The organism is Lysobacter sp. Soil_N_51, assembly GCF_057655755.1.
Window position 1 is genome coordinate 286,786 of record NZ_JBDGLR010000009.1, and the last position, 55,008, is coordinate 341,793.

General features: G+C 64.0%; 58 protein-coding genes (1 of these 58 only partly in view). 32 read left to right on the forward strand and 26 right to left on the reverse strand.

The features are described 5' to 3' along the window. Nucleotides 1-66: 66 nt before the first annotated feature. From AC3A4T_RS19000 to AC3A4T_RS19020, 5 genes are all read left to right on the forward strand, one after another. Nucleotides 67-510: a nuclear transport factor 2 family protein gene (locus AC3A4T_RS19000; RefSeq protein WP_487676788.1), complete on the forward strand. Its 444-nt coding sequence runs from the start codon at nt 67-69 to the stop codon at nt 508-510. A 329-nt stretch (nt 511-839) separates the two neighbouring features. Next, nucleotides 840-1,958, forward strand: coding sequence for a serine hydrolase domain-containing protein (locus AC3A4T_RS19005; protein WP_487676789.1), 1,119 nt, complete (start codon nt 840-842; stop codon nt 1,956-1,958). A gap of 508 nt (nt 1,959-2,466) precedes the next feature. Then, a complete protein-coding gene (locus tag AC3A4T_RS19010; protein ID WP_487676790.1) occupies nt 2,467-3,321 on the forward strand; it encodes a LysR family transcriptional regulator in 855 nt (284 codons plus the stop codon). A 554-nt stretch (nt 3,322-3,875) separates the two neighbouring features. Beyond that, entirely contained in the window at nt 3,876-4,082 is a 207-nt protein-coding gene (locus AC3A4T_RS19015) for a hypothetical protein (RefSeq protein ID WP_487676791.1), read from the forward strand. Next, the gene (locus tag AC3A4T_RS19020) at nt 4,082-6,358 is read left to right on the forward strand and encodes a penicillin acylase family protein (RefSeq protein ID WP_487676792.1); all 2,277 of its coding nucleotides are present in this window, start codon (nt 4,082-4,084) and stop codon (nt 6,356-6,358) included. The genes AC3A4T_RS19015 and AC3A4T_RS19020 overlap by 1 nt, the downstream gene beginning before the upstream one ends. 140 nt (nt 6,359-6,498) lie before the next feature. Here the strand turns inward: AC3A4T_RS19020 and AC3A4T_RS19025 are convergent, their stop codons facing one another. Next, nucleotides 6,499-7,425 (reverse strand): NAD-dependent epimerase/dehydratase family protein, encoded by a 927-nt coding sequence (locus AC3A4T_RS19025; protein ID WP_487676793.1) that lies wholly within the window; start codon nt 7,423-7,425, stop codon nt 6,499-6,501. Nucleotides 7,426-7,549: 124 nt separating this feature from the next. Here AC3A4T_RS19025 and AC3A4T_RS19030 point away from each other — a divergent pair, with 124 nt between their 5' ends. The 3 genes from AC3A4T_RS19030 to AC3A4T_RS19040 all read left to right on the forward strand — a co-directional run bounded on the left by AC3A4T_RS19030 (nt 7,550) and on the right by AC3A4T_RS19040 (nt 9,044). Further along, nucleotides 7,550-7,993 carry a MerR family transcriptional regulator gene (locus AC3A4T_RS19030; protein WP_487676794.1) on the forward strand — a complete coding sequence of 148 codons (444 nt, stop codon included), beginning with the start codon at nt 7,550-7,552 and terminating at the stop codon, nt 7,991-7,993. 77 nt (nt 7,994-8,070) lie between these two features. Further along, the gene (locus AC3A4T_RS19035; RefSeq protein ID WP_487676795.1) at nt 8,071-8,364 is read left to right on the forward strand and encodes a hypothetical protein; all 294 of its coding nucleotides are present in this window, start codon (nt 8,071-8,073) and stop codon (nt 8,362-8,364) included. Beyond that, complete coding sequence (locus tag AC3A4T_RS19040; RefSeq protein ID WP_487676796.1) at nt 8,361-9,044, forward strand: type 1 glutamine amidotransferase domain-containing protein; 684 nt, start codon at nt 8,361-8,363, stop codon at nt 9,042-9,044. The genes AC3A4T_RS19035 and AC3A4T_RS19040 overlap by 4 nt, the downstream gene beginning before the upstream one ends. Before the next feature lie 597 nt (nt 9,045-9,641). On the opposite strand, the gene AC3A4T_RS19045 is transcribed toward AC3A4T_RS19040, so the two are convergent. After that, nucleotides 9,642-10,187 carry a hypothetical protein gene (locus AC3A4T_RS19045; RefSeq protein WP_487676797.1) on the reverse strand — a complete coding sequence of 182 codons (546 nt, stop codon included), beginning with the start codon at nt 10,185-10,187 and terminating at the stop codon, nt 9,642-9,644. 957 nt (nt 10,188-11,144) lie between these two features. Here AC3A4T_RS19045 and AC3A4T_RS19050 point away from each other — a divergent pair. Continuing rightward, nucleotides 11,145-13,022, forward strand: coding sequence for a YadA-like family protein (locus AC3A4T_RS19050; protein ID WP_487676798.1), 1,878 nt, complete (start codon nt 11,145-11,147; stop codon nt 13,020-13,022). A 400-nt stretch (nt 13,023-13,422) separates the two neighbouring features. On the opposite strand, the gene AC3A4T_RS19055 is transcribed toward AC3A4T_RS19050, so the two are convergent. The 7 genes from AC3A4T_RS19055 to AC3A4T_RS19085 form a co-directional block, all read right to left on the reverse strand. Further along, entirely contained in the window at nt 13,423-14,133 is a 711-nt protein-coding gene (locus AC3A4T_RS19055) for a pentapeptide repeat-containing protein (RefSeq protein WP_487676799.1), read from the reverse strand. Nucleotides 14,134-14,904: 771 nt separating this feature from the next. Further along, nucleotides 14,905-15,426 carry a hypothetical protein gene (locus tag AC3A4T_RS19060; RefSeq protein ID WP_487676800.1) on the reverse strand — a complete coding sequence of 174 codons (522 nt, stop codon included), beginning with the start codon at nt 15,424-15,426 and terminating at the stop codon, nt 14,905-14,907. A gap of 428 nt (nt 15,427-15,854) precedes the next feature. After that, nucleotides 15,855-17,558, reverse strand: coding sequence for a GAF domain-containing protein (locus AC3A4T_RS19065; RefSeq protein WP_487676801.1), 1,704 nt, complete (start codon nt 17,556-17,558; stop codon nt 15,855-15,857). Further along, entirely contained in the window at nt 17,555-18,100 is a 546-nt protein-coding gene (locus tag AC3A4T_RS19070) for a biliverdin-producing heme oxygenase (RefSeq protein ID WP_487676802.1), read from the reverse strand. The genes AC3A4T_RS19065 and AC3A4T_RS19070 overlap by 4 nt, the downstream gene beginning before the upstream one ends. A 484-nt stretch (nt 18,101-18,584) precedes the next feature. Beyond that, on the reverse strand, nt 18,585-18,761 hold the full coding sequence (locus AC3A4T_RS19075) for a hypothetical protein (RefSeq protein WP_487676803.1): 177 nt from the start codon (nt 18,759-18,761) through the stop codon (nt 18,585-18,587). Next, the gene (locus AC3A4T_RS19080; RefSeq protein WP_487676804.1) at nt 18,758-20,620 is read right to left on the reverse strand and encodes a hypothetical protein; all 1,863 of its coding nucleotides are present in this window, start codon (nt 20,618-20,620) and stop codon (nt 18,758-18,760) included. Before AC3A4T_RS19080 ends, AC3A4T_RS19075 begins: the two co-directional genes overlap by 4 nt. A 345-nt stretch (nt 20,621-20,965) precedes the next feature. Continuing rightward, nucleotides 20,966-21,394: a hypothetical protein gene (locus AC3A4T_RS19085; protein WP_487676805.1), complete on the reverse strand. Its 429-nt coding sequence runs from the start codon at nt 21,392-21,394 to the stop codon at nt 20,966-20,968. Nucleotides 21,395-21,820: 426 nt separating this feature from the next. Here AC3A4T_RS19085 and AC3A4T_RS19090 point away from each other — a divergent pair, with 426 nt between their 5' ends. From AC3A4T_RS19090 to AC3A4T_RS19105, 4 genes are all read left to right on the forward strand, one after another. Next, on the forward strand, nt 21,821-22,396 hold the full coding sequence (locus AC3A4T_RS19090; RefSeq protein WP_487676806.1) for a glycosyl-4,4'-diaponeurosporenoate acyltransferase CrtO family protein: 576 nt from the start codon (nt 21,821-21,823) through the stop codon (nt 22,394-22,396). 79 nt (nt 22,397-22,475) lie between these two features. Continuing rightward, complete coding sequence (locus AC3A4T_RS19095) at nt 22,476-23,036, forward strand: DUF7010 family protein (protein WP_487676807.1); 561 nt, start codon at nt 22,476-22,478, stop codon at nt 23,034-23,036. A gap of 79 nt (nt 23,037-23,115) precedes the next feature. Continuing rightward, entirely contained in the window at nt 23,116-23,601 is a 486-nt protein-coding gene (locus AC3A4T_RS19100; protein WP_487676808.1) for a hypothetical protein, read from the forward strand. Between the two features lie 57 nt (nt 23,602-23,658). Beyond that, the gene (locus AC3A4T_RS19105; protein WP_487676809.1) at nt 23,659-24,141 is read left to right on the forward strand and encodes a low molecular weight protein tyrosine phosphatase family protein; all 483 of its coding nucleotides are present in this window, start codon (nt 23,659-23,661) and stop codon (nt 24,139-24,141) included. A 212-nt stretch (nt 24,142-24,353) separates the two neighbouring features. Here the strand turns inward: AC3A4T_RS19105 and AC3A4T_RS19110 are convergent, their stop codons facing one another. Further along, nucleotides 24,354-24,704 (reverse strand): DUF4844 domain-containing protein, encoded by a 351-nt coding sequence (locus AC3A4T_RS19110; RefSeq protein ID WP_487676810.1) that lies wholly within the window; start codon nt 24,702-24,704, stop codon nt 24,354-24,356. Nucleotides 24,705-25,043: 339 nt separating this feature from the next. After that, the gene (locus tag AC3A4T_RS19115; RefSeq protein ID WP_487676811.1) at nt 25,044-25,463 is read right to left on the reverse strand and encodes an H-NS histone family protein; all 420 of its coding nucleotides are present in this window, start codon (nt 25,461-25,463) and stop codon (nt 25,044-25,046) included. 415 nt (nt 25,464-25,878) lie between these two features. Between AC3A4T_RS19115 and AC3A4T_RS19120 the strand changes: the two genes are divergently transcribed. After that, on the forward strand, nt 25,879-26,628 hold the full coding sequence (locus AC3A4T_RS19120; RefSeq protein WP_487676812.1) for a hypothetical protein: 750 nt from the start codon (nt 25,879-25,881) through the stop codon (nt 26,626-26,628). 48 nt (nt 26,629-26,676) lie between these two features. Here the strand turns inward: AC3A4T_RS19120 and AC3A4T_RS19125 are convergent, their stop codons facing one another. Further along, nucleotides 26,677-28,266, reverse strand: a complete 1,590-nt coding sequence (locus AC3A4T_RS19125; protein WP_487676813.1) for a hypothetical protein — start codon at nt 28,264-28,266, stop codon at nt 26,677-26,679. Between the two features lie 363 nt (nt 28,267-28,629). Here AC3A4T_RS19125 and AC3A4T_RS19130 point away from each other — a divergent pair, with 363 nt between their 5' ends. Together AC3A4T_RS19130 and AC3A4T_RS19135 are read left to right on the forward strand one after the other, a co-directional pair. Next, on the forward strand, nt 28,630-29,028 hold the full coding sequence (locus tag AC3A4T_RS19130) for a hypothetical protein (RefSeq protein WP_487676814.1): 399 nt from the start codon (nt 28,630-28,632) through the stop codon (nt 29,026-29,028). Between the two features lie 298 nt (nt 29,029-29,326). After that, nucleotides 29,327-29,794, forward strand: a complete 468-nt coding sequence (locus tag AC3A4T_RS19135; RefSeq protein WP_487676815.1) for a hypothetical protein — start codon at nt 29,327-29,329, stop codon at nt 29,792-29,794. Between the two features lie 151 nt (nt 29,795-29,945). Here AC3A4T_RS19135 and AC3A4T_RS19140 read toward each other — a convergent pair whose 3' ends face one another. The 4 genes from AC3A4T_RS19140 to AC3A4T_RS19155 all read right to left on the reverse strand — a co-directional run bounded on the left by AC3A4T_RS19140 (nt 29,946) and on the right by AC3A4T_RS19155 (nt 34,256). Continuing rightward, a complete protein-coding gene (locus AC3A4T_RS19140) occupies nt 29,946-31,184 on the reverse strand; it encodes a hypothetical protein (protein ID WP_487676816.1) in 1,239 nt (412 codons plus the stop codon). Between the two features lie 138 nt (nt 31,185-31,322). Beyond that, entirely contained in the window at nt 31,323-32,579 is a 1,257-nt protein-coding gene (locus tag AC3A4T_RS19145; RefSeq protein ID WP_487676817.1) for an MFS transporter, read from the reverse strand. A gap of 43 nt (nt 32,580-32,622) precedes the next feature. After that, nucleotides 32,623-33,453, reverse strand: a complete 831-nt coding sequence (locus AC3A4T_RS19150; RefSeq protein ID WP_487676818.1) for a siderophore-interacting protein — start codon at nt 33,451-33,453, stop codon at nt 32,623-32,625. Between the two features lie 83 nt (nt 33,454-33,536). Next, nucleotides 33,537-34,256: a PadR family transcriptional regulator gene (locus AC3A4T_RS19155; protein WP_487676879.1), complete on the reverse strand. Its 720-nt coding sequence runs from the start codon at nt 34,254-34,256 to the stop codon at nt 33,537-33,539. Between the two features lie 311 nt (nt 34,257-34,567). On the opposite strand from AC3A4T_RS19155, the gene AC3A4T_RS19160 reads away from it, so the two are divergent. The 3 genes from AC3A4T_RS19160 to AC3A4T_RS19170 all read left to right on the forward strand — a co-directional run bounded on the left by AC3A4T_RS19160 (nt 34,568) and on the right by AC3A4T_RS19170 (nt 36,456). Continuing rightward, the gene (locus tag AC3A4T_RS19160; protein WP_487676819.1) at nt 34,568-34,831 is read left to right on the forward strand and encodes a DUF6959 family protein; all 264 of its coding nucleotides are present in this window, start codon (nt 34,568-34,570) and stop codon (nt 34,829-34,831) included. 239 nt (nt 34,832-35,070) lie between these two features. Next, a complete protein-coding gene (locus AC3A4T_RS19165; protein WP_487676820.1) occupies nt 35,071-35,466 on the forward strand; it encodes a hypothetical protein in 396 nt (131 codons plus the stop codon). A gap of 369 nt (nt 35,467-35,835) precedes the next feature. After that, entirely contained in the window at nt 35,836-36,456 is a 621-nt protein-coding gene (locus AC3A4T_RS19170) for a hypothetical protein (RefSeq protein ID WP_487676821.1), read from the forward strand. Nucleotides 36,457-36,642: 186 nt separating this feature from the next. On the opposite strand, the gene AC3A4T_RS19175 is transcribed toward AC3A4T_RS19170, so the two are convergent. Both AC3A4T_RS19175 and AC3A4T_RS19180 read right to left on the reverse strand, forming a co-directional pair. Then, nucleotides 36,643-36,858, reverse strand: coding sequence for a hypothetical protein (locus AC3A4T_RS19175; protein ID WP_487676822.1), 216 nt, complete (start codon nt 36,856-36,858; stop codon nt 36,643-36,645). A 732-nt stretch (nt 36,859-37,590) separates the two neighbouring features. After that, a complete protein-coding gene (locus AC3A4T_RS19180) occupies nt 37,591-38,208 on the reverse strand; it encodes a TetR/AcrR family transcriptional regulator (RefSeq protein WP_487676823.1) in 618 nt (205 codons plus the stop codon). 85 nt (nt 38,209-38,293) lie between these two features. Here AC3A4T_RS19180 and AC3A4T_RS19185 point away from each other — a divergent pair, with 85 nt between their 5' ends. The 3 genes from AC3A4T_RS19185 to AC3A4T_RS19195 all read left to right on the forward strand — a co-directional run bounded on the left by AC3A4T_RS19185 (nt 38,294) and on the right by AC3A4T_RS19195 (nt 40,132). Next, the gene (locus AC3A4T_RS19185) at nt 38,294-39,463 is read left to right on the forward strand and encodes an MBL fold metallo-hydrolase (RefSeq protein ID WP_487676824.1); all 1,170 of its coding nucleotides are present in this window, start codon (nt 38,294-38,296) and stop codon (nt 39,461-39,463) included. Continuing rightward, complete coding sequence (locus AC3A4T_RS19190) at nt 39,460-39,708, forward strand: hypothetical protein (RefSeq protein ID WP_487676825.1); 249 nt, start codon at nt 39,460-39,462, stop codon at nt 39,706-39,708. The genes AC3A4T_RS19185 and AC3A4T_RS19190 overlap by 4 nt, the downstream gene beginning before the upstream one ends. A gap of 142 nt (nt 39,709-39,850) precedes the next feature. Beyond that, complete coding sequence (locus tag AC3A4T_RS19195; protein ID WP_148650654.1) at nt 39,851-40,132, forward strand: hypothetical protein; 282 nt, start codon at nt 39,851-39,853, stop codon at nt 40,130-40,132. A 136-nt stretch (nt 40,133-40,268) separates the two neighbouring features. On the opposite strand, the gene AC3A4T_RS19200 is transcribed toward AC3A4T_RS19195, so the two are convergent. After that, nucleotides 40,269-40,745, reverse strand: a complete 477-nt coding sequence (locus tag AC3A4T_RS19200; protein WP_487676826.1) for a YybH family protein — start codon at nt 40,743-40,745, stop codon at nt 40,269-40,271. 246 nt (nt 40,746-40,991) lie between these two features. On the opposite strand from AC3A4T_RS19200, the gene AC3A4T_RS19205 reads away from it, so the two are divergent. Both AC3A4T_RS19205 and AC3A4T_RS19210 read left to right on the forward strand, forming a co-directional pair. Beyond that, on the forward strand, nt 40,992-41,450 hold the full coding sequence (locus tag AC3A4T_RS19205) for a hypothetical protein (RefSeq protein ID WP_487676827.1): 459 nt from the start codon (nt 40,992-40,994) through the stop codon (nt 41,448-41,450). Beyond that, a complete protein-coding gene (locus tag AC3A4T_RS19210; RefSeq protein WP_487676828.1) occupies nt 41,447-41,800 on the forward strand; it encodes a hypothetical protein in 354 nt (117 codons plus the stop codon). Before AC3A4T_RS19205 ends, AC3A4T_RS19210 begins: the two co-directional genes overlap by 4 nt. A 169-nt stretch (nt 41,801-41,969) precedes the next feature. On the opposite strand, the gene AC3A4T_RS19215 is transcribed toward AC3A4T_RS19210, so the two are convergent. Together AC3A4T_RS19215 and AC3A4T_RS19220 are read right to left on the reverse strand one after the other, a co-directional pair. Then, on the reverse strand, nt 41,970-42,974 hold the full coding sequence (locus AC3A4T_RS19215) for a glycoside hydrolase family 16 protein (RefSeq protein ID WP_487676829.1): 1,005 nt from the start codon (nt 42,972-42,974) through the stop codon (nt 41,970-41,972). 325 nt (nt 42,975-43,299) lie between these two features. Then, a complete protein-coding gene (locus tag AC3A4T_RS19220; protein ID WP_487676830.1) occupies nt 43,300-44,376 on the reverse strand; it encodes a M23 family metallopeptidase in 1,077 nt (358 codons plus the stop codon). A gap of 504 nt (nt 44,377-44,880) precedes the next feature. Between AC3A4T_RS19220 and AC3A4T_RS19225 the strand changes: the two genes are divergently transcribed. Then, the gene (locus tag AC3A4T_RS19225) at nt 44,881-45,651 is read left to right on the forward strand and encodes a class I SAM-dependent methyltransferase (protein ID WP_487676831.1); all 771 of its coding nucleotides are present in this window, start codon (nt 44,881-44,883) and stop codon (nt 45,649-45,651) included. Between the two features lie 106 nt (nt 45,652-45,757). Here AC3A4T_RS19225 and AC3A4T_RS19230 read toward each other — a convergent pair whose 3' ends face one another. Further along, entirely contained in the window at nt 45,758-46,135 is a 378-nt protein-coding gene (locus tag AC3A4T_RS19230) for a winged helix-turn-helix transcriptional regulator (protein ID WP_487676832.1), read from the reverse strand. 122 nt (nt 46,136-46,257) lie between these two features. Here AC3A4T_RS19230 and AC3A4T_RS19235 point away from each other — a divergent pair, with 122 nt between their 5' ends. Together AC3A4T_RS19235 and AC3A4T_RS19240 are read left to right on the forward strand one after the other, a co-directional pair. Next, a complete protein-coding gene (locus AC3A4T_RS19235; protein ID WP_487676833.1) occupies nt 46,258-46,860 on the forward strand; it encodes an FMN-dependent NADH-azoreductase in 603 nt (200 codons plus the stop codon). A gap of 626 nt (nt 46,861-47,486) precedes the next feature. After that, nucleotides 47,487-47,816, forward strand: a complete 330-nt coding sequence (locus AC3A4T_RS19240; RefSeq protein WP_487676834.1) for a hypothetical protein — start codon at nt 47,487-47,489, stop codon at nt 47,814-47,816. Between the two features lie 320 nt (nt 47,817-48,136). Here the strand turns inward: AC3A4T_RS19240 and AC3A4T_RS19245 are convergent, their stop codons facing one another. Next, entirely contained in the window at nt 48,137-48,655 is a 519-nt protein-coding gene (locus tag AC3A4T_RS19245; RefSeq protein ID WP_487676835.1) for a helix-turn-helix domain-containing protein, read from the reverse strand. Between the two features lie 267 nt (nt 48,656-48,922). Here AC3A4T_RS19245 and AC3A4T_RS19250 point away from each other — a divergent pair, with 267 nt between their 5' ends. Both AC3A4T_RS19250 and AC3A4T_RS19255 read left to right on the forward strand, forming a co-directional pair. Next, nucleotides 48,923-49,300 (forward strand): hypothetical protein, encoded by a 378-nt coding sequence (locus tag AC3A4T_RS19250; RefSeq protein WP_487676836.1) that lies wholly within the window; start codon nt 48,923-48,925, stop codon nt 49,298-49,300. A 435-nt stretch (nt 49,301-49,735) separates the two neighbouring features. Then, complete coding sequence (locus tag AC3A4T_RS19255; protein ID WP_487676837.1) at nt 49,736-50,053, forward strand: hypothetical protein; 318 nt, start codon at nt 49,736-49,738, stop codon at nt 50,051-50,053. A gap of 88 nt (nt 50,054-50,141) precedes the next feature. Here AC3A4T_RS19255 and AC3A4T_RS19260 read toward each other — a convergent pair whose 3' ends face one another. The 3 genes from AC3A4T_RS19260 to AC3A4T_RS19270 form a co-directional block, all read right to left on the reverse strand. Then, on the reverse strand, nt 50,142-50,438 hold the full coding sequence (locus AC3A4T_RS19260; RefSeq protein ID WP_487676838.1) for a hypothetical protein: 297 nt from the start codon (nt 50,436-50,438) through the stop codon (nt 50,142-50,144). Between the two features lie 142 nt (nt 50,439-50,580). Beyond that, nucleotides 50,581-51,033, reverse strand: coding sequence for a hypothetical protein (locus AC3A4T_RS19265; protein WP_487676839.1), 453 nt, complete (start codon nt 51,031-51,033; stop codon nt 50,581-50,583). Nucleotides 51,034-51,285: 252 nt separating this feature from the next. Then, the gene (locus AC3A4T_RS19270; protein ID WP_487676840.1) at nt 51,286-51,714 is read right to left on the reverse strand and encodes a VOC family protein; all 429 of its coding nucleotides are present in this window, start codon (nt 51,712-51,714) and stop codon (nt 51,286-51,288) included. Nucleotides 51,715-51,862: 148 nt separating this feature from the next. Here AC3A4T_RS19270 and AC3A4T_RS19275 point away from each other — a divergent pair, with 148 nt between their 5' ends. The 3 genes in view from AC3A4T_RS19275 to AC3A4T_RS19285 are tightly spaced (at most 7 nt apart) and all read left to right on the forward strand, a layout consistent with a single transcriptional unit that may run on beyond the window. Then, on the forward strand, nt 51,863-52,267 hold the full coding sequence (locus tag AC3A4T_RS19275; protein WP_487676841.1) for a response regulator: 405 nt from the start codon (nt 51,863-51,865) through the stop codon (nt 52,265-52,267). Nucleotides 52,268-52,269: 2 nt separating this feature from the next. Next, nucleotides 52,270-53,790 (forward strand): ATPase domain-containing protein, encoded by a 1,521-nt coding sequence (locus tag AC3A4T_RS19280; RefSeq protein ID WP_487676842.1) that lies wholly within the window; start codon nt 52,270-52,272, stop codon nt 53,788-53,790. 7 nt (nt 53,791-53,797) lie between these two features. Then, nucleotides 53,798-55,008, forward strand: the 5' portion of a protein-coding gene (locus tag AC3A4T_RS19285; RefSeq protein WP_487676843.1) for an ATP-binding protein. 448 nt of this gene lie beyond the right edge of the window; only the first 1,211 of its 1,659 coding nucleotides appear in the window; it begins with the start codon at nt 53,798-53,800; the stop codon falls past the right edge of the window.

The following is a 55,008-nucleotide window of genomic DNA, read 5'->3' on the forward strand; positions in this document are numbered from 1 at the left end:
ATCTTCCGCAGCATCGTCTAGGCGATGCAGAACCAAAATCCCGCACTCAATAAACCAAGGGCAGCAATGAAAATCTCGATCCGATTCCTTGTTTTCGCCGGAGCTCTGCTCCTGCTACTTCCCACATCCGTCATGGCGCGAAGCAGCGAGCATGACGCGGTGGATCAGGCCATGCAAAAGATGATGCGCGCGTTCGAAACGGGCGACGCCAATCTGGCGTTCGAAGTGCTCAGAAAAGACGGGGTGGTGCTCGGCTACTCGACATCCGCAGGCCGCGTGGTCACGCAAACCGCGGAGGAGTGGGCGAAGGGATTCCCCGGCAAGCCGGCCGACGACGAAGCGCAGCGCGAGCGCAGCTACGAAATCGTGGATGTAAACGAACGCATCGCGGTCGTCAAAGTGATGCTGGACTATCCCGCGTGGAAGGGCCTGGACTACCTGGTGCTGTCGAAGATCGACGGGAAATGGATGATCGTGACCAAATCGTGGAGCGGTCAACGTAAACCGTAAGCACCTTGGCGCGACTGTCAAACCCACCGCTTCGTGTACAGCGCAACGCGAAGCGGTGGAGTATTGCCGGCGCAGCCTTTACGCGACGGTGGGACGGGATGCCGTCCCCGAATGAAAACCGATCAGGTTCACTCCGCCAACGTCCGCCGGACGCCGGAGTGCCGGCAAGTCGCCATGGACGCAAAGCTCCACCAAGATACCTCGCCCAGGCCAGTCATCTTTCCGGCACTGGGCTATATTGAGCGCCCTTTCCATGCCCCTCACGGCGCCAACGCATGCAAGCGACTTCGATCAGGGTTCGAACCAGATGGCGGCTTGGCGGCTTGATAGTGTCCGCGGCCCTCTCGATCGCAGGCTGCACCCGCACGGACACCCCAGCAAAAAACCTGGAAGCCGAGATTGATGAAGTCGCCGCCAGCCTGATCAAGCAGCCGCTGCTTCACTCGACCTCGATCGGGGTCGTGTACCGGGGCAAGGAAATCATCCGCCATCTCGGCGATATGCACGCCGGGGAGCCGAGCCCACCGACCGACACGACCCTTTACGAAATCGGCTCGCTGAGCAAGACCCTTGCCGGAACCCTGATGGCCAATGCCGTCCTGGAACGCAGGCTTAGCCTCGACGACGACGTGCGAATGTATCTGAGCGAGCCATACCCGAATCTGCAGTACAAGGGCGAGCCCATCCGCATCCGCCACCTGCTGTCGCATACCAGCGGCCTGCCGAACATGTTGCCCGAGCGCGCGAATACGGTACTCGCCGACTTCACCAACCAGCGCACGCCCGGCGAACTCAATGCCATCTACGCGCACTACGGCAAAGCGGACTTCTTCAAGGATCTGCACGGCGTCGAGATTCCGCGGATACCCGGAAAGAAATACGCCTACTCCAGTTCCGGCACGGAACTGACGGCGCATATCCTCGAAAAGGTCTACAAGCGCGACTACGAGTCGCTGCTGCGTGGATTCTTCCGCGATTCGGCGGCGATGGCGGACATCCGCATCACACTGAGCGATGCCGAAGCGGACCGGTTGGCGATCGGCTACCACAGCGACAACCCGGTTGCGACCACGCCGATGCCGCAGTTGCCCTGGGGCGCATCCGGCAACGTGAAGGCGACCGTTCCGGGCATGATGAAGTACCTGAAGTTCCAGCTGGCCAATGGCCCTGTGGTGAAGGAATCGCATCGAACCCTGGTCGAATTCGATTCCGAGTTCAGCATCGGCTATTTCTGGAACATCGTCACCGACGACCGCTTGAAAGGCGTCTATTACGCGCACCACGGCGGCGTGCCGCGGTCGCAGTGCTACATCTACATCGTGCCTAAATACAATCTTGGCATATTCATCATCACCAACCAGAGCGGCGACCAGACGGCCAACGCCATGGAAGCGGCGATCGATACGCTCGTCGAGAAAATCGCGGCACGGGAAAACATCGCGAGTTGACCGGCGTCGGCGTGAACCGCGAGCGTGCGATAACGCCGCTCAGCAATTCATCCAAGCGCAATCCGCTTGGCGGGCCGGTTCAATTCAGGCGCTCGGCAATATCGAAGGATGCACAAGCCCATTGCGTCAGTCGGGCTCGCGCATCCTCGACATCCCCGTGGATCACAACCTCTGGGACATACCGCGATGCGAGCTTTGAAGGTTGGACTGCCCAGCAATTAAGACATTGCGCGGCTTCAATGTGAGGCAGGTTCAAAGACCTCGGGACCGACGCCACCCAGGCTGCGGTGTCGCTATTCAACGCTGCCGAGTGCGCGTTCGGACCAGCCTGCTGCAGGCGCTCGAACGCCGCTTTCTTCGTCACTTCGCCGCTCGGATGAAGCACGGCCAGGCTTTGGTGATGCATGCGTGCAAAGGCACCGAAGCAACAGGCGAACCGCCGCGAATCCATGAGACGGTTGGGAGTAATCTAAGCATGCCTCAGCCGATCGCCAGGTAATCCCGCTCCATGAGCACCAGACTCAATATCGACTTGCTTCGCCATTTCGTCGCCATCGCCGAGGCGCGGGTGATGGTGCGCGCCGCGAACCGGGTCGGTCGATCGCAGGCCGCGCTGAGTCAGCAGGTCAAGCGGCTCGAAGCCGAGCTGGAACAGACGTTGATGATCCGCAGCGGGCGCGGCATCGCGCTGACCGCTCAGGGCGAGCGGCTTTACCAGTACGCGCAACAGATTCTGCGCGTGCACGACGAAGCCGTCGCGGTGCTTCGTGGCGAGAGCCTTTCCGGCGAGCTGAAGATCGGGCTGCCGGAGGACTATGCGTATGCGTTCCTGCCATCGTTGCTGCGCGGGTTTTCCAATCGGCACCCGCAAGTGGTGCTTGGCGTGGTGTGCGCGCCGTCTGCGCAATTGATCGAGAAGCTACGCGATCAGACCCTGGACATCGCTATCGTTTCCGAGCCCGACAACCCAAGCCGGCAATTCCTGAGCAAAGCGCAATTCGTCTGGGCGGGGATGCCTGGAAACGACGCGCACAAGCGCGATCCGCTGCCTCTGGCGCTGACCGATTCGGACGACATGAACCATCAGGCGGCGATTTCGGGGCTGGACGCCGCCGGCCGCAAATACCGCATCGCGTATCAGAGCAGCAGCGTCGCCGGTCTGATTTCGGTCGTGCGTTCAGGCCAGGCGATCGCGGTGCTGACCGAATATGCGGTTCCTCCCGACTTGGCGGTGTTGCCGATATCCACCGGGCTTCCGCCGTTGCCGTCGGTGGGAATCAACATCAGGACGGCGAAACGCAGCGCGTCTGCGCTTCTTCGCAGTTTCGAAGCCGAAGTCCGCTCGATTCTGCCGACGCTGTAGGCGCTGCCAGTAAGTGGGCCGGACGCGATGCGATCCGTTCCGATTCACGGCGCGCGCGATGGCTCAAGCCCGTATCGTCCGGGCCATTGTCCTGGCGATGGCCTCGGTGGCAGACGCCCCATCCGCTTGCGTCGACAACCGGTAATCACTCGGCGCCATCGCGACGGCGGCTTGCGCTGCGCGTGCGGAAGCTTGCGTCCTTCGGCCCGCTCGCGGCCCGACTCGCTGCCGGCAGGCCGCGCGAGTGCAGCTATAACATTATGTTAATCCACTCTTAAAACTTATTAGTTTGTCAAAGAGCCAGGTATAGACCGAGTCTTCTCTGCGGCTACCCCTGTTCGCGCTGGGTCCGGCCCTTGAGATTTTTCCGGGAGTGCTTTGCGAATGCGGTCTCGCTTGCCCGTCGCAGGCGTGGTCCTCGCGGTCGCGTCATGCGCGCGGCTGCACCGTCACCGGATCGACCTTTATCGACATCAACGCCGCGCTGCAATACACCCACGTTGGCCGAGCCTGGGACAGGTGTTCAGCACCAAGGCCGGCTGGAGAAGCGATACATGCTTAACTTCGACCTCACCCCTACGCGCATCGATCTTGCCTACAAGCCGAAGGTCAGCCTGGCGCTGAACAACACCGGCGATCAAAGAAACGTCGTGTCCGCGATCCAGAACGCGGAAGACAACATCGCCCTCGACGCGCAGAACCATGCCGTTAGCCACACGCGTCCGCGCAGCGTCATGGCGCGCTTTGGAGTGGAGCTCTGATGAAGTCGCTCATACGCTCGCGCGCCCTGCTGGCCGCCGCCACGATCTCGTTGGCCGCTTGCGCCAGCACGCCGCCGCCCACCTCGTTCAAGTACGAAGCCAGCATCACCCGCACTCGCTTCGGCATCGCCCACATCAAGGCTGCCGACTACGGCGGCCTGGGCTTCGGCGCCGCTTATGCGCGGGCGCAGGACAACTTGTGTTTGATGGCCGATGCCTACGTGAGCTTCGCCGGTCAACGTTCGAAGTTCTTCGGCGCGCAAGGCGCCGCGATGATCGGGTTGGCGCCGGCGAAGAATATCGACAGCGACGTGTTCTACCTGGCCACGTCCGACTTGCCCGCTCTGCGCGCGGCGTTCGCGCGCCGCTCCGTGGAGTATCGCGATCTGGTCGATGGCTGGGTGGGCGGTTACAACCGCTTCCTTCAGGACCATCGGAACCAATTGGCGACCGAGTGCGCCGGTCAAGCCTGGGTGCGCGAGATCACGCGCGACGATGTCCTGCTGTCGATCAACGGTTTCGCGACCCTGTCGTCGTCCAGCGTGTTCGCGACGCAGATCGCCAACGCCTCGCCCCCTGGCGGCAGGGGCGCCGTCAATGCCGCGGCGTTGCCGTCGAACGACGAGGTTTTGGTGCCGGGCAGCAATGGCTGGGCCTTCGGCGGCGATGCCACCGACAACGGCAAGGGCCTGGTGGTGGCCAACCCGCACTTCCCGTGGTCCGGACCCAATCGGTTCTACCAGACCCATCTGACCATTCCCGGCAAGCTGGATGTCGCGGGCGCTTCGATCATGACCATGCCGTATATCGGCATAGGCTTCAATCGCGACGTCGCTTGGACTCATACGGTCGATACGGCCGCGCACATGACCGTGTTCAAGCTCGCGCTCGACCCGGCCGATCCGACGGTGTATCGCGTCGACGGCAAGGCCGAGGCGATGACGAAACGCGACGTCCGCATAGACGACAAGGACGGGCCGGCTATCACGCGCACGCTGTACGCGTCGCGCTTCGGGCCGCTGGTGTCGGTGCCGGGGGCCAAGTACGAGTGGACACGCAGTACGGCTTATGCGGTCGCCGATGCCAATAGCGGCAACATCCGCAGCGGCGATACGTGGCTGGACATCGGGCGGGCACGGCGCGTCGAAGACGTTCGCGACGCGCTGGCCCGGCATCTGGGCGGACCGTTTCTCAACACCTTGGCGGCGGACCGCGGCGGCAACGCGATGTACGCCGACATCACCGCGGTGCCCAACGTATCGGCCGAGCGTCTGGCGCAGTGCGGCGACATCCAGGCGCGTCTGCCCGGACACTTGCAGGAGTTGGTCGTGCTCGACGGGAGCCGCGCGGCCTGCGGTTGGGAAACCTCCGCGAACACCGTCGCGCCGGGTTTGCTGCCGACGACGCAGATGGCGACCTTGTATCGGCGAGACTACGTACAGAACAGCAACGACAGTTATCGCTGGACTCATCCGTCGGCGCGGCAGCAGCTCGGGCCCATCATGGGGCGCGACCCGGGCCTGGGCTATCTGCGCACACGCTCCGGCATCGAAGAGATCCGCCGCGTGCTGAGCACGCGGAAGTTCGATATCGACCTTGCGACGCGGACGATGTTCGGCAACAAAGTGCTGGCGGCCGAGCTCGCGTTGCCGTCGATGCTCAAGCTGTGCGCGCAACCGCGGGCGCCGGCGCAGGCGTGTGCGTCCCTGGCGCGTTGGGACGGAAAAGCCGAGCTCGACAGCCGGGGCGCGATGCTGTTCAGCCTGTTCTGGAGCAAGGTCGGACACCGCGCCGACATCTGGACGATGCCGTTCGACCCGGAGGACCTGGTCGCCACGCCGCGCGGTCTTGTAATAGAGGGAACGGTTGCGAGGGACTTGCTCACCGCGCTCGGATCGGCGGCCGACGAGTTGAAGAAGCTGGGCCTGGCGCCGGATGTCTCGCTCGCCGAATCGCAGTTCGCCATGCGCGGTGCCGAACGGATTCCGATTTCCGGCCTGCCCAATGGCGGCACGCTCAATTACACCAAAGCCGTTCCGGCGAACAATGGCTATGCCGTCGTGTTCGGCGCCAGCTACGTGCAGGCGGTCGGTTTCGACGACGATGGCCCGGTCGCCAAAGCCGTCCTCGCCTACTCGCAATCGGCCGATCCGGCCTCGCCCCACTACGCCGACCAGACGCGCGAATTCTCGAAGAAGGCGCTTCATCGTTTCCCGTACACGGACGCGGAAATTGCCGCCGACGCCATCGGCGCGCCCATCACCGTCCGGCAGTAATCGACCACGAAGACGTTCGCAGCCGATGCCGAGGACACTGTTATCCGACCGTCCGCCTTGGGTCGACAGCAGCCGCTGATGATTTCACTGGCTACGGATTCGCCTCGAGGTCCGATCTCGCCCAGTAACCGACTCCGGGCTCAGCCCGCACTCCCGCGGATCAGGTTGATCCCCTCGCGATACGTCATGACCTCGAACTCAGGGAACCGGTGCTTGAACTTGCTCGAATCAAACAGGTTGGCGTGCTCGTAGCGCGGGAGCAGTTCCCGGATTTCCCTCACCTCCGGCGAGAACATGCCCGCAATGGCGAAGGCCCATTTGCCGATGACCTTGTACGACATGGGCCTGTCGAACGCTTCGCAGGCCATGGCGACGAACTGCTTGTATGTCGGTCGAACGTCGCAGCAAGGCAGGTGCCAAGTCTGGCCGTAAGCATCGGATGCGTTTCCAAGCGCAGCCAGCCCCCGACTCGCGTCCGGGGTCCAGATCAGCGTGCGCTTGGTGTCGTCGCGTATCGGAACGCGTGGCGACTTGCCTGCTTTCAACTTGTCGGTGATGAGGGCATTGGTGAAGCTCTGAGTCTTGCCCGGGCCGTAGAACTCCGGCGCACGGGCAATCAGTACCGGAATGTCGCCGCGGGTCATTTCCTCCAACACCATGGTCGCCATGCGCGCACGCACCCGGCCCTTGCGACCGACCGGCGCGAAAGCCGTCTCCTCGGTCAGCGGCCGGTCGTCCTGCGGATACATGTAGGTGTTGTCGAAGTATGCGAACTTCGCACCCGCTGCCCGGCAGGCATCGAGGGCGTTCTTCAGCATCGTCGGGAACTGCTTCTCCCACAGCTCGGTATCCGGCGGCAGGCCCGCCGTGAAATAGACGATGCTGCTGCCCTCGACCGCCTTGGCTGTCTGCCTGGCATCGAGAAGATCGGCGGACACCACGGCATCGGTATCGTTGATCTTCCGCGGGTTGCGGCTGACCAGGCGCAAGTCGCTGGTGTGATTACGTTGCAACTCGCGCGCCAGTTCCACGGCGATCTGGCCGTTCGCGCCCAATATCGTTTGCATGGTTTTCTCTTGCGTCTTGGCGTACGCCCCGCACCGAACGGGGCTCCATGACCATCGTGTTTGACCGGCCCGACACCGTAAGCCTAAAGTTAACTTTAATGTCAACTCGCTTCCGATGTGCGGTATGAAGATTGGTGAATTGTCGAAACTCACTGGCCTGACAGCGTCTCGCATCCGCTTCTACGAGAGCGCTGGCCTGCTCCGCGCGGTGGCACGTCAGGCCAACGGTTATCGCGATTACCCGTCCGATACGGCCTCGATGCTGGAAACCATCGACAGCGCCCAACGCGCCGGCTTCTCACTGGAGCAGATTCGTCACCTGCTCCCTCTCGACGATGGCAGTTGGGATCACGAGAAATTGCTGCAGGCGCTTAAAGCCAAGGTCGCCGAGGTCGAGGTGTTGCAGAAGCGCCTGAAGCAGAACAAGGCGCAATTGCTGGTCGCCATCGACAGCATCGAGAACCGGCCGGACAGCATCGACTGCGAGGACAACCGGATGCGGGTGTTGAACCGACTGCGCGGCAAGGGCGTGGTGGCATCTCAACGCAAGCCGGCTCGTGATACCTGAGACAGCGTCCACCGACTTGACCTTCAACCGTGGTTGAACCCTAACGTGCGAGTCGGGTAATCGACGAGGCGCCGACGGTGGAACAGCGATTCACGGAAGTCGAGTTCGCAATACATAAGGTACTTGTGCGGTCGGGCGGGTATTACGACCGATTCCGCACGAGTCCGGATCTGGATGAAGTGGCCCAGGATCCGGCCGCGGGCAATATCGAGTTCTTCCGTCGCGTCCCGAAGTCGATGGTGGCGACCCGCATCGGGCCCGCCTGGTCGCCCAATTTCCACTACCGGACCAGCAGCGTTCAATTGCGGTTCCTGGCGCCGCTTGCGCGCCTGCGCGCAGCCCTGCCCATGAAGAGGAACCATCGCACATGACCCGACGCATCCTCCATGTCGTCAGCAACATCGCCCACTACGACGATCCGTCCCACCCAACGGGTTTGTGGCTGTCGGAACTGACCCATGCCTACGACCTTTTCGAGGAGAAAGGGTATGAGCAGCGCATCGTCAGCCCGAAGGGTGGCATATCGCCGCTCGAACCCCGCGCTCTCAAGTGGCCCCTCCTGGATGCCTCCGCCAAGGCATGGCTCAACGACCCGAATCGGATGGCCTTGCTATCGAACACCGCCTCCCCCGATGAGATCGACCCCGTGGATTTCGACGTGATCTATTTCACCGGTGGACACGCGGTGATGTGGGATTTCCCCGACAGCGTCGGACTTCAACGCATCACTCGGGACATCTACGAGCGCGGCGGGATCGTCTCTGCGGTATGCCATGGCTACTGCGGCCTGCTGAACACGACGTTGTCCGATGGCTCGCTATTGGTCGCGGGGCGCAAGGTCACCGGCTTCTCCTGGCGGGAGGAAGTACTCGCCGGGGTCGCGAAGGACATGCCATACAACGCCGAAGCCCAGATGAAACGGCGCGGTGCAAGATACGAGAAGGCGTTTCTACCGTTCGTCCCGAATGCCGTCGTCGATGGCCGCCTGATAACCGGCCAGAATCCGGCATCAGCCAAGGTCACCGCAAAGCGGGTTGCGGATCTTCTGTGACCGCTTCAGGTCGAAAGCGGCAGGCAATGTGAGCGGCAAGGCAGCGTCCAAATCGCCTGACCCGGCGCATGAGGACGCGAATCCACCTCAGAGTCAGGCCGCTGCCGCTACACGGCTCGGCTTTGGCATCGGTCGTGAACCGGCGAAACCAGTGCGCACTCCATCGCCGCTGAGGAAAGCGCGCTGTGCTCTGGTCAATCTTCTCACTTGGGCAGATTGCAACGATCACGCCACACCCGACAGCGGTGTCGCCCAACACAGCGCCGGAATCGGGGCCATCGATTCCAGGCTCGCCTTTAGATCGGAAAACCTGTCTTCGCTGATACCAACGAGAACATAGAAGTCCGAAGCAACCCCGACAAACACGCTGCATGCATCACGGCGGCCGCTCGCCGGCCGACGCGTGGAAATTACTGCAACACATCGCCGCGGCGCGGCTGGCGGGTCGCCTGCCGCTGGCGCTGGAATTGCAGCGGCGCGCGCCGGCGCGATGGCTGCGATAAGCCGAAGTCGCGCCGATCGCCGCCAAGCTAGACTGCGATCGCGGCGGCTGCGAAGCCTGTGAACAGCAATGAAGGGGCGGTTGCCGAGGCGTTACTAGCCTGTGTATTTCTGCTCGCCGCGATACCAGGCTCCATCGGACCTGAGATGCCAATCCGGTGTTTGCACGGACCCCAACGCACCGGGGCCGGTGCGGGTAGCGTCGATGAAGCTGATCCGATCGATGCTCACCGTTCGGTCCTCATCGTAGGTGACGTTGTGCAGCACGAGCGTGCGCTTATCCCAGTTGATGCTCTTCAACACTCCCTGCTCGATCGTCGGGCTGGTTGAGCTGCCATGCCTGCCCCAGATCATCAGGTACTTGCCGATCGCATATTGCTTGAGATCAGCATCGAAACTGGTCGGATTTTTGGGCGCACTACCGAACTTGCTGATGGTGTCGACCTCGCCGAACTTACACTCGATAAGGTCCTCGCGCTCGACTTTTCCGTCGAACCCGATGTAGACAGCGACTCGAACAACGAAGCAGTCTTGCGCCAGATCGATTTTCGACAGATAGCCTTGCAGCGTCTTTCCGTCCGTTTTCAGGATCACCACGGCGTCATTCTGAGAAAAGCCTTTGACCATCTCATTCTTGTCCACGTTGGGTCTCCTTCGCTCATGGATGCAAGCCAGCAATGAGCGCGCGGTGGCCGGGCTCAAGCGGGCATCCTTGTATATTTTTCATGTCGCCGGCCAACGGCCGGAACCATCGAAGCATGAAGCGACATTCTTGTCGGCTTCGCCGAAATACTAGACGACAGTGCCGCTCCCATTTGGGATTTCGCGCCGCGTTCCGAGAACTGAGCGCCGGTGCATTTTCGAATTACGATCTCCCGCCACTTCCAGGCGAGCTTGCCGCGCTGGTTATCAGCGGCGTGGATCGCGTCTTTCGGGATGCGCCACGGAGGCGGCCTGGCCGACTTGCTCGATAGCGGCAGTTCCGTTGCGCTTCATCCCGGCATGGTCTTCGCTGCCGCTTCGTCCGCGTTGGTCAGCAAGGATGTGGACCTCGCCAGACCGCATCGCCATGTTCGCCGTGCTTCACTTACCTGGACGGCCCACCGCTCGGATCATCCGGATCGAGGCGGGGTCGTGAACTTTGAGCAATAGCGCTGCACGAGCGACTCGTCCTCTGTCTTGGAATGGCCTTCGCCAAGGACAGCAACCATCTTGCCGAGCCGTTGATTTGTTGCTGCATCACCGGCTATTCGCATTTCATCCGTGAAGCCTGAATTGAGCCGAATCACGAAGTGGCTTCGACTTGTTGCCCCACGTTTCATGGCACGCGGCCCGAAGCGGCCCTGTGAAGCTCACTGTTGCTGGTGGCTTCTTTCGACGGTGCAACCCATACCGGACGGAGCGCTTGAATAGCGAATCGCCCGGCTTTGCCAGCCTCGCCAACGTGCGCGCGGATCGCTCGATCTTCAGTCATGGCAAACGGTGAAGCGCATCTAGATTACGTGTTTAATCATTTGACAGCGATCGGCAATTGTCTTGCTGTAACGCACATACGACGCGCCGCCCACGGCGAAAGCGCAGGGCACCGGGATGTGCCCGATGCATTCAGCCACAAAGGCATGGAGCGCGGTGGGCGCTGCATACGCCACACGTGGAAATCCGTTTCCGCTCCGCCTTTGCGAGCCCAACGCACTCGACTGTCCATTCGCGATTTCCGTCCCGGCGAGCCGACACAAGCCGGGAAAGCCAAGTTCCGATGCGGATGCATCCGAAGGTGGCCTGAGCCAAATCAGGCGGACTTCATCAGGCAAGGAGACAGGCATGAGCATGAGCAGAGGTTCCGTGCGCAACGGCATCGCGGCGCTGTCGTTGTCGCTTTCGTGGACGATGGCCTGGGCGGGGGACGCGTGCGTCACCGACGACGGCGCGGGCAACGTCGGAACGCAAGGCGCAACAGCTACGGGCAACACCGCCCTGGCCTGCGGTAGCAGTGCCACCGCCTCCGGCGCCGGTGCGGTAGCGCTCGGAAGAACCAGCACCGCCACGAGCGCGGACTCCATCGCGATCGGTCGATCGGCGAACTCGGCCAATCAAGCCGCGATCGCAATAGGCAGAAATGCAAACGCCACGGGCAGTCTGTCGATGGCCCAAGGCTTCGGCAGTTCGGCGACGGGCAACAGCTCCAATGCGCTGGGGGCGAACAGTTCCGCCACGGCCCTGGGTGCCGTGGCAGTGGGAAACCGCGCCGCCGCTGAGAACGTGGATTCCGTCGCGATCGGTCGCGGCAGCAGCTCGGCCGGTGAAGGCGCCATCGCCGTCGGCGGCACCGCGAATGCCGCCGGGATCCGCTCGACCGCAACCGGTCTTCTCAGTTCGGCGGCGGGCGCGAACGCCAACGCGCTCGGCGCGAACAGCTCGGCCGCGGGCGAACGGGCGATCGCGATAGGCGGCGGCAGTTCGGCGCAGAACCTTGCCTCGGTGGCGCTCGGCTATCAGTCGATTTCGGCCGCGGACGGCAGCGTCGCCTTGGGCGGGGAGTCCAGCGCGACCGGCGCCGGCAGCATCGCCATCGGCCAGGGCAGCAGCGCCAGCGCGGTCAACGCCATCGCGATCGGCATGCAGTCGGTGGGCGACCGCGCCAACTCGGTGTCTTTCGGCATCACCGGCGGCGAACGGCAATTGATCAACGTCGCCGCCGCCACTCAGGACACCGACGCGGTCAATCTGTCTCAACTCGGAACTCTGGCCGGTGCGCTGGGCGGCGGCGCCAGCTACGGCGGAGGCGTGTTCACTTCGCCGACCTATGTAATCCAGGGTTCGAGCTTCAACGACGTGGGCTCGGCGTTCGGCGCGGTCGACGGCAGGTTGACCGACTTGTACGGCCGCATCGCCGCCATTCCCGCGGGCCCGCAGGGACCGGCCGGTCCGCAAGGACCTCAAGGGCCCCAAGGGCTGCAGGGACCGGCCGGCAGCGGCGGTTCGGCATCGTCGGTGAATTACACCGATGCATCCAAGGCCCAACTGACCCTGGAAGGCGCAGGCGGCACGCGCGTTTCCAACGTCGCCACCGGCACCGCCGCGACCGACGCGGCGAACGTCGGCCAAGTCCGGGCCGGCGACGCCCAGACCTTGAGCAGCGCCAACGCCTATACCGACTCGCGGGTAACCCAGATGCTCGCAGTGCCGACCGAGGCGATCAATCGCCTGCGTGACGACATGAACTGGCGTTTCGCCAAGCAGGACCAACGTATCGACAGGATGGGCGCGATGACCGCCGCGATGGTGCAGATGTCGACCAGCACCGCGGGGTTACGCACGCAAAACCGCGTCGGCGTCGGCGCCGGCTTCCAGGGTGGCGAGCAAGCCTTGTCGATCGGGTATCAGCGCGCGATCAGCGACCGCGCAACCGTGACGGTCGGTGGTGCCTTCAGCGACTCGGAACGCGCGGTCGGCGTAGGCGCCGGGTTCGGTTGGTAGCGCCGCTGATTTCATCGAGCGACTGTTCGACAGCTCCATCAAGAGGGAGCGTTCCGGCGCTCCCGCCTTGATCGGTGCAGTTCTTCATGAGAGGACATTCGCGCCTTCGTTCGCTCGACAGTCGCGAGCTTGTCCATGGCGCACTTACCGCCGATCGCAATCGAAACGTCGATCAGCTTCAGCCGCGCTGCGGCGCTGGCTTAAGGAACGCGGCATTCAAAGCGAGCAGGACGGCCAATGTCAGCAGCGCAAGCGTCTTCGGGGTGGTAATGCCGTACATGGAATAACGTAGGAACTGAGCGAACACAATTCGTCAAAGTCACTCGACGGTCGATCAAATGTCTTGCCCCAGCCAGATCAAAGTTGAGCGAGCTGGCGCCAATGATCGAGAGCTTCGTTTCTATTCTTTATCCAATCTGTCGACGAATACGGCATGCGGCGCCATCGCCGAAGCCAGTTGCTCATCGCTCGGCCTGCCGCCCACAAATCGCGCATGGGCCCAGGCTGCGTTGCCGATCTTCGCATCGGTGAAAGAACAATTCACGAAATGGGTACGCAGCCAGGATGCGTCTATCAAATTGGCCGCATCGAAGCGGCAATCCGTGAATCGCACTTCGGCGGCTCGCGTATGGGACAAGTTCGCGCCGGTGAAGTCGCAATCGATGAATTCGCCGGCCAGCGAGGAATACGACAGCTTGGCGCGATGGAACCTGCAGCGCACGAATGACTTGCCGCAGTTGGTCTCCATCGCGACGCGGTCGAACAGGCAGTCGACCCAGGTCGCCTGTCCCAATTGACCACGTCGTGCATCGGTGGCGCCGGTCAGGTCCACGCGTTCGAAAGTGCGATAGGCCGGGATTTCGCCCAACGGCAGGCAACGGAAGTCCAATCGCCCTTCATGCTCGCCAAACGGCGATACCAGCGGAAACGGTGGCGGCCTGCCCTGATAAGCCGCCACCGGGTCCATGCGCTTGAACGCCCGGTCTGCCGCCTGCAACGCATCCTGCGCCTCCCAACGCGCGCGCAACGCGGCGAGTTCTTTTCTTGAGTCCACGGCGCGGTACCTGCTCAGGAAGGAAGCGCCAAATTCTACAGCGGCGAGTTCCCGCACGGTTAGAACCGGGATGAGTGGACTTTCAAAAGCCCGCCCCGGAAGCTATAGCGGCTGAACTACCAGGCCGAAGCCGCTTCGCGGCTCGGCTCATTCATCAGCTGGGACGTCAGATGTTTGAGGTCGTGGCTTCCTGCGCTGGCGTCTCCGAGCAAGTTGCCTTAGCTGGCGTTGGCGATATTTTGGCGGAGTTCGCCGCGCGGCCTTGGCATTCGGCTGCGAGCTGTCACTGGAATGGCGGCCGCATCTTGTTGCACGCATGCAACGACATCGACTCGACGGGCCTCGCGCTCCTTGATGAGTTCTCCGATGCCACAGCATCGCGCTGCTGGAAGCCCGTCTTTTAAGCAGCGAAGGCATCACGAAAGCTTGTTCGATCAAAGATCCGGATCGGTAGGTCCGTCAATGTCGTTCGGCGGTTCTCCATGCCGAGACCGTTTCGCGGCTCGGACCCGTTGACCGGGGATCGCCGGGAAGAATCCCGCAGGACGAACCTTGTTTGCATGCGTCACCGCAACTGAAAGAGATCGGAGAATGAAAAGGCGTGACTTTTTCCTCGATGTTCTGCAGTTGCGCTTGAGCTACTGGCCGATCTCAGCCCGGCACGGGCCACGAACCGGCTTCGGCCGATAAGAGTTCTTCGAATATCGTGCTTGACCTTGATCGAGCTGGGATCGGCCGCCAATGTTCCGGCAAGAATCCGGACTCATCCGAATCGACGAAGCGGTTGCGTCAGCCGCAGCGACGAAGCGCCCGCACCAACATACCCGACTATTTTTCCGAACCGCTTTTCCAGCCAGCGGCACGCAATGCGTCCAAAGCCGCATTCGAGGCGATGCGGCTCGTTTCCCGGAAGGGGGCGGGCTCGCCTGATTCATTCTCGTAGCCGGTCACCCGGCATTCGTCCACTTCCGCTGATCGGTTTGGGGCCGAGACGTCGGAGGACGCTACCGCGATGACCTCCGGTTGCCGGTACTCGTCCCTCGTCCCAAACTGGGGTCGCAAATCGCCCCAAGCTTTTCCGACCAGTTTCCCGCGAAGTTTGAAGGTGATTTCCACTTTGCCTCTCGGGGTCGGCATGAACTCCGACTCCGAAACCGCCAGGACGCTCGCATTGGTTCCGCGCACACCGCCGTAGTGTTGACTGTCGCAGAAGAGCACCTCGATCAGGACTGGATCGGGCTCGATCGCCTTATGCTCTTCCGCCCCACCGCAAGCTGTCAGGACGGCGCTACAAGCAACCATGGTAAGCCAATGCCAAGCAGACATATCGTTCTTCCAATGTTTATTCATGGACGATATCCAAATGAAGCACCGATCGCCAGCGGGATGAGCAGCCTGCGGTTGCGCATGCGTGCGCACTGGCTACGAGGATATGCACGACTGGCGCGGCCGCGGCCAATGCCTGGAATCCTTGTCGGAACGAAACTGGGCGCAACGAAACAGCGGCGGACACGCAGGCATCACTGGCGACGAATACAACCCGCTGGGTGAACCCTGGTGTCGCCGAGGCTGAGTACCTGGACTACATGAAGTCTGGAAGACCGGCCGGGTGGTCAGTCTGAGTTCGATAACTTTCATCGACGCCAAGGCCGTTTCGCGGCCCGACTAAAGGGCCCATGTCACGCCTTGTTGACGAGCATGGTCGTCAATTCGATCCTGGACGATGAGCTGATTCGACTCAGACTCAACCGGCGCGCACGCCAGGATCACCATCGCCATCACCCCGTCGCCTGTTGATGGTCGGACTGGGCCGACGCCGTCAACAGCGATTCCATTTCGGTGAGCAGGTCGTTGAACCGTTGCCGTTGCTCGATGCCCAGATGATCTCCCGCATCGCCCAGCAGATTGGCCATTCGGTTGAGGCGACGACGGTGGCCGTAGACGTCCAGCCGGACCAGGCGGCCGGCGGGGTCGACGCGCGGACTGATCGCGTCTTCGTCGACATGCATGGCCCGAAGCAACAACAAACGCATGCGCTCGGCCCGCTCGACATCCTCGTCGCTCCAGGGCTCGGAGGTGCCGCGCACGGTTTCGCTCCATTCCTCGAAGCTGGTGCGCGGGCCGATCGTCAGGCTGCCCGCGTCGAGCTGATAGGCATCGGACGGCGACCCGGCCCAGCGGACGTATTCGACTTGCTCGTGACGGAACAGCAACAGCCATCCCAGCGATCCGCCATTCAACGCGATCGCGAACAATCCGGCGGGACCGTCCTCCAGCGAGGTCCAGTCGCCGCGCTCGACGGTGCCCTCCGCCGCATGCGACGCGTGGGACTTAGCCCATTCCAGGGCTTGTTCGATCGTGCGTTCGTCCAGGACCGCGCCGCCTTGCACGACCTGCCCCTTGGCGACCAGGGCGAAACTGTCCGCGGGCAACGCGCCCAGCACGTCCGCCGACTCGCGGCGCAGTATTTCCAACGGCGAGGACGAGTCCGACAACAACCGCTCCAGGCGATCGCGATGCACGCGGGCCTGCGCTTCTCTGGCTCCGATCTGCTTGAGGTTGCGCGTGCTCAACAGCAAGGACACATAGCGGCCGAACACGTCCGCGGCGATGCGTTGCCTGGCGCTGACCGGCTTGGGCTGATGGTGGTGGCAGGCGATCAGGCCCCACAGGCGTCCATCGACGATGATGGAGATGGACATGGACGCGTTGACGCCCATGTTGCGCAGGTAGTGCAGGTGGATCGGCGATACGCTGCGCAGCACGTCGAAACTCATGTCCAGCGGCGTCGCGCTTTGCGCGGTCGCGACCGGAACCGGCGTGTATCCGATGTCGGGAATCACGCGCACGCGGTTGGACAGATACAAGGCGCGCGCCTGCGGCGGAATGTCCGATGCCGGAAAACGCAAACCCATGTAAGAGCTCAGCTGGCCGCCCAAGGCCTCGGCCACCACTTCGCCGGAATGGTCGTGACGGAACACGTAGACCATCACCCGGTCGTAGCCGGTCAGTTCGTGCACCTGTTCGGCCACGGCCTGAAAAAACGGCGCCGACTTTTCTCCGCTTTCGAGCTTGGCGATCATGGCGTGCGCGTCGACCGGCTCTTCCCGCTCGCGCACGACCGGCTCCAGCTCGATATGGATCAGCTGGTTCCACACGTGCACGGACAGATGATGCAACTCGCCCCATTCGCCGGCGTTGATGACGCCGGCCAGTCGCGGGAAATCGCCCGGCTGGGACGCCATCGCATGCGATTGGATGAGGTGCATCGCGTGGGCGTCGAACAATTCTCCGATCGGCAGCCCAAGCAGCGCCTCGGCGGTCGTTCCGAACAGCCCTTCGGCATTGATCGACGCCGCCACGATCCGGCCGCTGCGCGGCGCGTACGCCAGCAGGACGCCATGCGGCTGAATCGCGCCGCTCAAATGGATGGGCTCTTTCGCGCAGGCGTCGTACGCGGCTTGAAGTTTGGGGTCGGTCATGCGGTCTCCTCGCAAGTCAGGGCCTGCTCCACCAGTGCAAACGCGTGCCGAGCGCCGGCTTGCGCGTCGCTGCGCATCGATCCGTCCACGCTCGCCAGCGCCATAAGAAAACGCGGCCAGCGATCGCTCCGCTGCGCATGGTGCTGCAAGAATTCCAGTGGAATGCCCGGATCGTTCTCGCGCATGCGAGCGGCATCGCGCAACAGCAGGCGCGCGCCCAAGGCCGAGCCTTCCAGGACGTAATTCGCTCCCATCCACCACGTCGGTGAAGGCAAGCGCGCATCAATGCAATCGATGGACGCACCGAGTTTTGTGAGGTCGTCGCGCAGAAATTTCAAGCGCCGCTCATCGAACCACATCGCCCACGACTCTCGCGGCGCGGGGTCGGATGGGGCGTGCGCCAACGTCTCGACGAGACGATGCATGCCGTGAAGGTAACGTGTGTATATGCGGCGATCCGCGAGGCCATTGGCCATCAACGCATCCACTCGCTCGTGTTGCTCAGCGGTTGCCGCTTTTAACCCGAGATGGAGTTTGTCCAAGCAGATTCGTTCGATGCGAAAGCGTGCAAGTTTACTTAATTCACTTTCGTTCGCCAGCGCAGTCGGATATTGCGTTCATTTTATGAATTATTCATTTTATTTAAACCGTCGTCGCGCGCTGAACATTCATCCGCCTGCGATAAATCACCTCGCGTTCAAGCGTCATCGTATGGGTCGACGGGTTATTCGCCATACTTTGCAAACGGCGTTGCCGTGCGATGCGACTGGCGAAAACCGTAGTCAGTGCGCATGTTCGAAACCCCTTTTAGTGCAATGCCATCGAAGCACCAAGCCGAGGCCGCTTCGCGGCTCGACTCGAGCGCCGTGGTTGACGATGGGATTTGACGCACTCGCTACCACCGGCCTCGAAATTCCATGCATGCGAGGGAATATTCCGCGATGGAATCGTTCGCTCCACATGCGCCGCCGGCATGCCCTGAAGGTTTCCGCCGCAGATAGGTCGCCGCGATCATGCGCGACAACTTCACAGAGCGACGCGGCTCGAAGCCAAGCCGATGTTCCGCGCCGGTTTCGACGATGCCCAGGTCGAACGCATAGCATCGTCGAAGCGGGCTTCCAACCGCGGCCCGCGAATCTGGCGGCGGTCGTCCTGCACTGCCGCTCGCTTGCGGCCTGCGCCATCGGCATCAACGTGTTTCATGCGCGCCGGATCGTCGCCGCGGTCTCGGCTTGCGCGACCTGCGTATTCTGATCCGCGGGGTTGGGCGTCGCTTGCTCTTTGGCGCGCCTGTCGTGTTCGGCGATGGTGGCCGAGGCGCCTTCGCGCAATTGTCCGCCGTCGGCTGCCGCCAGCGCGGCCAGATCCTGGCGATAGGCCCCGCGGTCACCGTTGCGCATGGCCGCGCTCAGGCGGTCGACCGCATCCAGCTCGGCCAACCGCGCCGGCGCTTCGATCCCGCGAGTCGCGGCATCCGCGCTCTTGCCGCGCGCCATATTCCGATCCCTGTCGATGCCGCTCATTTCCTGGTCGTAGGCCTTGCCGAACGTATCCGAGGTGAGCCCGGCCTGATTGCGCTTGTTGGCCAGGTCCTCGACCAGGCCAGCGTAGTAGCGGTTCAACGCACCGGCGATCTCCACGTTGGGCGCATTGGGGTTGTTGACGAAGGCATGGCTCAGCGTGTCGATCGCGCGCTTGGTGGCCTCCTCGCCGATCTCCTGGACTACGCCGCCACCGGGCAGTACGCCCAGGCCTTTGCCGACCAGGTCCATGAAGCTCTTGCGCGATTCCTCGTTGGCCTGGATCTCGTCCTTATAGGCATCCCAGGCCATCAACGCGCCGCCGGTGACGGCCGCGCCCAACCGCGCCAGCTTGGTCAGCTCGCGCTCCTGTTCGCGCGACGGCCCGTCCTGTCCGATCCGGTCGGACACATCGGCGCCAGCGATGCGGTCGGCGGCCGCCTGCTTGAGCACATCGCCGACCGCGCTGGGCAAGTCCTTGGAGACCGTGGTTCCGTCGGCGCCCTTGACCTGGACTGTCATGTCCTTGCCATCGGGGTTGTACAGCGTCTGGCTGAGGAATTTGGCCAGCGGCGTGGTGCTGCCCGGCACCGTGGTGTAGGCATCGATCAGTTCGGGGCCGTGCTTCGCGAACAAGGTGGCCGCCGCCTCGAGCGCCTGGCGCTTCATCTGGCTGGCCTCGGGCTCGTCCATCTTCGCGTACGGCGCCTGCTCGTTGAACGCGACCAGGGCCTCGAAGGCTTGGCGCCGCTCTTCAGGCGTGCCCAGCTTGCCCTCGCCCAATTTCGGATCGGACATGTAGGCGATCGCCGCGACCGCCGCGGCATTGCCATAGTCCGGCTCGCTTCTGTTCTGCCACAAGGCGTCGGCGTATTTCTCCACGCCGCTGCCCGGGCCGCCACCGCCTTCCTGCAACAACGACAGCAAGCGCTGTTGGCCGTTCGGGCCGCCGCCGCCGGCGATCTTCCGCAGGTCGTCGGAGTCGACCGATGGGTCGCGTATCGCCACATCCAGCGCCTTGCCGACGTTGTTGCGATCGATCCGGATCTGCTCGTCGCTCCTGAAATCGATGAAGGATTTCTCGGGTGGGAACAGTATCCACGGTTCTTTACGCGCCAAGTCCTTGACCAGTTGCACGCGTTCGTCCTGCGTGAAGCTGTCGTTGGTGATCGCCGAGACGATATCGGTGCGGGCGAGATCGAACAGCAGCTGCTCGCGGCTGTCGTACCCGTGCGGCAGGTAACCTGGCGGAAACGAGGGTTGGCGGGGATCGGCCATGATTGATTGCTCCATCGAAAGGGAACCGCGCCGCTGGATGAGCCGATGGGAACCGGCCAGGAAACCCGCGGTCGCGCGGGCGCCGTGCGAATTCCGTTCGCGCATGCGATGCCTCGAGCGGATCGATGAAACGGTAGCCAGGTCCGCTATCGTCCGGCGCCTTTCTGCGAGGCTAGTTACAACGCAAAGGCTTGTCCACCTGGGAAAATCCCTGGGTGTAGAAAATGATGAATCATCCGTGCGTGGCCACGAGCTTGAACGCAAAGCTCGATGTTGCGGTGCGAACGCAACGTCGCATCCTGTCGTGTCGTGTCGATAGTCGGCCGCGCGTCATGCGCCGAGGAAGACAGCATCGCCATGACGCCAACAACGCCTCATGCGCAAGTCAACCATCGCTCGGTTCAGTCGGAAAAGCGGGCTCTGCGCGCACTTTCGCAGGCCCGCCTCCTAGAGGCCATGCCGTCGAAACACCAAGCCGAGGCCGTCTCGCGGCCCGGCCCGGCGCTCGGAGGTTTGACCCGATCCGAGCGCGCTTCTACGCGATCGCGCTGCACGCGATCCCTTTTAACGCGTGGTTCGCGTGCAGCTTGCCGATGCGTCGACGATCGATCAGTTGTATCCGTCGTTGTAGAACGCGGTGGCCTGCGCGTTCGTGCTCGCGCCGGTGTCCAGATCGGTAATCGTCACCCGCAGCGTGGCTTCGCCATCGTTGCGGGTTTCGGTGCTGATCGACTTGCGGCAAGCGCTTTGATTGCCACAGCCGGCCGGTACCGTGTTGGTTTCCATGTCGCGCCAGGCATAGGAATAATTGCCCGCGCCCAGGCCGACGACCTGGAAATATGCGCCGGTTGGATTCAGCGCCGTGCCCGGGGTCCACGTCGAGAAGCAGGTGTAGGCTTCGGGAACATCCAACGCGAAGGTATCGACGTAGCAGGTAAGCACCGCATTGCTCAGGTCGCCCGCCCGCGCCGGCTGTCCGGACGCCATGGCCAGCACCGAAAGCATCGCACCCAGGGCCCACATCTTGTTGGCTTGCATACTCACCCTCCATTGGTCTGAATGACGCGGGTCGCGATTGACCCGCGCGAGTTAGGAAGCGACTGTTCTCAGCGGCTTCCCGCGCGAGTCTAGAAGGCCCACGCCTTGCGGATACGCTGGCGCGCACATGCTCGCGCCGGACTGTGATGGGACAGGCAATTTCGTTGGCACGCCGTGGCGGTCCCGAAGATTCGCTGCGATGCAGCACGTCGAAACGCAGGTGCGCGGGATCTGGAGGGCTGTCGATCCCCGCCATGAGGAATGCGCTATTCAGGCCAAACCCGATCGGCAAGACCGCGGGTCAAATCAGCCTTGCAAAGGCCAGACGGCGGAAGGCTCGCCATAGCGGCTAAAGTGCTCAGACCGAAGCCGCTCGCGACTCGGCCTGACTCAGGCCCAAGCCACGCACGCAGGGAGCCGACGCAGATGTTCTGGCGCGATCTGACAAAGCTGATCGTCGTTGCGATCTTTCTTGCCGCGTGCCTTTACATGCTGGCGGACGTCATCGGCTTCAGCTCGCCCTGGCTTGGTTTGCTGATGATGTTCAACTTCATGGGCTTGGCGAAAGTGGCCGAACCGCTGTTCGTTCTGCGCATGCCCCGCGCGCTGCGAACGGTTGATCCATCGACGCTGAATAGTCGCCTGTATCGTTGGCTGGGCGTGCGCGGCTTCGGCGATTTTCTGCGCAACACGCCGCTTCGGTACCTCAACAACTCGGTCTATCGTTCGGGCGGCAGGCACAACCTCGCAAAACTGCAACGTCAAGCGGAGTCCGCCGAGGCGACCCACTTCTGGGCCGCGGTACTGTTCACTCCATACATCGCCTACGTCGGGTCGCGCGGGTTCGTTGTGGAGTGCGCCGTGTTCACCGCCTTGCAGATCGTGTTCAATGTGTACCCGATCTTGCACCTGCGCATCGTTCGCGCCCGGCTTGGCAGGATTGAGCGAGTTGACGGCTTACGAAAGAATACCTTGGGGACGCACGCAAATGGCGCCGCCTGACAATTCATCAGGACCGCAACCGCTACGCGGATCTGCTTGACCGAGCCAACACTGGATCGACTCTATAAAGGACGCTGATATGCTGATCAAGGACGCGCAACGGGAAGTTCGCCGGGTCTATCAGGGCGGGCTCGCAGGACAGGCGATATCCGGTTTTTTGTGGCTGGGCTCGGCAATCGCCGCACAGTGGGGAACGCCAAAGCTCGCCATGCTCATCCTGGTGCTTGGCGGATTCGCGATTTATCCAGCCATATCGATGGTGTTGAAGGTATCGGGTCGACCTGCATCATTGAGCGCGAACAATCCGTTCCGACTGTTGGCGATTCAAGTGGCTTTCGTGCTTCCACTGTCCATGCCGCTGCTAGCCCCCGTGGCCGCTTACCGCCTCGACTGGTTCTATCCGGCCATGATGATCTTGCTTGGAGCGCACTACTTGCCGTTCGCCACCCTCTACGGCATGCGCAGTTTCCTGGCCTTGGCCGCGGCGCTCATAATTTCGGGCATGGTCATCGCTCTCTATCTGCCTTACGGTTTTGCCACTGGGGGCTGGGTGACGAGCATCGTGCTTTTCGTATTTGCCGGCATCGGACTCATGGAGGCTCGTCGCAGCGCGGCCGCGGAAGCGCAGCGCCAGCCATGAGCCTTGCCGAGTCTTGGATGGAAAGCTGGATGAACGTCGCCACTGCGACACTGCTTACTGGATCGAATGGGCCATACGAGTGAACGAAGTATTCAAGCCCGAGCCGCTTCGCGTCCCGGCTCAACCAAGACGACAAGCAATGAATCGTCGGGCAATGACATTGGCCGCTGGCTTTCTGGTAGCGCCGCTGGTGCCGGTGCTGGTATTGGCCGCGGCGAGTCCGGGCCTCGGCGTCAAACCAGGCGACCTTGCGTCTTTGCTCCGGGTCGCTGCATTTCTGTATCTTCCGGCGCTGCTGCTCACCGGCCTGCTCGGCATGCCGGCCTTCATTGTCCTTTGGTATTCGAAGCTTATCCGATGGTGGTCCGCGGCGATCTCCGGCTTCGTGGGCGGCGTGTTGCTCTCATTGATATTCACCGATTTTCGCTGGATGAAAAACGGATGGCCTATGCATGACTTGCCTGGATTGCTTGCGTGGGGCCTGTGCGCCGCCGCCAGCGGCATGATTATCTGGCTGTCATGGAAAGCAGGCAGCGCGCGTCGGCCCGACACGCATAGCGCCTGAGCATTGGTCATATCGAATGCCGCTACGCGGCGCAGCTTGGTTCAGACGTCAAAGCACATGAAAGACGATCACATCAAAACGAAACAGAAGCGAGAGAAGAACTGGAAGCTTCTATATATTCGCTCGACGAAGCTTGCGCGCGCCAAGCAACTCGGCATCGATTACCCGCACGCATCGAGCAGGCGCCAGAAGGAAATCGAAGACGACGAACCGCTCAATATTCTTTTCGTCTGCAGCCGGAACCAGTGGAGAAGTCCGACGGCCGAGGCCGTATGGCGCGACCATCCGGACATGCGGGTCAGGTCCGCCGGCACCAGCCCCAATGCGCGCAGACCCGTATCCGTCGACGATATCCGATGGTCTCACTCCATTTTCGTCATGGAGAACAAGCATCGGGCCAGGCTGCTGGCCGAGTTCGGCCGCGTCATCGCCAACAAGCCCGTGCACGTCCTCGATATTCCGGACGAGTATCGGTACATGGATCCAGAACTGGTCGATCTGGTCAAGGCTTCTGTTGGCGCTATCCTCGGCCTTCCATAAGCGATGAGCGCGGCCTGAGCTCATTGAAGCCGAAGCCGCTTGGCGGCCCGAAAACGACGGCCAAACTCCGCTCTTCAATCGAACGGCTTCGCTTAGCGCAAGCAGTTATCACCCTGTTGCCCTGACCACTCACTTCGCTTGTGAGAAGCGCCGTCCGGCCATTGGTGTCTCGCGCTTGCACCGTCCGCGATCGACGGATGCGATTGCGACGACTACGGATCAAATCCGTACAGCCAGCGGTTGAGCATCCCTTCGGAGCTTTCGATGCCGAGGCAATCCATGGCCATCTCGAAACATTCGGCGACCCGCTCGGCGTCTTCGGTATCCAGCTCGACGCGTGCGAAGCCGGCCAGGTGCCGCTCGATCAGATCCAGACAGGCGCGGGGTGTCGCGCCATCCTGCGCGGCATCGCGCAAGGCCGCCAACGCGCGGTCGAACCGGGCGTTCATGGCGACGCGCTCGCGCGGATCATGGACGCCGTTGTAGATCGTCGCCGGATCGCCGGCGAAATGATCTTGACCGATCAGACGCGACAGGCATTCGCAGGCGGCTTGGCGCGGCATTTCGGTTCCTTCCTTGGGTGAGTTCTATCGAGAACGGCTCAATTGCCTTGCCGGCCTGTCGCCGGATCGCAGGCCAGAGCGGACGAAGCGTTCAAGCCGATGTCGCTTCGCAACCGGGTTTGTTTCAGCCGTTCGCTGCAGTCCGCTTGCGGCCGGCAGCCGATCCGAAGCAGTTGCCGCGGCGTGATTCAAGACGCCTGCAGATCGCGGTTACCGGCCAGCGGCCAACCATGGCGAACTACCGTTATTGCGCGCAGCCGTGCCGGACTAAGCACCGGTCGAAGCGCAAGCAGCCGAACGGAGTGCGCGCGGCCTTCTTCGCCCATCACCGGTTGCGCGTCACCCCTGCTTGAAGACGGTTTTCTTGCCTATGGAACTGCTCTTGCGCGCGGTGGGCTTGGCCAGGCCGGGGATCAGGAAATCGGCGACGCTGCGGCCATGCTTGGTCTTCTGCGCCAGCCACACCGGCATGCGCCCACGACCCGACCAAGTGTTGCGCTTGTTGTCCGGGTCGCGGTACTTGGCGGCGACCTTGCTCGGCTTGCGTCGCGGCGTCCGCTTCTTGCCGGCGATCTCGACTGGCGGGCGATCGCCATAAAGTTCGTCGATCGTATAGCCGCCTTGGGCGGCGAGCGCGATCACTTTCCGGCGTACCAAGGCGATGGGGCGACGGCGGGAGATCAGCTGCTTGCGCCGCTCCGCGGCGGTCAGAAGGGAAGTCAGCTCGCTCAGGCTGAGCTTGTCGATATCGATGTTCATGCGCCAAGGGTCCAGCCATATCCATCGGCCTGTCAAGCAACCCGCCCCGTGGCGGCGGCGGGAAACGCGGATTCAGGCGATACGGGGCGGAACGCATTTCCAAAGCCGCCGCCAAGTCCCCGGCGTGGCGATGCGCCGGACCGCCGACTCAGGCGAACCCGCGGCGCTTGTCGATGCTCGCCGTTATGGCGGGCGGCGGCGAAGCGGGGCGGTAGTTTTCACTCGACCGCTGGCGTGGATTGCCAGGCCGCGCGAGACGGTTGGGGCCAAATCGCGGCGTGATACTTGATCGAGCCTATCGGGGCGCCGCGGCCTTCTGCCGGATCGCTCGGGGATCGTGGACAATGCGCGGGCAACGCCTTGGCGCCGAACCGGCCTGGCGGGTCGGTTTACTTCAAGCCTGGGAGGACAGGATATGGATCATCGCAAGGCAAGCATCGGGCAAGGACCGCGCGGTTTGCGCATGCTGGCAATCCTGTCTTTCATGTCCCTGTCGCTGCCGTTCAAGGCGGCGGCCTGCCCGACCGGCATGCTGTACGACGGCAACGGTTGCAGCCCGCCGTATCAGTACAGCATGGACGACTGGATCCGCGAGAAAAACGATTATCTCGATTCCCTGGAGCCCCGGGAACGCCCGCCGGCGCGCGTCATGAGTCCGGAGGAAGTCGAGAACCTCAAGCGACTTCAAGCCGAAAAAGACGCGAGGGACGCGATCATCGCTCGGGAACTCGCCAACGGCATCTGGTTTTTCGCTTCCAGCAGCACGCCCGAAGGCAAGCTGTGCACCGCGTCGTTCGCCAAATTCACCCGCCAGGACAATGGCAAGAGCGGCGGCATCGTCAGCATCGTGGGGTTTCAAAAACCCAAGCCGGATGCGTGGCTGATTTTCTACGGCACCGGGCTCCCCAAGCCGAACAAGGTCAAGAAGATCAAGATCTCGCTGCAGCAGGACGATGAGCCCGCGCAGAGCGTCCAGGTATTCAACTATCGCTATCATGGAAGAGCCGGAGCGATAGCGTTTTCCGTGCCCGGGCTGACCGCCGCCCTGGACGGCATGCGCGACCGGCAAAGCTTCAAGTTGTCGATCGATGGAAACACCGCGATGACGCTGCAGTGGGCCGACGCCGCGCCGGTTATCGAGCAACTCAGGCAGTGCGCGCAGTGACGTGGCGCTGAGAGCGCAGAACCTCAAGTCAGGTGACGAGATCGTCCGCTACTGAACCGTGCACGTGAACGACAGCGTCGTGCTCTGTCCCGCGGACAGCGTACCCAGGACGATGCCGGCGCCGGTGAGGTTGCCGACGGTGAACGTCCCCGCGGGCACGCCGGGGCCCGGGACGAACGTCACCGCATTGCCGGGTGGACAAACGATGCCCGCGACCGGCGCGTCCCTGACGATCGCACCGGTGACTTCGCCCGGGCCGTTGTTGGTGACCACCAGTGTGTAGGTGGTCGCCCCCGCCGCGACCGTGTCGTTCGCCTGGTCGATCGCGCCCGCCGCCGGCGTGTTGGTCTTGGTGATCGCCAGATCGACCGGCTGCAATGTGTTGGTGTAAGTGCACACCGCCGGATTGGCGCTGGTAATGGTCAGCGTGTTGATCGCCTGGCCGTCGGTCCCCGACAAGGTGTGACCGCCGGTGCAGGCCAGTGTCGTCGCATAGCTGGCGACATTGGCGCCGCCTTCGGCCGGCAGCGTGATCACATCGCCGAGGTTGACGTTGACCGGCGGACCGCTGTTGGCCGCGGTCGGGGCGGTCGCGGTGAAGCCCGCGGTATTGTTCGCGCCGCCCGTGGTCGCGCCGATCGTCACCTGATGCCCGGCCAGGCTCCCCGCCGCCCAGGCCTTGGCCAGCTGCAAGGTCGGCGGGTTGTCGTTGTTGGTGACGGTGCACAGGGCGGTCGCGAGATTGGCCAGCGCCAGGGTGTTGCTCACCACCGGCGCGCCGCCGTTGACCACGCAGCTGTAGGGCGCGGTCTGGGTATAGCCGCCCGGCCCGGTTTCCGACAGCGTGTAGGTGCCGGCGCTGACCGTGGCATTGGTGACCGCCGCGCTGCCCTCGACGCCGCTGATCGGGGTCGGACCGGCCGCCGCGAGCGTCCACGCGGTATCGACCGCGGTGCCGCCGCTGTCGTTGATCACCGTCTTGGCGAGCGTCAGCGCGGGCCTGCAGGTCGGAACGTTGATTTCGAACTGGGCGGAGTTGCCGCCGACGCCGTCGCGGGTCGTTCTGAAGTTGAACTGGACGCCCGTCACCGTGCCGTTGGTGCTCAGTCGATACTGCGCGAACGATCCGGGGCGCGCGCCGAAGGACGGTCCGCGCACCGTGGCGCTCAGTCCATCGGCGGAAATCTCTATATCCGTTTGCGCGTTGTCGACCGCGGGCGCCCTGATCCAGGAAAAGCCCGGCGATGCGCCGATCGCGGTGAAGGTGATGAGGTCCTGGTCGACATCGAGATTCGAATCGGGCCCGCCGAACGTGGACCCCGCCTCGAATATGACCGGAACCGGACGGGCGAAGCTGAAGGTGTGCTGGCCGGAGACCGCGGCGCTGGCCGGCGCGGGATCGGTGTAATTGATGGTGTTGGCCGCGGGCGCGGAGCGGCTGCTCGCACCGGCTGGTGTCGGCGTGTACACGCTGAGCGTGGTGCTGACGACGGGCGTGCTGGTGGTATCCAGCGCCGATGTCAGCGCGCCGTTGCCGAGCCCGGTGACGTTGAGCGGGCTGCCGGTGAACACCGGATCGCAGGCCTGCGCCCAAGCCGTCTGGGTGCCCGCAACGGTCATGCACAGCAGCAGCAACACGCCGCGGATGTGACGCGCAAGCCAGCGCGCGTTGCGAGCGGGTAGGGTGAGTTCGCGGGCGCCACGAATTACACGGGCGAGCTTTCCGCTCGGGGGGCGATGGCGGGTCGCTTCCCGATTGCGCTTGCCTAAATCCGCCACGAAATAGGTCAAACCGTCCATCCGGGAGCCATTCGGCACAGATATTCGTGTTTTATCGTCGCCGTCAGGCACTTTGTCAAGCGGAATAAGGCGCCACGCAAGCGGGGTCGGCGTGGATGTCCGTGCGACCATCCGTGGCGCTGCCGATACGCCGATCCAATCCGGGCGCGGCTGGGCGAATTCGTCAGGCCTGACACGGAGCTTCATGGATTTCTTTCGCGCATGCGGTACAGCGAAGTCAGCATGGCCGGCGCTGGCGGGGCTTGGTCATTGCTCAATCCGAAGCCGCTGCGTGGCCTGGCGCGACTCCAGCTTCAGAGCACGCGTCTGATGAGCATCGCACTGGTCCGGATTGATCTCAGCCATGCCAAGAACGCATTGTTCGTCAGGCAGACAGTCGCGCTGGCCTTCGGTGTTCCGCTCGATCGCGAGTTCACCCGGGACACCCTGTGCGAATTGATCTGCCGGCCCGAGAACCGCGAACTACCCGAAACGGTTTACGTCGAGGGACTTTCGGCGATGAGCATCCGCGTGCCGCACGAGGCGAAGAGGCTCGATAAATTCTTCGACAGCCTGCGTGAAGCTCGTCCCGACATACAGATCGTCGTGCGCATATGCTAGCCGACCGGTTCGAACAACGACCTCGGGACGACGCGTGGCGCGTGCTCACACGCATGATCGAGCGATGCGAACATTCCCCGCGCGGCGATGAAGTGCTTCGTCCTGGTTTGCAGTGAGCAAGCGTGAGGGTGCGACTGGAACGGATATCTCGGACTCGATCGCGGCGCCAAAGCGAGGATCGACTCAGCAGATCGACTTGGCCACGACTTGCGTGATGCGGATGCCCCCGCAAGATCGGTCGCCGGGCTTTTCCCGAGGATGGGCCGCGCTTGCCCCAATCGCGCGTTCGGCCGAGCAATTGAACATTCTCGACGTCACCAGCGCGAAGAACCCGCACGACTGCGCGCATCGCTACGCGGGAACGCAGGAATGGAGCGGAACCAGAAAGTGGTACGCGCAACGCGCCAAGTTGTTCATGGACGAACTGGCCCGTTACGACGATCCCGATGTCGACGGCGACAAGCTGATCGACCACACCCTGGTGATGGTGACCAGCGAGATGGCCGACGGCGCGCCCGAGCACCAGATCGATATGCCGCTGCTGATGATGGGCGGCGCCTCCGGCCTGTTGCGCAACGGCGACGGCAACGGCCGTTGCTTCAGCATCGCCTCGCAGGCCGACCGCGATCACCACACCGGCAACCCGGTCATCGGCAAGCGCTTCGTCGACATGCCGCGGATCTGGAACACGGTGGCCGCGGCCTGCGGCGTCGAGCCGCCTTACCCTGGCGGGGTGGTGAGCGGGGTTTTCAGCAATGTCGGCTAGCGCGCATGACGGCGGACGAAAGTAGCGGGACGGAGTGCGCCTGACCGGCGAGCCGCGGTTTAAGTCAGCTTGGAGCGTTGGATCCATGCTGCCCGCTGATGGTTCAACCAAGCCGCGTGCACATGGATTTTAATGATTCATCCGCGCGGGTTCACTCGGTCTTGCGCTCGATATCGCCCAGGAAGTCGACAGTCCAGTAGCCGCGCAGCTGCCTCGCCTGTCGGGGCTTGAGCTGCGCGGCGACGGCGTCTTGCAATGCGTCGGCCTGCTGGCGCTTGCCTTGGCGATGCAGTTCGCGCGCCTGCTCGACCAGGGCGCGCTGGGCGATGCTCAGATTGCCGAAGGGATCGAAATACGAATCGAGCCGATCCCGGTCAAGCACGCCGGTCCACGTGAACTTCGCATCGCCGGCGCTCTTCGCGATCGCCGCGTAACGCGCCTGCGCCTGATCGGAATCGATCGATCCATCGAGGCGGGCCAGCCGCGTCGTCAACAATTGGACCTCGGCATCGTCGCGCTGAGCCGACAACCGCGCCAACGTGTCGCGCATCCATTCGAAGTCGACGTTGCCGGTGCGCGACTGCATGCCGAGCAGATTGAAGCTCGCTATCGCCAGCAACTGCGTTCGATGGGTATGCCGGGCGATGTCGGCGTCGCTCGGCACACCCAGGCTCGACGGCTGACGCAGATCGATGCGCGGATCGGTTTTGAGGATGGATTCGATATCGTGCTTGTGGAACTCGCCCACGACCACCACCAGCGTCTTGCCCGGCCGTGCGTGCGCGGCACGGGCGATGGCCTGGGCCTGCATGAAGGTTCGATACAGAAACATGCGCCGCGGCAGATCGCGCGCGGCCGACGCCGCCGGGGTCAGCGCCCATTGCTTGACCTTGTCGAGATTGGCGGCGTCGTCGGCGTGGTAGAGCGTGCGCCGCAGGGTCGTGGGCTCGGGGAAGGTCAGGAATTGCTGGAACCCCCGGTACGGGCGAAGTTCCGGCGGCGCGCCGAGGTTCATGCCGAATCCGAGCAACTCGTCCTCGCGCGAAGGCATCCAGTCGATCGGACACAGCTCGACCCTGGCCGCGCGCGCGTACGGCACCGCCACGTCCTGCACTTCATAGGTGAACTCATAGAAGTCGTCGCGGGCGAACGCGTCCGCGGTGCGCTCCACGCAGATCGCATCCGCGCGGCTGCGGGCGAGAAAGGCCTCCAGCATCGCCGGGCTGTCGTGCTTCGCCACCAACTGGGCCGCATGATCGACGCCCAGCACATAGACGCGGGTGGCGGCGGCGGTATCGGCTTGCGGTGGCGCCTTGGTCTGCGCCTGCGCCAGCGCAAACCAGAGCATCAGTATCAGGGTGACCGCGGGCCGGAATGCTGACGGGCGCATTGTGCGTACCTTGCTGGGAGCCGACATGCTCGCGCTCCGGCTCGCGGCGCCACATGTGCTGAAGGTATCGCCACTAGGACGCGACGATCGCGGACGCCGTCGGACCGCAATGGACCGAGGCGACCGCGGCGCGGCCGGTCAGGCCGCGCCGCCGCGCGGTTCCTCGGTCGCCGGCATCGCGATCGGTTGCGCATCCGCCGCGCTCACGCGTCCTACCCACAAGGCCGAACACAGCGCCAGGCCCGCCGCAATCCAGCCGACCGCGCCATAACCGGCGATGTGTCCGCTGGCGTCGGTGGTCAGCATCAGGCCGCCCAGCCATGCGCCCAGGCCCGTGCCCAGCGACATCACCGCGCTGTTCGCGCTCAAGTAAGCGCCGCGCTGCTCCGGTTGCGGCACCGTGGTCTGCAGCGCCTGCAACGGCACCATGCGCCCGTTCATCGTCACCATGAAGAACGGGAAGAACAGCAGCATGGCGAGGAAGCCGACCGCCGGCAGATGGGTGATGAACAACACCGGCACCAGCGAAACCACCACCGCGACGCGATACACCCGCTGCTTGCCGTAACGGTCGGCCAGGCGCCCGATGTAGCGCGAAGTGAAGAACGCGGCCACGCCGCCGGCCATGTACATCCACGACAGTTGCGAGGGTTCGATGCCGTGGTTGGCGACCAGCATCGGCGAGATGAAGGGAATCACCAGCATCTGCGAGGTGGTCAACATCAGCGTCAGCGCGAACGCGTTCAGATGCCGCGGGTTCGCGAACAGCTTGAACAGGTTCGGAAACGCCCGGCTCAGCGGCACGCGCTCGCGCGACAGATGCTGGTCCAGCGGCGGCACGATCCGCGAACCGCCCACCCACACCAGCAGCGACAACGCCACCAGCAGCCAGAACGGCGCCGACCAGTGGAAATGCGCGCCCAGCAGAACACCGACCGGAACGCCGATCACCGAGGCGATCGCGAACGAGGTCATGACCGTGCCGGTGGCGGCGCCGCGGCGCTGCGCCGGGATCACGTCGGCGATGATCGCCATGATGATCGAACCGAGCACGCCGCCGCTGATGCCCGCGAACGCGCGCGAGGCCAGCAACAAGGCGTAACTGTCGGCCAGCGCGCAGGCCAGGTTGGACACGGCGAACAATGCGTACATCGCCAGCAGCAGCTTGCGTCGATCGAAACGGTCGATGTAGGTGGCGGCGAGCAGGCCGGACAGGCCGCCGCAGATCGAATAGGCCGATACGGCGGCGGCGAATTGCGCCGGCGAGATGTGCAGGGCGTGCATGATCTGCGGGCCCAGCGGCATCATCACCATGAAGTCCATGATGAGGGTGAACTGGGTCAGCATAAGCAGCCACAGCAGGCGTCGCTCGAGCGCTTGGGTAATCGAGTACATGGGGGTCCTTACGGTCGCGACGACCGCGGCTAGGGATTGAAACTCAGTCGTCCAGCGATTCGTGCACGCCCTGTGCGCCGCGCTTCCAGTAACCGGCCGCGTGCAGCCGCGACTTGTCGACGCCGCGCTCGGCCAGCAGATGCTGACGCACCGCGCGGATCGCGCTCGATTCGCCCGCGGCCCAGACATAGCCTTCGCCGTCGCTCTCGCCTTGCGGCCAGCGCAGTTCGCGCACCGCGCGCAGCAACGGTGGGTCGCCGTTCGGATCGGAACCGTTGCGATAGCACCAATGCACGTCGAGCGTAGCGGCGGCGACGAAATCGATGCGCGCGCTCGGATCTTCGACTTCCACCACGACGATGGCACGCGCCGTCGCAGGAAGCTCGCGCACGCGCCGCGCGATCGCCGGCAAGGCGGTGTCGTCGCCGATCAGCACATGCCAGTCGAATCCGTTCGGTATGACCCGCGAACCGCGCGGGCCACCGATACCAAGGTAGTGACCGACCTGCGCCTGCCGGGCCCAGTCGCTGGCCGGGCCGGCGTCGTGCAGGGCGAATTCGAGTTCAAGTTCGCGCGCATCGGGATCGAAATGGCGTGGAGTGAAATCGCGGACGACGGGGCGTATCGCGCCTTCGGCGTAGACGAAACCGTTCGGCCCGATGCTCGGCATGTTCGGTCGATCCTGGCCGGGCTCGGGAAACAGCACCTTGACGTGATCGTCGAACGAGGCCGAAACGAAATCGGCCAGGGCCTCGCCGCTCAGGACGATGCGGCGCAGATGCGGCGTCACCGATTCGACCCGGGTCACGCGCAACAGCCGCACTTTTAACGGATGGCGGACGCGTACGACCGCCAGGTCGTTGAGTTCTTGCATGTGAAGTCCTGTTTTACCAGCTGCATCGTGGGGGATGCGTTGTTCGCGAATGCGGCGGCGGTTCGGCGCTGACTCGGCGCCGATCAGTCGCCGCGGTCTTCGATCTCGTCGGCGGCGCGGCGCAGGATCGCGGCGATGCGGCGCTGTTCGTCGACCGACATCTCGTCGCGGCGATACAGCGCGGTCTTGATCGCGCGCCGCGCCTGGATCAGCTCCGGCAGCCAGCCGCCTTCGGACGGATCGGCCGGCTCTTCGCCGGCCAGCGCGCGCCGCACCGAATCCATCTTGCGGGCGATGTGGTTCAACTTGGCGAGCATCGTGTCGACGCGTTCGCGGTTCGCGGCCAGATGCGCGCTGCCGAGTTCGGCCAGTTCGTAGCGCTTGCGGTTGCCCTCCAGCTCGACGGTCACGTAACCCAGCTCCTCCAGATAGGTCAGCGCCGGATACACCATGCCCGGGCTGGGGCTGTAGAAACCGTTTGAACGCGTGTCCAGCGCCTTGATCAATTCGTAGCCATGGCTCGGCTTGTCCTCGATCAGCGCCAGCAACAGCAGTTGCAGGTCGTCGGAACTGAACTTGCGGCCGCGCGAGAAGCCTTCGCTGTCGTCGAAGCCGCCGGGGAAACCTCCCGGGAAACCCGCGCCGCCCGGTCCGCCGGGATAGCCCCCGCCCCTGCGTCCTCCTCGACCGCCGCGCGGATGGCCGCCGGCGTGGGAGAACGGATGGCAGGAATACAGCTCGAAGCGGGAAAAGTCGTCGTGGCCGAAGGCCCGGCCGGGCTCTTGGATGAAGGGACGGCGCATGATGCTCACTAAACGTATCGTAAGATACGTCTTACGATATAGATCGTAAGATACAAAATCAAGTGTCACTCCGCCGGCCCGCCAACAGCCTCGGCCGCCGGTCGGGCCGGACTGCGCTGCTGGTTTTCAGCCCTCCGCGGGACCCGTCCCGAGCATTCAAGGGCGCCTGGTTCGGGCCTCTCAAGGCCGAGCAAAACAGGGGCCGACCTACGCCCGCCCTCTTCTGTCCGATACCTTGGCGAGAAGACCAAGCCTCGAATCCGAGATCGGATTCGACGCCGAACCCCATCTTCCGCTTCAGTGAGCGAACCATGACCCTGCAAGCCGAGCTGCTGAGTCCGCCGACCAACTACGCCGTCGTGCAACTGCCGGGACGAAAATATCCCGGCGTCGTCGTGCAAGGCGATTCGTTGCACATACTGAAAACACAGGCGGAACGGCTGGGACGATTGCTCGGCGCGATGGCGCTGGAGGAACTGGCGGACGAAATCGAATACCTGAGCGAGCAATTGTCCGAAGTGCAACGTCACTACGAGCGAGTTTGCGCCGAGCGACATATCGCCTTGCCGTACTGACAACGCCGCGCGGTTCCGGGCGCCGACATTCTCAACCTTGCAAGAATCGCCGGCGCTCGCCGCGTTGCGGCAGCGACGCGTGCTTGCGACCTGCGATGGCCGCCACAGCGCCCGCGCGACGCAGCGCCCATCCCGCGAAGTCGGCATGCGCCGCGGGATCGGCGTGATTGTGACCGCCGCCGAGGCGTGCTGGAGTGCGCCGCATGCCTCCATTCCGGAGGTTTTCAAGGAGGAATACGATGAAGCTCGCGACTCTTGCGGCGGTGGCCGCGACGATGCTGTGCGCGACGGCCGTGGCCGGCGAAAAGGCCGAGGTTCCTGTGACGCTGGAGATCAACGGACTGGGCCAGGTGACCCGCGCTTACGGCATGGCCGGCACGGCGCGCAACAGCGCCGATGCCCAGCAATTGATCGCGTGCTTCGTCAGCGCGACCACCGCCGGCACGCAAGGCGGCTGCGAAGCGAGGAACGCGGCGGGCGTGTCCACCCTGTGCCTCACCTCCAACGCCAGCCTGCTGGCGGCGGTGCAATCGGTGCGCAGCGATTCGTATATCGACTTCTCGCGCAGCGCCTCCGGCCAGTGCACCGGTATCTACGTGACCAACGGCTCCCCGAACGCGGTCAGGCAGCCTTGAGCCGAGTGCCGGCGTCGCGATCGCGGCGCCGGTGCGATCCAGCCGTTCTCCTGACCCGGTGTTCCGCCGCAGTCGCTTCACATTTGCTTGAACTTCGTTGGCGAGCATGAGCCCATCTTGTTCGACGGCAGTCATCGATGCGCGGTCCCGGTAGCTGTGGTATCGATGCCGATGTCCTGGATTATCAATCGCGCTATCGTTCGACGCGACCGCATGCCGCGCGCTCGATCGGCCGCGGACGGCATCCACCATCGGGGTAACTGATCCATGCACAAGTTAGCGGCAAGCCTGGCCTGCACCTTCGCAATCGCATGCGCGACCGGCGCTGCCCAGGCCAATACCGAAGCGGCGGCCGCGCATGCGCGGGCGATGAACGACATTGCCGCGACGCCGCCGTGTTGCCACGGCGGCGACGACGACGAATGGCAGGGATACGAACCCAACTTCTCCGCCGCCGAGTTGGAGGAGATGCTTCGCCAGTCGCAGATCGAACAGGCGGAAAGCCGGCGCCAGCACGAAGCGCGCATGGCGCGCGATCCCGAGTACCGGTCGTTCTTCGATGGCTTCTGGAATTTCAGGCCGGCGCCGGAGAACGCACCGGGACAGCACTGCGCCGCGCGTTTTTATCGCGAGGGCAGCGGGATGATGATTCTTGGCCCCTCGCAGGAATCGCCATCGGCTTATCTGGCGCTGTACGGTCCGGGGGTTCCGGTGCCCAAGTCGGCCAAAAAAATAACCGTGCAGTTGTTCCAGACCGGAGAACAGCGCCAGACCGTCGAAGTATTCAACCTGCCGATGCCGGGCACCGGCGGAAACGGCATGTTGCTGATGGCGGTCGAGAACGCCGGGTTGTTGCTCGACGGGATGCTCGACCAGCATCGCTTCGAAGTGTTCGACCGCAAGCAGAAGAACGTGCTTTACATCCTCGAGTGGACCGGAGGCTTCGCCGCGCGCGATCAATTGCGCTCGTGCATCAACTCGAAGCAGTAAGCGCGCGCGTCGGATCTGCGCTCGCGCATCGCTTGCTTGCGACGCACGACGGATCGTTCGACGACGGCGCACGCTCGAAGCGTGCCGATCGTGTTGCGGGAAAGACCCGTCGCACTCGCCGCCTGCGCCGGGCCGGACGCTCCGGCGCCGGATCGATGGACGCCATCGATCCGGCCCGATCCAGGTTCACTGCGCGGGCAAAATGATGCCGCACGCCGGACGGCAGTAGCTGTAGTCGGCCGTATAGCACGCCTCGGCTTCCCCTTCGGCGGCGAGCAACAGGCATTGCGCGATCGCGGCCCGCTTGCATTCGGTAACGCAATCCCTGGCGAACGCGGCGCTGGCGAAGCTCAGGCCGAACACGAAAGCGCACAGGGTCAACAGTCTGGTGGAACCGATCATGTCTCTCTCCTTAGAGGCTAAGAACCGGGCACATCGACGCTGGCGAACCGACGCGCGACCCGCGGTCGCCGATCCTTTCAGCGCGTGTCTATCGTGATACGGCATCGGCGAGCGCGGGCGGCCTTGCCCAGCGATTTATTTCTCCGATTTGTGATTCGAATCCGGATACCGCCGGGCCCACAGTCGCGGATATCACCCATCGAATGCCAGCGTCAGAACCGCAGGCAGGCCGATCTGGATGCGTCGCCGGTTGACGAACGCGGCGCATCCCACCATTGCCGCCGGCAACGTTGCTTGAGACCCTGCGCATGCTCGACGACCAGAACCAGCCATATCCTTCTCAAGCCGACGCGCGGCTCGGCTTGACCCAGACATCAGCCATCAAAGATGAAGCCTCTTCGCCATCACCGATGCTCGCTGTTGATCTGCCTGGCCTTGCTGTGCGCATGCGCATTCCCCGCCAGGGAAAAAGCGACTCGCCAGGGCGCCTCCGAACAAGAGATCGCACAGAACTGCGCATTGGCCAAGCAGCGGCAGAACCCGTTGGCCATCGATCACTGGTGCCGAGAGTCGAAGTAAAGAAACCGATCCGACGGCCGGCAACGTGCTGATGCCGAGGCCGCGTCGCGGCCCGATGGCCGCTGATGCCTCGGCCCGAAGCGTAGTCGCCGGTCAGGAACGTCGTGCCGCTCGCACCACGACGGGCTGCGCTGCGCCATCGACGAGCGCCCGCTACGCCGACGCGAAGTAGCCCAGAAACATGTCGGTGACGGTGTCCGCCACTTCGTCGCGCCGCGCCTGCGTCAGCATCGGCTGACCCAGGGTGATCTGCGGCCAGAACGCGAAGCCCTTGATCATGCCCTGCAGCAGCATCGAGGCGAACAGCGGGTCCTGCGTCTTCAAGCGGCCGTCCGCGGCCGCCGCGCGGATCCACACGGTCAGACCTTCTTCCTTGTCGCCGATGCGCGTGAACATTTCCTGCGCGCGCTCGGGCGAGGGAATGACCGCGGCGATGGCCACCCGCACCAGATCGATGAAATCCTCGTCGTGCAGCAACTGCAGCTTTTGCTGCACCAGTTCGAGCAACTGCGGGCGCAGCGGCCGCTCGGCCCGGTAGGCCAGTTCCGGCGACGCCCCGCCGCGTTGCATCAACTGCTGGAGGATGTGCCCGAACAGCACTTCCTTGCTCGGGAAGTGGTTGTAGACGGTGCGCTTGGACACACCGGCGCTGGCCGCGACGCGGTCCATGCTGGTGGCGTCGTAACCGGCCTGGCGGAACTCGGCCGCGGCCGCCTCGAGGATGGCGGCGCGCTTGCGGTCGGTCAGACGGGCGGGGGCTGGAGCGGTCATGACGACAGGTTACACCGCCGGGTTTACTTTCTCAAAAAGTACACTACACTGGGCAGTGTAACTATTCAGACAGCCGGCCCGGCCCATGCCTCGACCCTCCCGCCTCCGCCGACTCAGCCTGCTAACCGGAGCCCTGATCGTGACTACCTGCCTGTTTTCCGCCGCCAAGACCCACCTGCCGCTGAGCGACCGCGCGAACTCGCCGCAGTTCAGCGACGGCCGCTTCCGCAACCCGGACCCGCGCCCGGCCACCGGCGTGCGCAAGACGTTCCGGATCATCGGCGACATGCTGTGGAACAAGCCCGCCGACGCCGTGCCGGCCACCGTGCCGACGGTGCTGGCGCTGACCCCGGAGCAACTGGCGCAGGCACCGGACCGCAGCCTGTTCCGGTTGGGCCACTCGACTCTGTTGATCAAGCTGCGCGGCGGCTGGTGGATCACCGACCCGGTGTTCGCCGAGCGCGCCTCGCCGGTGCAATGGATAGGTCCCAAGCGTTTCCACGCGCCGCCGATCGCGCTAGCCGACCTGCCACCGCTGCGCGGCGTGATCCTGTCGCACGATCACTTCGACCATCTCGACTACGACACCGTGCGCCAGCTCGCGAAGACCGCCGGCGTGTTTCTCACCCCGCTGGGCGTCGGCGACCGGCTGATCGCCTGGGGCGTCGACCCGGCCAAGGTGCGCCAGTTCGATTGGTGGGAAGCCGCCAGCATCGACGGCGTGCGCTTCATCGCCACCCCGGCGCAGCACTTCTCCGGCCGCGGCCTGTTCGACAGCGACAAGACGCTGTGGGCGTCGTGGACGATCATCGACGAAGCGCAAGGCGAGCCGTCGCTGCGATTGTTCTTCAGCGGCGACACCGGCTACTTCGACGGCTTCAAGGAAATCGGACGCCGCTTCGGCCCGTTCGATGTGACGATGCTGGAGACCGGCGCGTACAACGCGAACTGGCCGCACGTGCACATGCAGCCGGAGCAGACCGTGCAGGCGCATATCGATCTTCGCGGCCGCTGGCTGCTGCCGATCCACAACGGCACCTTCGACCTGGCGATGCATCCGTGGACCGAGCCGTTCGAGCGCGTGTCCGCGCTCGCGACCGAACGCGAGGTCGCGCTGACCACGCCGCGCATGGGCGAACGCGTCGACCTGCATGCGCCGCGGGCGACCACGCCGTGGTGGCGCGAAGCCGACGAATCCGAATCCAGACCCGCGACCGCGTCCGCGGCCGCATCGACCCAGGCGAGCGTGCGATGAAACTGAGACTGCAAAACGTACTGGACCGCGATGCCATGCGCGAGATCACCGCGGCGGTGCTGCGCGCCGACCTGGGCAGCCGGATCAACTTCGAGCGCGATCTCGAACACGATGCGCCGATCGTGCGGGTCGAGAACTGGCTGACGGTGGCCGAGACGGTCGAGGCGATCACCCGTTACGGCTATACCGTCGCCGCGATCGTCGATGCGTCCAACGAGATGCCCAGGCCGGTTTCCACGCGCTAGAGCGCCGGCATCGATCGCATCGCCGATTTACCGTGGCTTGATCAAGAACGTTGACCCGGGTCGCGTTTTGTCATCCGCGCTCAACGCAGGCTTCATCGTCGGTCGGCATGGTGCGGACACGACCCAAGGCATGGAGCATGCAATGAAGATGAGCAAGCGTTACCTTTCCGTGGCGGCGTTCGCGCTGCTGACCGCGTTCAGCGCCGCGGCCGTGGCGGACCAATATCACTACCAGGTGATCGGCGAGGGCTACGGACACACCCGCGATCAGGCCTACGAGGCCGCATCGTATTACGCCAGCAACCGATGCTATTTGAACTGGGGCCGTTCCACCCAGGAGCAGACGATCCTGGTCGAGGAGTTTCAGCCCGCCACCGGCTACTGGTACGTAAAGCTGAGCGAAGGCTGCATTTCGGAGGACTGAGCCGAGGCCTCGCCGCGATCGAGTCGCTTTCGCGGCGGCTCGACTCGCACGCCTATCGCGCCCGCGGTTTACGAGTCACGACCATCGCCCACGCATCGCGCATGCCCGCGCGCGGCGGGCATGCCGCCGGCCTCGATCAGGGATTGGCGATCGGCGTGGTCGTATCCGCGCTCAACCGCCATTGACCGCGCACCCGCGCCCAGTTGGCGACGTCGATCGCGTGCAGGGTGATGCCGGCGGACGGAATCGTGAACTCGATGCGATCGACGACCACGGCGCTGGAGCATTGACTGATCGTCTGCGCCAGCAGGGTGCGCTTGAAGATGTATTCGTTGGCCATCACCGCGCGATAGAACGCCGTGATCGCCGGCTTGCCGTTGAGCACTTGGCCGAGGCTGTTGACCTGGACCGCATCCTCGGCGAAGCCGGCCATGAAACGATCGAGATCGCGCCGGGCGAACGCGTCGCCGAGCGCTTCGGAGGTGCGCTCGAACTCGCGTTCGCAATGACGGTGCTGTGCCGCCATCGGATCCTGCGCCGCCGCCGCGAGCGGGGTCATTGCGGATAACGCCAGCGCCATGCACGCCGCGATCGTGGAAATTCGCATCTTCATGTTCGGTCCTTGTTGGAAGATCGGGAGCCACACGTTATCGAACCCGGTCGCCGAGCGATGTGCCGAGGCCGCGAAAAGAACTGACCGAATCGATCAATGCGCTTGCCGGGCGCTGGCATCGAAGACGGCCGCGGTAATTCCGTTATTCCGCGATTCGGCCATAATCTGCGGCAACGACTCCGGCGCCCGGCGCGTCATGTCACGTCGCCGCGCCCCCTCGAGTCTTCAAGTCGAAAGGATTCCAGTTTGAACGATCGTTCTTGGCACCCCACACGGATCGTGGCGCTCGGGTTGGGCCTCATGACGCATATCGACCCGGCCCGGGCGCAATTCGGCGCGACCGGCAGCAGCGATCTGCCGCTGTGGCTCTTGCTCGGTCCCTGGATCGTGCTGCTGGTGCTGCTGCCGATCGCATGGTGGCTGCGTCCCGCTTGGCGGCCGCGGCTTTGCAAAGCGGTGCGTCGCGGCGTGATCGCCTACCTGCTGATCGAGTTCGTGCCGGTGGTGGTGTGCATGCTCGTGATCGCCGTGTTCGATGTCGGAAGAACCGCCGGCATGATGTTCTGGGCGATGTCGCTGATGGGCGTGCTCTTTTCCGGACTGGTGCTGCTGACGTTCATAACGGTGGCGCTGATGCTGGATTGGCTCGTTTCCTTATTTCGAAGAACCAAAGCCGCGCATCCAGCCGCAGAGCCCGCGCCATGAGCCCCGAAACGCCGAACCCATCGACCGCGCCACCCGTGGATGCACGGCTCGCGCGCCGTCATCGCGGCGCGCGCATCTGCGCGATCGCCTGCATGGTGCTGGTGCTTCTGCTGGCCGTCGCCTCGGTCGTCTTCATCGGCACCGACCGCTTCGGCTGCTGGGGTGGCGCCTATCTGTTCCTGGCCAGCGTGTTGATCCTGGGCATTCCGGCCCTGATCCTGCTGGCGGCGACAGCCTGGCTCAGGGCGTATGAGTTGCTCTGGCTGCTTGCCGCGATCGGGGTGACCTATTTCGCCGTCGAAATAATCATCAGCCTGCTCCCGCCCGTGCTTTGCAGCGGCTCGGGCTGACGTCGTCACGCGCCGCGCGCGCGATGCCGCGATCGTGACGATCGACCGACTCAGTGCGCCTCGACGACGGTGCCGTGGTCGCGATCGGACATGCCGCTCAAGCCCAAGCCGCCGATGCGCGGGCCAGCCGCGACTGGCTCCGCAACACCGATATCGGCGGCAGCGAGGTTCAAAGCCCGCAAGGCGACGGCAACACCGGATTTTGTTCCTTCACGTTGTCGACGTGCGCCACTTTCTTGCCGCGCAGATCGGCGACCCGCGCTTCCACCTCGCTGGTAGCGAGCGCCACGCCTTCCTGGAAGAACACCCAGTCGATGTCTTCCTGATATTCGCGCATCTCGGGGGAATCCACCGGACCCTGCGAACCGTCCGCGCCCTTCGGCATGAACCACAGGTTGAAGTTGATCGACATGAAGTCTTCCGGATACACCGCGCTGGTGTGCTCGGAGAACAACTGGCCGTCGACGTAATAGATCAGCTTTTTGTCGGTGACGGTCAACAGCAGGGTATGCCAGCCGGCGTAGCTGCCTTCCTTGCGCGAGAACTCATTGACCTTGGTCCACGGCTCCAGCTGGAAGGTGTCCCAACTGGTGGTCCACATCGCCGGCTTGGCGTTTTCGCCCCAGCCGCCGTTCGGCAGGTATTCGAAATCGGTCTCGCTGTAGTTCTTGTCCATCGGCGCCTTGAGCGGGCTGATGGCGTAGAACGTCTGGATGACCTCATCGCCGTCGGGTCCCGAGTTCGGCTCGTCGCGGAAGAAAATCCGCGCGGCGTAAGTGCCTTCGCGGTATTTGCGCGCATGGCAGAACTGGGTCTGACGGGTCTTCTCGCCGGTGCCGTTGGTGACCGAACTCATCCTGACCGCGCCGGCCTGGGTATCGGGAATGTCGGAATGAAACGACAGCCCCTCCGCCGACCAGGTCGCGCCCTTGATGCCGGGATGACCGGTCTGCGTTCTCGCCTTCCAGCCATTGGCTTCAAACGCGGCCAGATCGCGATAGCTGAAGTCGTCGAAAAACACCGGCTCCGTCGTTGCGGCTGGCGTCGGCTGCGCCGCTTTGGTTTCCGCGGGTTTAGCGGCCTGCCCGGTGGTCGGGTCGGTTTTCGAATCGCAGCCGGCGCAGATCACCGATGCGGCCAGAATGCTGGCGAGAAGAACGCGATGCTGCCCCATGAGCTTGTCCCTTGTGCGTGGCCGAGCCTGCGCCGTCGATTGCAGGCGCTGAATCTCGCGCACAATAGACAACGTTGTCAAATCGGTCGGCCGCGACGGCTCGCTGACCATCACGCCGGCGCATCCATCTAGCTTGATCGCAGTCATGGCCACGCTTACCGACCCGCTGGAAACCAGCCGCCGCAAGCGTGCCTGATGCGTCGAAGGACTGGCAGGGTCGCACGCCGCCCTGATCGCCTTGTCCGCAGGACATTCCCGCAACACGGCACGGCGACCACCGCGGTGGTCACCGATACCGTGAGCTTGCCGAGGCAGTCGCCCCGGTTTACGGCGAGACGGTGAAGTTCTTGCTGTACGTCTGGCCGTTATAGGCGACTTCGAAGCGCCAGGTGCCCGACGGGCCGGTGGGCGCGAAGCTGCTCCAGTTCCAATACCACCACGAGGATGAGTAGTGCGCGGCGGGACTGTTGTGGGTCCACGACGCGAACACCGTTCCGTTCGGCCGCAGGATGCGGTACTGACTTTGCTGACTGTTGAGCTGGTCGCGGTAGAAGGTGCTGAAGTTCGCCGGTTGGCCGTAACGGATGGCGGTGTTTTCGTTGGGGCTTTCGGTATTCGGGCAGGTCGAGAACGCCGGCGGCGTGGTGCCCACGATCAGCTTGTTGATGGCCGAATCGTAATAGGCGCGTTGCGACGCCCACGCCGTCTGCAGGTTCAGGCCATTGCAGGAACCGGCGTAGGGATCGATGAGGTTGCTGTTGGCGTCGTAGACCTCGAAATGCAGATGCGGCTCGGTCGAACTGCCGGAGCTGCCGACGATGCCAAGGAATTCGCCCTGCGCCACGCTCGCGCCGATGCCCTTGGCGGTGAGCGAACCGTTCTTCATGTGCCCGTACCAGGCGACCGAGCCGTCGCTGTGCTGCACGTAGACCGCGTTCCAGTTGTTGCTGTTCATCGAACAACTGCGATCGAAATTGCCGTCCGAGCGCGCGACGATGGTGCCGGCCGCCGCGGCGATCACCTTCACTTGGTTGTTGTCCATCTTGTACCAGGAGAACGGCCACAGGTAGTAATCGGTGCCGCGATGCCCGTTGTAACTGCGCGCGCCGCAGTTGTAGTCCAGCACCTGGCTGTTGGAGGCGTGGTCGACGAAGTTGGAAATCGCGTGATAGCCCGGGTCGGACAGGCCGTTGCCGGCGAGCGGCCAGGCGAAGCTCACGCCGATCAACTTCGATGCGCCTTGCGATGCGGTCGCAAGCCCCAGCCTGCGCGCGTTGCGTCGTATCTCGTTCCAGGCCTGCTGGCGCAGCGCTGGCGACAGATGTTCGCCGGCTTGGGCGCGTGTGTTCTCGCCGTTGACGTACTCGCCGCCGCCGCTTGCGTCGGCGACGACGCCTTGCACGTTGCCGCCTCGCCTCTCGTCCGCCGTCGCGGAAAGCGGCAACAGCATGGCGCTCGATGCCATGGCCAGGACGAGAGCGGATCGGGCCATGCGGGAAATCGATTCATTCGACATATGCGTTCCTTCGATGATGGTTGCGCGCCGAGCGTGCAAGCGGCCGATGGGCCGGCGCGAGGTCCTTCTCTGTGATGCGGAGGCTGCGGCACGCCCCCTGTATACGCTCAAACCGACGCGGCACTGTGCGCGCCGGCACAGCCTCGCGGCTCGCCGACGGGCGGCGGATGGAATGAGACCGCCATCGAACAAAGCTTCCAGCTGACTGCGCGCCCGCGTGCTTCGCGGTTTGTTTTCATCGGCCTTGGGACGCCGTAGTCTTGGTCGAGACACGAGCGCCGGGCCGTCGCCCGCTTCGGGCGGATCGACACCGCGCATCATCGCCGCCGATACGATTGGCTGCAGGCGTGCCCGCATCGCGGCGCAAACAGGGACCAAGGACCTTGCCGAATGCTCGACTACGATCTCGAACTGCAACAGCACAACCTCGCACTGCGGCGCGCATACGCGATTCGCGCCAGCGATCAGGTCCTCGATATCGGCTGCGGGACCGGGCAGACCACGCGCGAAGCGGCGCAGTTCGCAAGCGCCGGATCGGTGCTCGGGATTGACCACTCCAACGAGATGATCGAGCGCGCGAAGCGGCTCACCCGCGAGGCCAAACTCGACAACGTCGAATACGTCTGCGCGGACGCCGGGCGATACGAGCCGCCGCGCGAGCGCTTCGACGTGGCGATCAGCAGATTCGGCACGATGTTCTTCGCCGATCCGGCCGCCGCGTTCGCGAACCTGCGAAGCGCGCTGCGTCCGCACGGACGCCTGCTGATGATGGTGTGGCAGGGCCGCGATCGTAACGAGTGGGCCACCGCGATCGAACACGCGCTTACGCCCGACGACACCGCAGCCACCGACGCCCTCGCCGTTCCGCCCGCCTTCTCGCTCGGCGACCAGCACGTCGTCAGTCGCCTCCTCGACAGCACCGGCTTCACCGCGCCGGCGTTCGAGGAAGTGCATGCGCCGGTCTTCTACGGACGCGACGCCGAGGCCGCGTTCGACTTCGTCTCCGGATTCTCCACCGTCAGCGGCAGGCTCGCACGCCTTGATGCCATGGAACGCGCGAGTGCAGTGGCTCGTCTACGCCATCTGTTGGCCGAACACCAACGCAACGACGGCGTGTGGTTCGACTCGCGCGCATGGATCGTGACTGCGCATCGCAGGTAGCGAATCGCGCCTCGGAAGCGCCCGGCAGCCATGGTCGTTGCAAAGGCGATGGCAACGGAATGGAATCGCCCTTCACCCGCGACCAACTTTCAGCCCGTATCAAACCTCAAGCCGCGGCATTCTCGACGCCGCGCTCGCCGCGGCGAGCGTGCGACCACATCAGGATCGCCTCGAACACCGGCTTGAGCCGCAGTGCGTCCTCGGTGATCTGATACTCCACGCGCGGCGGGATTTCGGGATACACCGTTCTGCGCACCATGCCGTCGCTCTCCAGTTCGCGCAGCTGCTGGGTGAGCATGTGCTGGGTGACTCCGGGGATCGCGCGGCGCAGCTCGTTGAAACGATGCACGCGCTGGATCAGCAGCCACAGGATTTCCAGCTTCCACTTGCCGGCGAACACCGCGCAAGCCGCGCGGATTTCCGCGTGGGCCTCGTCGATGCCTTCGGGGTTGGCGGTGCAGGATTCGACGGTATGGTCGAGCATACTTAGTCCGGAAAATCATCCTTCTTGTGACGATCACTATACGCCAATAGATTGCGGGGCAAGCAAAAACGCCTGCGATTGCAGGGGTTTTCGCCTTACCCCTTTCTTCTGGCGAACCGTCCATGAATATCCTGCATATCGATTCGAGCATCCTCGAAGACCAATCCGTCAGCCGCAAACTGTCGGCGGCGATCGTGGCCAAGCTCACCGCGCTGGAGCCTGGCGCGAGCGTGGTGTATCGCGATCTCAACCGCGCCCCGCTGCCGCAACTGTCCACCGCCAACGCGGCGGCGCTGGATCCGGCCACGCCGAGCGAAACCGACGAAGTTCGCGCGCTTCAACTGGCGGTGTCGCAGGTGCTGGATGCCGACACTCTCGTGATCGGCGCGCCGATGTACAACTTCAGCGTGCCGGCGCCGCTCAAATCCTGGCTGGACGCACTGGCTGTCCCGGGCAAGACCTTCAGTTACGAAACCGGCGTGCCGCAGGGCCTGCTTGGCGCGAAGCGCGTGATCATCGCTTCCAGCCGCGGCGGCATTTATTCGTCCGAATCGCCGATGGCGGCGTTGGAACACCACGAAAGCTACCTGCGCGCGTTCTTCGGTTTCCTCGGCGTGACCCGTCTGGAATTCGTGCGCGCCGAGGGCATGAAGATGGGCGTCGAACAAGCCGAGAGCGCCGTCGCTGGCGCGCTGGAGCAAGTCGCGCAGTTGCGCGCCGCGTAAGCCAGACGCGATGGCGAGCCGTTCCGGACCATGACGGTCCGGAACCGCCGCGTCATGCCGGTGGCATTCGAGCGATACGCTGAGTGGCCGCTGCGTCGCTGGCGCATCGGCGGCATCGTGCCGCGCATCGCGGTCGTCTGCGGTAACGATTCAGCGCGCGCTGCGCGCCGATCATCCATCCGCGACCAGCGCTACGAGTTCCCGTCAGCCCGTATCCGCCATCGGCCATGAAACTCGCGGTCGTGCCTATGTTGGCCCGGGACCGGGCGGCCGCTAACGCTGCCGCTTGAATTGCGCGCCGCGCTCGAGACGACGCGAAGCGGCTGATTCCGCCAGCGGCCGCGCGGGCACCGAAGGGAATGCTCGTACCGATAGGCACCGGTTTTTCGCTTCAACGGCGCCCAGCGCAGGCCACGCTGGGCCGGCGCAGGTTCAATCGGCGTGAGCGCAGCATTACTAAAAATTCAGGTGACGCAGGCGCGCGGTTTGCGGACCATTCGGCGATCCGCTCGATGTCATCGGCCGCGATGCCCGGGCGTTGACGTCGCGGTGAGCATCCACTTCGCGGACCGCGACCGAGCCATCGCGGGAACCGCTCCTTCGAGCGCCACACCGAGGAACCGGCCATGCAGCAGCCCCCCGAGCAACGCAATCAACTCGACGAGCAGACCTGCCGGATGATCTGTCCGATCTCCGCGGCGATGGTCGGCGTATGCCTGACCGGCATCGGCCTGTTGCGCGTGGTGGCCGCGGTCGAACGCACCACGACCCTGGCCGACGACCTGCTGGCGCTCGATGCGATCCTGTTCCTGGTCGCGACCCTGGTGTCTTATTTCGCCTTGCGCGTGCCCATGCGCCTGCACCGGCTGGAACGCATCGCCGACGCCGCCTTCATCGCCTCGATGACCTTGTTGACCGCGGTCTGTTTCTTCATCACCTACAGCGTCCAGACTTAGCGCGAATGCGGGCCACGGCGCACGAGGCTTGCGCTGGGCGCCTTGGTCGTCCGACCCGATCACGAACGCCCTCAACTGCGCCATCTTTCCGTCGCGGAAACGCCAGACGTCGCACTGCGTACTGCGCGCCAACCGTCCATGCGCATCCTTGTCAGCCTGGGGCATGCAACGATTCGGGTCGGTTAAGTTGCGCGCGGCCTGAAGACACGCCGCAGAGCAAGCTTGGCTGGCAAATTCCAGGCATGAGCGGCGCCATCGGCGCCGATCTGCCGCGAGCATTCGGACGTCGTCGAGGTCCGCGTCGACGAGGCGAGCTGGAATTACTTTCGACCCGGCGCGGCCTTGGCGCGGGCCGTTTTCTTGCTGGCGGCCTTCTTGCGTGTCTTGTTCGTCGTCTTCGCCGCGCCGTGCTGTTCCAGCAGCGCCGCGACCTGCGCCTTGCTCAAGCCGCGAATCAGGGCGATCTTGTCGAGAAATTCCTGACGCGGGCGCGTGTCGGTGTGTTCCCAGTTGTACACCGCCTGCGCACTCGCGCCGATCAGAGGGGCGAAGGCATCGCGGGACAGGTCCAGCCGCTCGCGCAATTTGCGCAGCAGCGCGCCGGAATAGCGCGATTGCCTGCCGGCCGAGCCCGAATCGGTTTTGGCCTGCGCGGCCTTCGGCGTGCTCTTGGCCAACTTCGCGATATCGCGTTGCAGCCCCGCCACTTCCTGCTTGAGCGCCGAGATCGCCTTGCGCTGCGCCAGCACCTGGGCCCGCAGCGGATCGATGTGTTGCCGAAGTTCCTTGCGCGCCAATCGCGCGATCTCTTCTTTCAGGACAGTAGCGATATTCGGCATGCGGCTTCCTCATGTTTAAGCGTTCAGGGTAAACGATCGCGCCGGCAGCGGCCAATCGCGGCGCCCGCTCCGAGGCCCGCGCGAACGCGACATCCCTGCCGGGCAGATGGCGGAGTCATCGCCGATCGACGCGGTTGCGCGGCTCGAATTGTTGCATCTGCGCCGTTGGAAGCTGACTTATTCAGCTTCTTTTTTTACTTCGCTAGGCAGTGCCCGGCGTGGATGTTCATATACGCCACCTCGTCACTTCGGCGTTCAAAGGGGGCCATGAAGGCGCACGTCCGCATTACCCAGTTCAACCCTGTTGTTCTTGTGTGCGACTCCGGCGCCCTGGGACTGCCGCCCCTGGTCGGCAAGGTCCCGATCCAGGCGACCGATACCTGCATCGCGATTCGCAATGCCACGGCGAACGGCTTGGTGACCCGACTCATCGTCAGCGATGAGTTCGTGGCCCGGCCCGGCGAACTCGTCTGCACGCGCCGGATCTCGACGCCGAGCGGCGTCCTGGTCGTCACCTCCGTGCTGCTGGAAACGTTCGCGTCCGTGCTGACGCGGCGCGGCGATTGCGTCGTCCGCGTCTACACCAACGATCCCCTGGTTCCGGATCGGGTAGTGGTCGTCGTCGGCGAACATTCGGGGCTTTAGCCAAGCCGCGGGAGCGATGCAACGATTCGGCATCGCGCCCCGTTGTCGCGCGGTCCGCGCCGGCTCGTCACACAAGCGGGTCCGCGGCACAGCCCCCCGCGGTGGGCGTGGTCTGGACTCAGACGGCCGCCGTCACCGTCTGATCCGGCGGAACGCCAATCGGATGAGTACCAACACAGCCGGCCCATTGCCTGGCCGGCTGCGTCGCGTTGCGGCGATGCGCATTGAAAATCGGAGTGCGGGTACACTTTTGCTCACTCGGCCGAAAGCGCCAGGTTCAGAACACGATCTGTCGACTTGCTCAGACCGACGCCCTTTTCGTGGCTCGGCTCGGAGGGCATCGATCGGTTCGCTTACCGCCAACTGCTTCCCGCGCGGGACGATAAGGTCGTGGGCTCCGGATGCGGGGCACCCAATGGATCGGATTCGGAAACGATGAGCAAGCTGCTGTGCGAATGCGGACATGTCATATCGGACACTACCGATGACCTGCCTTATAAGGGCGAACTCGTAGCCGATGGCGACCATGAGCGGGTCTGGGGCGCGCTGCCGGAATTGCAGGGAACTGCGGATCGGCGGTACGACGCCGTTACGGCAATCCGCATGACGCATTGCCGCGATCTGTATGAATGCACCTCATGCGGGCGTCTGTGGATCGAGCGCTTGCCGGGCACGAGAACCTTCGTGTCCTATTCGTCCGACTCCGGGAGGGTTGAAAACATTCTCGCCCCCACCGGCGGTCGCGCTACCTAGCCTGTCCATCATGGGATGGCGCCGGCTCACTTAGCCAGGCGCCGCCTCGTCCGACTCGATGTCGCCTATGACGCCGAGTCAGCGACCGCTATGCCGTGTCGCGCGCGAGTTCTTCCTGGATCAACCCGCCCTGACGGTCGAGCCAGCGCGCGACCCATCCCGCGGCCGCCGCGGTCGTTCGAAACGGTCGGTCGATATGGTTGGCGCGCGCCTTGTGGCGTCGGATGGTGGCGATGCAGTTGTCGCCGTCGCCGCCGATGGAGGCCAGCCATACCGCCGGCGCGGCGTCGGGTACGGCGACCAGATGCTTGGTGGGCGCCGCGCCCTGCACTTCCCAATGAAAGCCCATCGGCAACGGCGCATGTTGACTGCTGACAGTGTCCATGCCGGCACGCTAGTCGCGCGGTGTCTCACAAGATGCGACGCTGTCGCGCCGCGAGGTTCGATAACGAAGGCACGACCTACACCGAAAAGGAATGGGACGCCCGCTGGCGCCCCATCCTCGGGTCATCTTTACGCGCGAAGGCTTACTTGGCCTTGACGATTTCGAAGCCGCTCACATCGACGCCGAGATTGAAGCCGCGACCGGTGCCGTTGACCGCCAGCGAGACTTCGCCCTTGGTCATGGCCAATCCCTCGGCGCTCTTGACCACGCCCGCGTTCGCGCCGGCGGTGGCATAGGTGCCGTAGATCTCGTCGAGGTTCTTGAGTTTGGTGAACTCGCCCTTGCCGTTGTCGATGCTGTACTTGCCCGCGGTCAATCCGGCGCCGCGGATGTGGATGCGCACGTCGGCGCTCTGGCCGTTGTCGCAGCTGACGTGTCCGGTGCCGTCGATGTGCTTGTAGATGACGGCCCAGCCCGAAGTGTTGAAGGTCATGTGGCATTTGGTCTCGGCGCTGGCCGCGCGCGCGGGCTGCAGAGCGGTGGCTCCGGCCATGGCGACGGCGAGAACGGCCAAACCAGCGATACGCGTAATCATGTCGTTTCTCCTGGATGAAGTTGCGAAGGCCCGCGATCTCGGCGTTGCTCGTGGCCTTCGGGATCGCCGCTCAAAATTGAGGCGCTCGACGTTAGCGCGGCGCGAAGTGTTGGCGCGTTAAGTTCAAGAACGGTCGAATGGCGGACATCGCGTTAGCGAAAATTCAGCTCGGCCCTCATCACCCATTCACGGCCGCATCGAGACTGCGATGTCGATCGACGGCGCTGCCATCACGCACCGCCAAGCGCATCGTCAAAACACGATCTTGACCGAAGCCGCGCTGCGCTCGGCTTCGCCGTGATACACCGCCTCGATGTTGTTGCCGTCGGGATCCAGCGCGAACGCCGCGTAGTAACCGGGGTGGTAAGGCCGCTCGCCCGGCGCGCCGTGATCGCGGCCACCGTGGGCCAGCGCGGCGCGATGAAACGCCTCGACCATCGCGCGGTCGCGCGCCTGGAAGGCCAGATGATGGCGCCCGGTCAATTCGCCTTGCGCGGCCTCGCTGTCGGCGGTGGACACGAACAACTCGTCGGCCCAGAAGTGATCGTCGCCACCACCGGCGATGGGCACCTGCAGCGCTGCGAACACGGCCGTGTAGAAGCGTCGACTCGCCTCGATATCGCGCACCACCAACTGGACATGATCGATCAGACGGCCGCGGTGCAATTCCTGCGTTTCCATGCTGAGCTCCTGTCGGAAGGAGCCTGTCATCCTAGGACGACGCGGTCGAGACGAGGTGATGCGCGGTCGATTCCGCCGCGGCATGCCGCGACGATTCGGGCTTAACAATTGACCCAGCACAATGCGAGCTCCGGAATATGGATGCCTCATGGCCAACTCCTTGCTTGGGAAAAAGCTGCTGATCGTCGAGGACGAAGAGCTGCTCGCGATGGCGGTCGAAGACGGCGTGCTGTACGCGGGCGCCGCCTCGGTCGAAATCGCCGGCACCGTCGGCCAGGCCCTCGACTCCCTGTCCGAGCACGCGTTCGACCTGGCGATCGTGGACGTCAGTCTGAAAGGACAGCACTCGTGGCCGGTGGCCGAAGAACTGCGACGCCGCAACGTGCCCTATCTGACCGTGACCGGTTACGGCGACATGGTCGATCACGAACTGGTCAACAAGCTGCTCACCAAGCCGTATTCGATCGACGGCTTGCTCGAAGCGCTGGCCGATCTGCAGACGGATGCGCCGCCGATCTCCAACTCCGCCGATCCCGCCAACCCGGGTCCTTGATGATGAATGCAGACGCTGACGACACCCAATCGCGCATCTCCACCGGCAACTCGGGACTCGACGACATCCTCGGCGGCGGCCTCGACGCCAACCGCATGTATCTGTACGAGGGACGGCCCGGCACCGGCAAGACCACGCTGGCCATCGAGTTCCTGCTTGAAGGCGCGCGCAACGGCGAGAAGACGCTGTACATCACCTTGTCGGAAACCGAGCGCGAACTCGCCCTGGTCGCGGCGCGGCATGGCTGGAGCCTGGACCAGATCGACGTGTTCGAACTGGTGCCGCCGGAAACCACGCTCGATCCGGGCCGCGAAATCACCGTGCTGCATCCGGTCGAGGTCGAACTGGGCGAAACCACCAAGCTGATCCTCGACCGCGTGGCCGCGCTCAATCCCAGCCGGGTGGTCATCGACAGCCTGTCCGAATTGCGGCTGCTCGCGCAAAGTTCGTTGCGCTATCGCCGCCAGGTGCTTGCGCTCAAGCATTTCTTCGCGAGCCGGCGCTGCACCGTGGTGCTGCTGGACGATATGACCTCGCAGCAGAACGATCTGCAGCTGCACTCGATTTCCCACGGCGTGGTGCTGCTGGAGCAACTGGCCATCGAGTACGGCGCCGAACGCCGGCGCGTGCGGGTGGTGAAGATGCGCGGCATCAGCTTCCGCGGCGGCTTTCACGACCTGACCATCCGCAAGGGCGGTCTGGAAATCTATCCGCGCCTGGTCGCGGCCGAGCACCACGTCAGCTTCACCGGCGACTTCACTCCCAGCGGCAACGCCGAACTGGACAAGCTGCTCGGCGGCGGCCTCGAGCGCGGCACCAACGCGCTGCTGATCGGCGCCGCCGGCGTGGGCAAATCGTCGATGGCGTTGACCTATGCCATCGCCGCGGCCGAACGCGGCGAGAAAAGCGTGTTCTTCGCCTTCGACGAAGGCCGCGGCACGGTAGAGGCGCGCGCCAAGACCTTGGGGCTGAAGTTCGGACCGGCGCTGGAATCGGGAATGATCCGCTTCCAGCAGATCGACCCGGCGGAGATGTCGCCGGGCGAGTTCGCATCGATCGTGCGCAAGAGCGTGCAGCAGGACGGCGCGCGGCTGGTCATCATCGACAGCCTCAACGGCTATTTGAACGCCATGCCCGACGGGCGTTTTCTCATCCTGCAGATGCACGAGCTGCTGAGCTTCCTGTCGCAGCAAGGCGTGTTGACCATTCTGGTGCTGGCCCAGCACGGCCTGGTCGGCCCGATGGAAACGCCGCTGGACATCAGCTACCTCAGCGATGCGGTGCTGATGCTGCGCTACTTCGAATACGGCGGCACCGTGCGCCGCGCGCTGTCGGTGGTGAAGAAACGCAGCGGCGATCACGAACACACCATCCGCGAATTCCGCCTGACCCAGAACGGAATTTCGCTTGGTCCTCCGTTGCGGGAATTCAGCGGCATCTTCTCCGGCACGCCCTCCTACACCGGCACCAGCGAACCCTTGCTGGGCGATGGCAGGGGCATGGGTGGCGGCATCGAGCACTGAGCCGACAATGCCTCAGCGCGTACTGGTGTTCGCCCCGATCGGACGCGACGCCCCCGCCACCATCGACCTGCTCGCGCGCGCGGAGATTTCCGCGACGCGTTGCCGCGACTACGCGCAATTGCTGGAGGAGATGGAGACCGGCATCGACGCCGCGTTCGTGGCCGAAGAAGCGTTGTTCGGTCAGGATCTCGACCTGCTCGCGCAATGGGTGACGCGTCAGCCCGCCTGGTCGGACCTGCCGTTCGTCGTGCTCACCAGCCGCCATGACGAACCGCGGGTCACTCGTTGGCGGCAGGAACTGGTGCGCGGCTTGCGCAATGTGGCCTTGCTCGAACGCCCGGTCCAGCCGATCACCCTGATCAGCGTGATGCAGGCGGCGCTACGTGCGCGCCTGCGCCAACACGAGGTGCGCTCGCTGCTGGCCGCGCGCGAACACGCCGCGGCCGAACTGGAATCGCTGGTCGCGCAGCGCACCGAGCAGTTGCAACAGGTGAACTCGCAATTGCGCACCGAGATGGCCGAACGCGCGCGGATCGAGGAGAGTCTGCGCCACGCGCAGAAACTCGAAGCGCTGGGCCAACTCACCGGCGGCGTGGCCCACGATTTCAATAATCTGCTGATGGTCATCACCGCCGGCCTGGACATGATGGAGCGCAATCAGGACCCGGCGCGCCGCGCGCGCATGCTGCAGGGCATGCGCCAGGCCGCGCAGCGCGGCGCCAGTCTTACCCGGCAATTGCTGGCGTTCTCGCGCAGTCACGCGTTGCGTCCGGAAACCGTGGACCTGGCGCGGCATCTGCAGGACATGAAGGAGCTGCTCGACCGCAGCCTGGGCGGCGATGTGCAGGTCGATGTCCGGCTCAAGCCCGATCTGTGGTCGGTGCAGGTCGATCCGGGCGAGCTCGAACTGGTGCTGCTCAATCTGGCCGTCAACGCCCGCGACGCGATGGCGCGCGGTGGCGTCATCACCATCGAAGGCGAGAACCTGCCGGACTGGCAAGGCCCGAACGGACGCAGGGATTTCGTCAGCCTGTGCGTGCGCGACAACGGCGCGGGCATGTCCGACGAAGTCAAATCGCATGTGTTCGAACCGTTCTTCACCACCAAGGATATCGGCAAGGGCTCTGGTCTCGGCCTCGCCCAGGTGTACGGATTCGCGCAACAGTCCGGCGGCACCACCGACATTCAATCCGAACAGGGCGTGGGCACCGCGATCAC

What these genes read in the sequence shown, in the direction of transcription:
- AC3A4T_RS19000 (WP_487676788.1), top strand. Translation starts at nt 67, where the DNA reads ATGAAAATCTCGATCCGATTCCTTGTTTTCGCCGGAGCTCTGCTCCTG.
- AC3A4T_RS19010 (WP_487676790.1), top strand. Translation starts at nt 2,467, where the DNA reads ATGAGCACCAGACTCAATATCGACTTGCTTCGCCATTTCGTCGCCATC.
- AC3A4T_RS19015 (WP_487676791.1), top strand. Translation starts at nt 3,876, where the DNA reads ATGCTTAACTTCGACCTCACCCCTACGCGCATCGATCTTGCCTACAAG.
- AC3A4T_RS19020 (WP_487676792.1), top strand. Translation starts at nt 4,082, where the DNA reads ATGAAGTCGCTCATACGCTCGCGCGCCCTGCTGGCCGCCGCCACGATC.
- AC3A4T_RS19025 (WP_487676793.1), bottom strand. Translation starts at nt 7,425, where the DNA reads ATGCAAACGATATTGGGCGCGAACGGCCAGATCGCCGTGGAACTGGCG.
- AC3A4T_RS19030 (WP_487676794.1), top strand. Translation starts at nt 7,550, where the DNA reads ATGAAGATTGGTGAATTGTCGAAACTCACTGGCCTGACAGCGTCTCGC.
- AC3A4T_RS19040 (WP_487676796.1), top strand. Translation starts at nt 8,361, where the DNA reads ATGACCCGACGCATCCTCCATGTCGTCAGCAACATCGCCCACTACGAC.
- AC3A4T_RS19050 (WP_487676798.1), top strand. Translation starts at nt 11,145, where the DNA reads ATGCATTCAGCCACAAAGGCATGGAGCGCGGTGGGCGCTGCATACGCC.
- AC3A4T_RS19060 (WP_487676800.1), bottom strand. Translation starts at nt 15,426, where the DNA reads ATGAATAAACATTGGAAGAACGATATGTCTGCTTGGCATTGGCTTACC.
- AC3A4T_RS19065 (WP_487676801.1), bottom strand. Translation starts at nt 17,558, where the DNA reads ATGACCGACCCCAAACTTCAAGCCGCGTACGACGCCTGCGCGAAAGAG.
- AC3A4T_RS19075 (WP_487676803.1), bottom strand. Translation starts at nt 18,761, where the DNA reads ATGAAACACGTTGATGCCGATGGCGCAGGCCGCAAGCGAGCGGCAGTG.
- AC3A4T_RS19085 (WP_487676805.1), bottom strand. Translation starts at nt 21,394, where the DNA reads ATGCAAGCCAACAAGATGTGGGCCCTGGGTGCGATGCTTTCGGTGCTG.
- AC3A4T_RS19090 (WP_487676806.1), top strand. Translation starts at nt 21,821, where the DNA reads ATGTTCTGGCGCGATCTGACAAAGCTGATCGTCGTTGCGATCTTTCTT.
- AC3A4T_RS19095 (WP_487676807.1), top strand. Translation starts at nt 22,476, where the DNA reads ATGCTGATCAAGGACGCGCAACGGGAAGTTCGCCGGGTCTATCAGGGC.
- AC3A4T_RS19105 (WP_487676809.1), top strand. Translation starts at nt 23,659, where the DNA reads ATGAAAGACGATCACATCAAAACGAAACAGAAGCGAGAGAAGAACTGG.
- AC3A4T_RS19110 (WP_487676810.1), bottom strand. Translation starts at nt 24,704, where the DNA reads ATGCCGCGCCAAGCCGCCTGCGAATGCCTGTCGCGTCTGATCGGTCAA.
- AC3A4T_RS19115 (WP_487676811.1), bottom strand. Translation starts at nt 25,463, where the DNA reads ATGAACATCGATATCGACAAGCTCAGCCTGAGCGAGCTGACTTCCCTT.
- AC3A4T_RS19120 (WP_487676812.1), top strand. Translation starts at nt 25,879, where the DNA reads ATGGATCATCGCAAGGCAAGCATCGGGCAAGGACCGCGCGGTTTGCGC.
- AC3A4T_RS19130 (WP_487676814.1), top strand. Translation starts at nt 28,630, where the DNA reads ATGCGGTACAGCGAAGTCAGCATGGCCGGCGCTGGCGGGGCTTGGTCA.
- AC3A4T_RS19140 (WP_487676816.1), bottom strand. Translation starts at nt 31,184, where the DNA reads ATGCGCCCGTCAGCATTCCGGCCCGCGGTCACCCTGATACTGATGCTC.
- AC3A4T_RS19145 (WP_487676817.1), bottom strand. Translation starts at nt 32,579, where the DNA reads ATGTACTCGATTACCCAAGCGCTCGAGCGACGCCTGCTGTGGCTGCTT.
- AC3A4T_RS19150 (WP_487676818.1), bottom strand. Translation starts at nt 33,453, where the DNA reads ATGCAAGAACTCAACGACCTGGCGGTCGTACGCGTCCGCCATCCGTTA.
- AC3A4T_RS19155 (WP_487676879.1), bottom strand. Translation starts at nt 34,256, where the DNA reads ATGCGCCGTCCCTTCATCCAAGAGCCCGGCCGGGCCTTCGGCCACGAC.
- AC3A4T_RS19160 (WP_487676819.1), top strand. Translation starts at nt 34,568, where the DNA reads ATGACCCTGCAAGCCGAGCTGCTGAGTCCGCCGACCAACTACGCCGTC.
- AC3A4T_RS19165 (WP_487676820.1), top strand. Translation starts at nt 35,071, where the DNA reads ATGAAGCTCGCGACTCTTGCGGCGGTGGCCGCGACGATGCTGTGCGCG.
- AC3A4T_RS19170 (WP_487676821.1), top strand. Translation starts at nt 35,836, where the DNA reads ATGAACGACATTGCCGCGACGCCGCCGTGTTGCCACGGCGGCGACGAC.
- AC3A4T_RS19175 (WP_487676822.1), bottom strand. Translation starts at nt 36,858, where the DNA reads ATGATCGGTTCCACCAGACTGTTGACCCTGTGCGCTTTCGTGTTCGGC.
- AC3A4T_RS19180 (WP_487676823.1), bottom strand. Translation starts at nt 38,208, where the DNA reads ATGACCGCTCCAGCCCCCGCCCGTCTGACCGACCGCAAGCGCGCCGCC.
- AC3A4T_RS19185 (WP_487676824.1), top strand. Translation starts at nt 38,294, where the DNA reads ATGCCTCGACCCTCCCGCCTCCGCCGACTCAGCCTGCTAACCGGAGCC.
- AC3A4T_RS19190 (WP_487676825.1), top strand. Translation starts at nt 39,460, where the DNA reads ATGAAACTGAGACTGCAAAACGTACTGGACCGCGATGCCATGCGCGAG.
- AC3A4T_RS19195 (WP_148650654.1), top strand. Translation starts at nt 39,851, where the DNA reads ATGAAGATGAGCAAGCGTTACCTTTCCGTGGCGGCGTTCGCGCTGCTG.
- AC3A4T_RS19200 (WP_487676826.1), bottom strand. Translation starts at nt 40,745, where the DNA reads ATGAAGATGCGAATTTCCACGATCGCGGCGTGCATGGCGCTGGCGTTA.
- AC3A4T_RS19210 (WP_487676828.1), top strand. Translation starts at nt 41,447, where the DNA reads ATGAGCCCCGAAACGCCGAACCCATCGACCGCGCCACCCGTGGATGCA.
- AC3A4T_RS19215 (WP_487676829.1), bottom strand. Translation starts at nt 42,974, where the DNA reads ATGGGGCAGCATCGCGTTCTTCTCGCCAGCATTCTGGCCGCATCGGTG.
- AC3A4T_RS19225 (WP_487676831.1), top strand. Translation starts at nt 44,881, where the DNA reads ATGCTCGACTACGATCTCGAACTGCAACAGCACAACCTCGCACTGCGG.
- AC3A4T_RS19230 (WP_487676832.1), bottom strand. Translation starts at nt 46,135, where the DNA reads ATGCTCGACCATACCGTCGAATCCTGCACCGCCAACCCCGAAGGCATC.
- AC3A4T_RS19235 (WP_487676833.1), top strand. Translation starts at nt 46,258, where the DNA reads ATGAATATCCTGCATATCGATTCGAGCATCCTCGAAGACCAATCCGTC.
- AC3A4T_RS19240 (WP_487676834.1), top strand. Translation starts at nt 47,487, where the DNA reads ATGCAGCAGCCCCCCGAGCAACGCAATCAACTCGACGAGCAGACCTGC.
- AC3A4T_RS19245 (WP_487676835.1), bottom strand. Translation starts at nt 48,655, where the DNA reads ATGCCGAATATCGCTACTGTCCTGAAAGAAGAGATCGCGCGATTGGCG.
- AC3A4T_RS19250 (WP_487676836.1), top strand. Translation starts at nt 48,923, where the DNA reads ATGAAGGCGCACGTCCGCATTACCCAGTTCAACCCTGTTGTTCTTGTG.
- AC3A4T_RS19255 (WP_487676837.1), top strand. Translation starts at nt 49,736, where the DNA reads ATGAGCAAGCTGCTGTGCGAATGCGGACATGTCATATCGGACACTACC.
- AC3A4T_RS19260 (WP_487676838.1), bottom strand. Translation starts at nt 50,438, where the DNA reads ATGGACACTGTCAGCAGTCAACATGCGCCGTTGCCGATGGGCTTTCAT.
- AC3A4T_RS19265 (WP_487676839.1), bottom strand. Translation starts at nt 51,033, where the DNA reads ATGATTACGCGTATCGCTGGTTTGGCCGTTCTCGCCGTCGCCATGGCC.
- AC3A4T_RS19270 (WP_487676840.1), bottom strand. Translation starts at nt 51,714, where the DNA reads ATGGAAACGCAGGAATTGCACCGCGGCCGTCTGATCGATCATGTCCAG.
- AC3A4T_RS19275 (WP_487676841.1), top strand. Translation starts at nt 51,863, where the DNA reads ATGGCCAACTCCTTGCTTGGGAAAAAGCTGCTGATCGTCGAGGACGAA.
- AC3A4T_RS19280 (WP_487676842.1), top strand. Translation starts at nt 52,270, where the DNA reads ATGAATGCAGACGCTGACGACACCCAATCGCGCATCTCCACCGGCAAC.